We start from the raw sequence: 56,492 nt of genomic DNA on the forward strand, positions 1-56,492 counted from the left end.
AGTTGCGCGGCTTCAGTGCGCACGCCCAGTTTTTGTACCTTCTCGGTACTGATCTTGATCTGATTGGCGGACGCCGGCTCGTCGTCCGCTTCGCCTTCATAAACAGCGATGTAGTCCATGCCCATCGGGTCTTTCTTGGGCGTCGGAGAGGTATCGGGCAAGCCCATCGGGTTGCGGTAGAAGAGCAGCTTTCTTTCTTTTTTGGCCGGCTCGGTGGCCGTCGCTGCCGCCGGTGTTGCCGATTCACCGTGGGAGGCGCCGCCTTTGCCGCCCAGCCAATAGCCGCCACCGGCCGCCACGGCGAACGCGATCACGCCGATGGTCAGTCCTGCACCCTTGTTCATAACTCTTCCCCTAAAAGTCGTTCGATTTCGGCCAAACGCATTTGCGCCTCGGCCTGTGCCTTGATCTGATTTTGTCTGGCCTGGCGGATTTGCCGCTGGGCATCGAGCAGCGTGGCGAAATCGACCTTGCCGGTTTCGTAGCCGGCCAAGGCCGCCTGGAAGGTCAGTTCGGCCTGGGGCAGCAGGCTATTGGTCAGCAAATTTTCGGTCTGGCGGGCGGCTTCGATGCCGGCCAGACTTTCCGCGAGGTCACTGACCACCTGGTTTGCGGTCGCTTCCTTGCGCGCCCTGGCGGCATTCAGCATGGATTCGGATTCCCGTTCCTGAGCGCGGCGCGAGGATTGCTGCAGCGGGATGTTCATTTCGAGCATCAACTCCCATTCCTTGACCTCGTTCTGGTACTGGATGGGCGAGACGCCGAGCGTTACATCGGGATAGCGATTCTTGTAGGTCAGATCGCGGGTTTTTTCCGCAGCCCTGATCCGCGACTCGTCGGCGAACAGCAGGGGATTCCTGGCGCGGACGCGCTCTTCGAGGGCGACATAGTCGAGTCTGGCTGGCGCCGGCAGTGGCCGCAGTTGGCTTGGCTCGGCCAGTGGCGCCCGAGTCGGCCGGGCCAGCAAGGCGTTCAGGCGGGCATGCAGGTGATGACGCTCGGTTTCCAGCGCGATCAGTTCATTGCGCATCGTGGTCTGTTCAACCTGGGCGCGAATGACGTCCTGCTGGGCGGCCAGGCCGCCGGCGTAGCGGACCTGGGCGATTTTTTCCAGACGGATCATCAGGTCGAGGATTTCGCGCGTCAGTCGTTCGCTGCCGTGGATGTAGTACAACTGGGCGTGGTTGACCTTGATCCGGCCGGCGATGTCGGCCCATGTCCCCATAACCCGCCCCTTGGCACCTTCGGCCTCGAACTCGGCAATTTCCCGCTTCAGGTCGCGCTTGCCGAACCAGGGAATATCCTGCATCAACAGGTATTTGGTACTGCCGACGCGACTTGGGGAAAGCGTGGCGTTTTGCTCGCCCATGCGGGTAATGTCACGCAACTCGGCCCGGAACTTGGGGTCGGGCAGCGCCCCGGCCGATGTAATGCGTTGGCCGGAGGCCTCCGCTTCCGCCTGCATTGCCGCGTACTCGGGGTTCCGCGTCCTGGCGAAATCGAGCAAGCTGTCGACCGAAGCGCCGATAGCCGGTTCCTGAGCCAATGCTGGCATACCCAAGCCGATGGCCAGCAGCACGGCGAAAATGGGGGCAAGCCTGAATCGTCGCATACGACCTCCCTGTGAAACGCGACTTCACAAAGCGATGAGCACTTCGGGTGGCTTACCCGGAATGCCATCGCCCTCATTGTTATTTGGCCGGTTCGAAATGAACAATGGTTACCGCGCCATTGACATTGTCAGCCATGAAGCGAATCTTGTCGCCCGACTTCATCTGCTCAAGCCATTTCGCATCCTTGACCCGGAAAACCATGGTCATCGCCGGCATGCTCAGATTGGTCAATGGCCCATGGGAGAGCGTTACCTTGCCGGCCGATTTGTCGACTTTCTTGACTACGCCATCAACCATCTGCATTTCTGTGGAAGCAGTTGCCTGCATCGCCATGCCGTGGCCGGCATGGTCGCTGGCCGCCTGGACTGAAACGGTACCCAGCGAGGCGAAGGCGATCAGGGTAGAGGTAATCAATGCTTTCATGAGTTTCTCCTTTGGGTGGATAGGGGATTAGTGTTTGGCAAATACGGTGGTTGCGCCGCCGGCCTGGACCAACAGCGTGTTGTAGGGAACCGGCTTGGGGCTTTCCATGCCGGGTGAGCCGGGGGGCATCGAAGGCACCGCCAGGCCGACGGCCTTCGGTTTTTCCTTGAGCAGGCGCTGGATGTCGGCGGCGGGGACATGCCCCTCGACGACGTAGCCGGCGACCTTGGCGGTATGGCAGGAGCCGAGGCGCTCGGGCATGCCCAGCCGCTGGCGAGCCGCCGGCACGTCATTGACGTCGTGGGTTCGCACGTCGAATCCCGCCTGGCGCAGATGCTCGACCCATTTTTCGCAGCATCCGCAATAGGGACTCTTATAGACGTCGACCGCATCGGCCGCGCTGGCCGGCAGGTTAGCTACCGCGCCAAGGGCAAACAGCGTCAGGAGAACAGTTATCGGCTTTGCCATGGATACAACTCCTCGTTCAATTGATTGAGGGCAGTATGGCCAAGCGATACCAACAAAAGACTGACTCCCTGATTACATTTCTGTAATTTTTATGGGCGGTGATTGCCACGCCAGTGGGTCGATCAATGGTGCATATGGTCGTCGCCATGGCCTGCTGCCAACGGGGAAAATCGAGCTTGCTCGGTCTTTTTGTCGGGGAACACGACGGAGACAACCACCTTCATATGGGCATCGGAGACATACTTGCCGACGCCTGTCAGCTTGTTGTCGCCAGCCGGAGTCAGCGGTACCGTCACTTTCGACTTGCCGGCCAGAATCGTTGCCGTGCCGCTAGCACCGGCTGCCGGGATTTTTTTCTCACCATGGTCGGTGAGATAGACCGTGACCGGGCTGTCCTTGGCCTCCTTGTTGTTTTTGTCGACCAGCAGTTCGAAGTGATAAGGCCCGGCCATGCGGAGTTGGCCGCCATTGGGTGCCTTCATTTTGTCGAGGGTGCCATCGTCGTGGGCGAAAGCGGCGTTGCCGGCGAAGATCAATGCAGCAGATAGAAGCAGGTTGGGAATCAGGGGGAGTTTCACGGATATTTCCTCATCGTGTGGGGTTAGAAAGATTCCTGCGCCTTTTCAGCGAGCAGGCGTTGTAGCGGTTTCTCACCGAACAGCCAGAACATGACCGGAGTCAGCAAGGTGTCGAGCAGGGTGGAACTGATCAGGCCGCCGAAAATTACGACGGCGACCGGGTGCAGGATTTCCTTGCCCGGTGCGTCGGCGGAAAGCATTAGCGGGGTCAGCGCGAAGGCGGCGACCAGCGCCGTCATCAGCACCGGGGTCAGGCGCTCCAGCGAACCGCGGACGATCATTTTTCGCCCGAACACTTCGCCCTCGAAAGCGCACAGGTTGATGTAATGGCTGATCTTCAGAATGCCGTTGCGCGTGGCGATGCCGGTGAGCGTGATGAAGCCGACCAAGGCGGCGACCGACAGCGGCTGGCCGGAAATCCACAGCGCGACGACCGAGCCGACCAGGGCGAGCGGCACGTTGCCCATGATGATGGTCGTCAGTACCGCTGACCGGTAGCGGCTATACAGCACCAGGTAAATCATGGTCAGCGAGACGACGGCGAGCAACGCAATCAGCTTGGCCGCCTGTTCCTGCGCCTGGAACTGCCCTTCGAGCAGCGGGAAGTAGCCTTCCGGCATGGGTTTCTTGTCAATTTCGGCGCGGATGTCGGCGATGATTCGGCTCATGTCGGAACCATCGGTATTGGCCGAGACGACGATGCGGCGCCGGGTGTTTTCCCGACCGATCTGGTTCGGGCCCTCGCCATCCTCGATGCGGGCAAGTAACGACAGCGGCACGCGGCCGGTCGACGTCTCGATCAGCAGATTTTCCAGGCCGCGTTCGCCGCGCGCCTCTTCCGGCAGGCGCAGGGTCAGGTCGAACCGGCGATTGCCCTCGATGACCTGGCCGATTCTTTCGCCGGCCAGCAATTGCTCCAGGCGTTGCAGCAATTCGCCGGAAGCCACGCCGTAGCGGGCGGCGGCGTCGTAATCGAGATGGATCTTGTATTGCGGAATCAACACTTGCTTTTCGATCTGCAGGTCGGTGATACCAGGAATCTTCGCCAGACGTTCCTTGATGTCGCCCGCCAGGCCGCGCAGGGTATCTAGATCATCGCCAAAAATCTTCAGCGCGATCTGCGCCCGGACACCGGACAGCAAATGGTCGAGGCGATGGGAAATCGGCTGCCCGACATTGACCACGGCCGGCAGGATGGCCAAGCGCTGGCGGATATCGGCGATGATTGCCTCCCGATCACGCTCGGAGGCCTTCAAATCAACCTCGATCTCGGAGTAATGGACGCCTTCGGCATGCTCGTCCAACTCGGCGCGACCGGTACGGCGGCCGACCTCGGTCACTTCGGGCACAGCGAGCAGGATGTTTTCCGCTTGCGTGCCGATCTGGTTCGATTCGACCAGCGATGACCCGGGGTTGAGCACGACATTGACGGTCAGCGTGCCTTCGTTGAACGGCGGCAGGAAGGACTTGGCGAAAAAGGGAATGGAGGCCAGCGCGATGACCACGACGGCGACGGCGCCGATCAGCAGCGCCCGGGCACGGTCGAACGACCAGTTGAGCAGGCGTTCGTCCCAGGCCTTGAGTTTCTTCACCAAAGCGCTATCGCCGTGGTCGATATGCTTCATCTTCGGCAACAGGTAGTAGCACAGCACTGGGGTGATGGTCATGGCCACCACCATGCTGGCCAGGATGGAGACGATGTAGGCGACGCCGAGCGGTGTGAACAGCCGGCCTTCGATACCCGGCAGGGCGAACAGCGGAATGAACACTAGCACGACGATCAAGGTCGCATAGACGACCCCGGAGCGGACTTCCTTCGAGGCGGCGGCAATTACCTCCAGCGCCGACCTGGGGTTGGGCAAGGTTCGGTTTTCGCGCAGGCGGCGCAAGACGTTTTCGACATCGACCACGGCATCGTCGACCAGTTCGCCGATGGCGATGGCCAGGCCGCCCAGCGTCATGGTGTTGATCGACAGGCCGAAGTAGCTGAAGACCAGGGCCGTGACCAGCAGCGAGACCGGGATGGCGGTCAGCGAAATGAAGGTGGTGCGGAAATTGGCCAGGAACAGGAAGAGGATGACGGCGACCATGATCGCCCCGTCGCGCAGCGCTTCCTCGACGTTACGCACTGAGGCTTCGATGAAGTTGGCCTGCTTGAACAGGAACTGCGGCGTGTCGACGCCCTGCGGCAGGCTCTTGCCCATTTCGGCCATGGCCTGTTCGACGGCACGGGTCAATTCGACCGAATCGGCCGTCGGCTGCTTCTGCACGGACAGAATGACGGCGGGCTTGCCCTTGAAGCTGGCATCGCCGCGCTTGACCCCGGCGGCAAAGGTGACGGCCGCCACCTGGCGCAGCAGGATGGGTTGGCCGTTGCGCGTCGCCACCGGCTGGTTCTGCAGATCGACCAGCCGGGTCGTCCGGCCGATGTTGCGGATCAGGTACTCACGACCGCCGGCATCGACGAAGCCGCCGGCCGTGTTGCCGCCGAAGTTCTTGAGTGCCGCTTCGAGTTCGGCGAGCGTGACGCCGATCGCCTGCAAGCGGGCCAGATCGGGTTCGACGCGGTATTGCTTGACCTGGCCGCCGATCGGGATGACCTGGGCGACGCCCGGGATGGTCAATAGCCGCGGTCGCATAACCCAGTCGGCGTATTCGCGCACCTGCATCGGGCTGGCTTTTTCCGGATCGGCCGGCAAGGCGATCAGCAAAATCTCGCCCATGATCGACGAGATCGGCCCCATCTGAGGCACGATTCCCTGCGGCAACTGTTCGCGCACCAGGTTGAGCCGCTCGGCGATCTGCTGGCGGTTGCGATAGATTTCGCTGCCCCACTCGAACTCGACATAGACCACCGACAGGCCGATCCCCGACACCGAGCGCACCCGCGTCACGCCAGGCATGCCGTTCATGGCCGATTCGACGGGGAAGGTGATCAGTTGCTCGACCTCTTCCGGGGCCATACCGCCGGCTTCGGTCATCAGCGTGACCATCGGTTTGTTGAGGTCGGGGAAAACGTCCACCGGCATCTGGCGCACGGTCAGCGCCCCGTAGATGATCAGCAAGAGCGAAACGCCCAGTACGATCAGGCGCTGCTTGAGACTCGCATTGATAATGAAGTCGAACACGGCGTCCCCTTAGCGAATCTGCGCCAGGGAAGCAGCGCCCTGAACGACGACGCGTTCACCGCCGTTCAGGCCGTCGGTCACGACCACCGAATGACCGTCCAGGGCCGCCGCCTTGACTTTGCGGGAAACGAAGCGCTCGGCGCTTTCATGCACCCAGACCACCGATTCATTGGCCGCATTGCGCACCACGGCGGCGGCGGGAATCGCCACACCGGCTTGGCGGGCCTTGGTTTGCGCCAGAACCTTCAGGGTTTGGCCGACCGCGACGGCGGGCAGGGCGCCATTTTTCGGCGTTTCGACCCGGAACAGCACCGGCATCGCCTGTTCCTTCAAGGTGCGTCCCAAGCCGACGAAGGCGAGGTCGAGAAGGCCGCCGGCAATCGGGGCACTGGCCTTGGTCAGTCCGTCGAGTAACAGCGGGTCGTAGGCCAGGGCCTCGACCGCCAGCCGCTGTGGATCGATGACCTCGAAGACCACCGCCCGCGCATCGACCACTTGGCCAACCGCGACATTGGCCGCACTGACCACGCCGCTGACCGGTGCGACCAGGGCCTCCCGGCCGAGGCTACCGCCGACAGCGCTCTTGCGCTTCTTGAACGCGGCAAGTTCGATCTCCGCCTGTTCGATGTCTTTCTGCGGGACGCTGCCTTCCAGTTGCTGGAGCCGCACCAGGCGGCGTTCGAGGACGCTTTCCTGCGCAGCCAGTTCGGCCAGGGCCGACAGTTGAGTACCGCGTTCGAGGGCGGTTGCAGCTGGTTGCAGCCAGGCCAGAATTTGCCCTTTGTTGACCCGTTGACCAAGCACGGCCAGCCCGTTCGGGCCAGCCTCGATCCGCCCACTCTGGAAAGTCTGCACCCGGCCGCCGGCATTCGGATCGGCGACAATGCGGCCATTGAGTTCGACCGTGCGGGGGAATTCCCCCTTGAGGGCGGTCCGGGTGCGCAGGCTCAACTGCCGTTGGGCCGATTTCGGGACAAAGACGCTGCCGTCCGGCAAGCGCAAGGCCGGCTCGTTGAAAGTCACCTGGCCTTGGGCGTCGACTGCAGCAACCGGTGCCGGTGCAACTGGGGCTTTTTGTTCATCGCCATGGTCCTCGCCGCCATGGGCGGAGACCTGAACAGCCAGGGTGCTGCCCACGAGCAGAGCCAGGGCGTAGCGGGTAAGATTCTTGATATCGGTCATGCTGAGTGAATTCCATGTTGCGGTTGGCGACGCAGGCGACGCACGATCAGGCCCCCGGCCAGCAGCAACAGCGGAGTTCCGGCGTAGAGCCACCAGTTGCGATCAGGGTGTCCGGCTTCAGTCAAGGCGGCTGCTACTTCGCCAACTTCCAGGCTGGCGGAAAGCAGATCGACAATTTCGCCCGCCTGGACGGTGATGGTCAGCGGGTATTTGCCAGCTTGCGTCAGGGAGGAGGCCGATAATTGGTAGACCCCACCCGCTATCTCGGTGGCGATCCCTTTGATCCCCTGTCCCTCGATTTCGATTTGTGCCCCGGGAATGGGTGCGTTGTCGGCGGCGCGGTCGAGATAGATGATCAGGTCCTTGCCAGCGAGCACACCGACCAGTTCAAGGTCTTCGCTGCGCAGCTCGAAACGTGGTGCCAAGTTGACATCGGCCGGCTTGGCGGGGGCTCCGTGGTCATGGCCTTCATGGGCGAGGAGCGGCATGGACAGCGCCAGCAGGATGGCTGCAATAAAGGCTTTTAGGGCTGCCCAACTCAGGATGAATGGCTTGTCGATCACGGTGTAATTCCTCGGGCTTGATTCAGATTGGCCTGAGCGGCCGACAGGCGGGCGCGGCTGCGGCCAAATTCAATGCGGGCTTCGGTCGCCTGGGTCTGGGCGCGCAGCAACTCGACGAGCGCGGTTTCACCCAGTTCGAAAGAACGGCGCATCAGGGTCAGCCGCTCGGCGGCGGCTTGCTCGCGTTCGACCGCCAGTTCGGCACCGATACGGGCCGAATCGAGTTGCGCCTCAGCCTCCCTGACTTCGGCTTCGACGTCGGCCAGTAACCGCTGATACTGGGCATCGGCCTGGATCAGCGCCGTGTTGGCGCTGGCAACCAAGGGCGCATTACGCACCTCGCCAGCGAAGGGAATGGTGATGGCGAAACCGATGCTGTCGCGTGGAGTGGCGCCGGAGGCATCGCGCTCCCGTCGATATTGCACGCCGATGCTGGGCGAATCGCGGCGCGACTCTTGGGCCAGTTTCATGCCGGCACGGGCACGCTCGGCAATTGCCTGCCCGGCCGCCAGGCGGGGATGAATATTTTCAGCGGCTGCCGCCATGACCGACTCTTGCGGATTGTCCGGCAAGCGGTCGCTGCCGGTCAGGACCCGGTAGCGCTGCGTGCTGCGTACCACACGTGCGTTCGCTTCGGCCGCGGCGGCCCGGGCGCTGCTCGTTTCCTGTTTGACGAGAAGCAGATCGGAGCGGGCCATTTCACCGACCTTGACCCGCCTGGCCACATCAGCTTCCAGTTTGGCCGCCGCATCCAGACGTTCACCGGCAACCGCCGCTTCACTTTGCGCCAGATAGAGCGTCCATAGGGCCGTCCGCAATTCGCCAGCGACGGCCAACCGGGTGGCGGCAATGCTCCGCTGACTCTCGTCGCTATCGGCCTCGGCGACGGCTATCCGGGCTGATTTTTGACCGGGTAGCCAGAGAGGAACGGAAATTCCGATTTCGCTTTCTTCTTTGCCGAGATTGTCGTTCCAGCGGTCCGTGCGCTGCGCTAGGCCTATCCTAGGGGTGCCGGGAAACAAGGATTCAGCAACGGTTCGGCTGGCGTTCGCTTCTTCGCGTTTCGCCACGACCGTTTTTCCCTGCGGGGAATTGGCCCATGTTTTTTCAAACACATCGCGCAGGGTCTCCGCCTGAGCGAAACCAATTGGGGCGGCCAGCAAGGCCACCAGCAGGAAGCCGGTCCCGGCGCGCAATTTGGGCGTTGGCGGAGAGCAATTCATTGGGGCAAGTTCACCGAGTTCAGATCAATAGACACGGATGGTACGGAGCGTTGCCCAACGGGATGCTGACCGATAAATTACATTTGTGTAACCTTGCGACCCCTATCGGTGCACAGTGATCTTGCCTTTGATCCTCGCTTCGAAATGTCCCGAACCGGACATAGCCGACACTTTGACCCGTTAAACTCCTTTCCCGAGCGAATTCGGTCAGCTAAAAATCTATGCCCTGTCGTGGCAGGTGCCAATAAATTGAATATTTGACTTATCTGGACTTCTTTGAGCGGCCTACCCTGACATCCGTTTGGGGTATGGCTCAAAATGACACCAAGACGGCACACAACGAACATCCGCTATTTGGGAAGCAAGCAAAACCATGAGCTTGTCGCCTTTTTGGCTTTATATGCTTCCCGAAGCAGGCTTACCCAGAATCAGTCGAAACGAACATCAATCTCCTTTCCATCAGGCTTCGTGCAAACCCCGGCTGGACTTTGGCCTGAACTCCAAGCCAGCAGGCACCGAAGCGCTTCCCCATTTTTGGCATGTAGTACCGGCGAGGCCGAACTCCTTATGTGATCGCTGTCCATGCCGCTGGTAATTCGGTCGTAATGTTTGCCGGGGCCAAACAATTTACGTAATTCTGCGAGGTCTTGATGATGCTGAATCACAAATCCCCGCCCCTCATATCGCGCGCCTTCGAGTTCCAGAACCATTGCCGGCGCTTGCGAGCCCTCGTGGCTGAAGAAGCCTGTGACAGGTGGCGAGTCCTTTTCCGATACCAGTTGATGGGTATGCCCGGCACAACCGGAAAGCGCCACGCCCAGAAAACAAGTTGCGAGGATTTTTGTGATCGCAGACATGCGACCTCCCTTCTACTTCAACACGAAGCGAACGGTTGCCGGGGCTTTGCCAGGGAGGGACACCAAGGCAACCACTTTGCCGTTGTTAACCTTGAAACTGCCTTTGGCCTCCAGTTGCTGGCCCGCCGGTTTCAATTCGACTTCCTGTTTATCTGTACCGACGAGGATGGTCAGTTTGGCGTTGGATTTTGAGACATCCACCGACTTGCCATGATCACGCAAATGCAACTGGATCAAATCCGGCTTGGCAACCAGTTCGTAATCCACATCCTTGGCCTCGCTGACGACGCCACCGTGGAGCGGTTTATGTTCGTGGCTGTGCTCGTGGCCATCGGCAGCGAAGGCATTGCCGGACAGGGAGAAGACAACAGCGGCGAGCAAATGAATCGGTTTCATGGTTTTTCCTTTCGTTGAGAAATAGTTAAAGCGCACCGGCATCGCGGTCGGCCATCAGGCGTTCCACATCCTTGCGGCCAAACAGCCAGAACATGGCGGGTGTCAGGAAGGTATCGAGCAGGGTTGAGCTGATCAGGCCCGAGAAAATAACCACGGCCACCGGATGCAGGATTTCCGTGCCCGGCCGCTCGGCCTCGAACAACAGAGGCGCCAGCGCGAAGGCGGTGACCAGCGCCGTCATCAAGACGGGCGCGAGACGTTCCAGCGAGCCGCGCAGGATCATCTGGTGGTCGAAGTTCTCGCCTTCCATGCGCATCAGGTTGATGTAGTGGCTGACCTTGAGGATGCCGTTGCGCACCGAAATGCCGGCCAGCGTGATGAAACCAACCAGTGCGGCGACCGACAGCGGCTGCCCGGAAATCCACAAGCCGAGCACTGCGCCTACCAGCGCCAACGGAATGTTGGCCATAATCAGTGCCGACAGCACGACCGACTTGTAGCGACTGAACAGCACCACGAACATCAGCACCAGCGAGACGATGGAGAGCAGGCCAACCAGCCGGGAAGCCTCTTCCTGCGCCTGGAACTGGCCGCCCAGCGTGACGAAGTAGCCTTCCGGCAGTTTGCTGTCGCCGACCACCTGGCGGATGTCCTCGACAATCTCGGACAGCGCCCGCCCTTGCGCGTTGGCCGAAATCACGATGCGCCGCTTGCCGTCGTCGCGGCTGACCTGGTTCGGCCCATCGCCGTCCTCGATGGTGGCGATTTTTGACAGGGGAATCGGGCCGCCGGGTGTCTCCAGCAATATTTGCCCCAGGCCTTGCAACGAGCGGGACGAGTCGGGCAAGCGCACGACCAGCGCAAAGCGCCGGCCGCCTTCGACGACCTGAGTTACCTTTTCACCTTCGACCAGACTTTGCAGTGTCGCCAGAATCTGCGGCGTCGGCACGCCGTATTGCGCGGCCGTCGCATAGTTAACGCTGACCTTGATCTGCGGCGCCAGCACCTGCTTCTCGATTTCCAGATCGGCAATCCCGGGGATACCGGCTAGCCTGCCGCGCAGCGCATCGGCCTGACCGCGTAGCGTGTCCAGGTCGTCACCAAAAATCTTGATGGCGATCTGCGAACGCACACCGGACAGCATGTGGTCGATACGGTGCGAGATGGGTTGGCCGATGGCAATCGCCGCCGGCAGGTTGATCAGGCGAGCGCGAATATCGGCAGAAATTTCGCCCATTGAGCGCGTCATTTCGGATGCTGGCTTCAGGCCGACATCCAGTTCGCTGACGTGAACACCTTCCGCATGCTCGTCGAGTTCCGCCCGGCCGCTGCGCCGCCCGACGTGCACCACTTCCGGCACCGCTTTGACCAACACCTCAGCCTGTTGCGCCAGGGCCGACGACTCGGCCAGCGTGACGCCGGGATTGAGGCGCATGCCGATCAGCAGCGTTCCCTCATTGAACGGCGGCAGGAAGGTCTTGGGGAAGAACGGCACCGCGACTGCTGCCAGCAAAATGGCGACGGCACCGGCCGCCAACGCCGCTTTGGGACGGTTGAGCACCGCCTGCAAACTGCGGCCATAGCCGGCCTTCAGCCAGGCCAGCAGTTTCGTGTCGCCATGATCGAGCGACTTCATGCGTGGCAACAGGTAGAAGGACAGCACCGGCGTCACCGTCACTGAGACCACCAGAGAGGCCAGCGTCGAAACGATGAAAGCGATGCCGAGCGGCACGAACAACCGGCCTTCCATACCGGGCAGCGCGAAGAGCGGCAGGAAAACCAGCACGATGATGATCGTTGCGTAGAGGATGGCCGAACGCACCTCCATCGTCGCATGGCCCACCAACTCGATCGGATGCATCCGGTGATCGTGGTGCTTGGCCCGGTCTTCCTTCAGCCGTCGCAGCACGTTCTCGACGCCGACCACGGCGTCATCGACCAGGCCGCCGATGGCGATGGCCAGGCCACCCAGCGTCATGGTGTTGATCGACAGGCCGTAGTAGTCGAAAACCAGCGCCGTCATGAAAATCGACACCGGGATAGCGGTTAGGGCGATCACCGTCGGGCGCAAGGTGCCCAGAAAGAAGAACAGGATGACTGCGACGAAGACCGATGCCCCGATCAGCTTGCCTTGCAGCGTGCTGATCGACGACTCGATGAAACTCGCCTGGCGGAAAGTCACCTTGGGCGCCTCCATGCCGGCCGGCAGCGATTTCTTCAGATCCTCCACTGCGGCCTCGATACTTCGGGTCAGATGGATGGTATCGGCCGTCGGCTGCTTCTGGATGCCCAGAATCACCGCCGGTTTGCCCTCGAAACCGGCATCGCCCCGCTTGATGGCCGGTGCGAAGGTCACGTCGGCGATTTGCCGCAATAAAACGGGTTGACCGTGGCGGGCCGTCAGCGCCAGGTTCTTCAGGTCGTCCAGACGCGACGTGCGGCCGAGATGGCGAATCAGGTATTCGCGCCCGTTGAGTTCAAGGAAGCCGCCGGAGGTGTTGGCCGAGTAGCCCTTGAGCGCCCCGGTCAACTGCTCATGTGTGATACCCAGTTCCGCCATGCGGGTCGTGTTCGGCTGCACCTGGAACTGGCGCACCTCGCCGCCGATGGGGATGACCTGCGCCACACCGGCGATGGCCATCAAACGCGGCCGCAGCACCCAGTCGGCGTATTCGCGGACCTGCATCGGTGAAATCTTCGCCGTGTCGATGGGAATGGCGATCTGCATGATTTCGCCCATGATCGAACTGATCGGCCCCATGCGCGGCGTGACGCCCGTTGGCAGCCCTTCCTCCATCGAGGAAAGACGTTCCGACACCATCTGCCGTGCCCGGAAAATCTCCGTTTTCCAGTTAAAGGTCACATAAATGAAAGACAGGCCGGCACTGGACACCGAACGTACGCTTTCCACACCGGGCAGACCGTTCATGGTCGTTTCCAGCGGGAAGGTGATCAGTTGTTCAACTTCCTCGGCGGCCATGCCGCCGGATTCGGTCATGATGGTGACCGTCGGTTTGTTGAGGTCCGGAAACACATCCACCGGTGTGCGCGAGAGCGTGAATGCCCCATAAGCCATCAGCACCAGGCTGGCGATGATCACCAGCAGGCGGTTGGCAAGGCTGTTGTCGAGAAGCCACTTGAACATGATTGGCTCCGCTCAGCGTATCTGGTTAATCAGGGTCGCAGCCCGGACGGCAACCCGATCTCCGGTATTTAACCCGCTGGTCACCGCCACGTGGGTGCCGTCCAGCGGCTCGGTGGTTACCGTGCGCGGCTCAAAGCGTTCCGGCGCGGTCTTGACCCAGACGATGGCCTGGTTCGCAGGGTTCTTCATCAGCGCCGCCATCGGCACGCGGATGCCCGGCACCGTGCTGCGCGTCTGCACGAAGACCCGAACCGGCTGGCCGACGGCCAGCGCCGCCAAAGCGCCGCCTTCACCCCGGAAGGTCAGCGGCAAGGCTTGCTCACGCAGGCTGCGGGCGACGCCGACCAGGCGTAGCGGCAGCTTCTGCTCACCGACGGCAACAAAGGCCCCGGCGACATCGCTGGCGACGGCCATATCGAAAGCCAGCGCCTCGATCAGCAGGCGTTCCGGATTGACAATCTCGAACAGGGTTTCGCGGGCTTCGAGAACCTGACCGGAGACGACGTTGGCCGAGGCGATGACGCCGCTGACCGGCGCCACCAATTGTTCGTTGGCGACGGCGGCTTCGGCTTCCTCGATGACCTTGCGCGGCACGGTATCGGACAGTTCGCGTAGGCGGCGCAGGCGACTTTCCGCCAGCGAGCGGCTATTACCGCCGACTTCCGGCGTGACGTAGGCGAGCACCTCGCCCTTTTTGACCTGCTGGCCGGGCAGCGGCAGACCGCGCGGCCCCGGCGTGACTCGGCCGGCGACGATGGCCTGCACTTTGCCGCCGGCATTCGGGTCCATGACCACCTTGCCGGCCAGTTCATGGGTACGGGGCAGTTCACCGGGCTCAACCAGCAGGGTGCGAACGCCGATCTGGCGTTGCGCCGGTTTGGGCAGGAAGACGCTGCCATCCGGCTGACGCTTGGGGCCATTGCCGCTGGCAGCGGGTGGGGCGTCGCCGTGATCATGGCCATCGCCGGCCAGCACCAAGGTTGAGGAAAACAAGAAGGAAAGACAAAGGGCGCTCAATAACAGACGGGGCTTCATGCGGCACCTCCGAAACGCGGGTTGCGGGAAGCGCGCCGGCGGCGCAATAGAGCGGCGAGGAGCAGCAGCGCCCCGCCGGCGGCACCGCCCCACAGGGCGTATTCCTTCCAGCCATGGGTGTGGGCGGTCGTTTCGGCATGCGCCTCCTCGTGGATGTCGAGTTCACCAGCCAGCAAGTCGGTTTCCTCGCCGGCGATGACGGTCGCCGCGACCGACACGATCCCCGGCTTGAGTTCCTGCGCCAGCGTCGCCTCGAACTCCCCGTCGGCATGCGGTTCGACGGGGACTTTGACGCCGCCGAGTTCCAGTTCGAGCTTGGCATCCTTGACCGGGCTGCCGTCGGCATAGCGGTCGAGATAGAGCGTCAGTTGCTTGCCATTGACGACGCCGACCAGTTCAAAGGTTTCGGACGTTGCCGCAAAACGTGGCGCGGCGGGACCGGCGGATGAAGCAGGCGCCTCGCCGTGGTCGTGCCCGTCACCGGCCCAGGCCAGTGGGGCGGCCAAGGCGATCCAGGCGGCCCATCCCAAAGCGGCCAGCGTGTTTGTTGCTCTCATGTTCGGGTTCCTCATTTTTGTTCGGGGAGCAGGCCCAAGGCCTGGCGCAGGGCGGAGATCGCGGCGGCCAGATCAATCCGGGTGCGAGTGCTTTGCCGTTCGGCTTCGACGGCTTCGAGTTCGATACGCAGGCGGGTTGGCAGATCGCTTTCGCCCAGACGGAAGGACTTGTCGAAGAAACCCCGCGACTCACGCGCCAGTTGGGCGCGTTTCTCAGCGGCCGCCAGTTGCGCGCGACTCGATTCGACGCGCACCCGCGCCGCTTCCAGATCGGATGCCAGGCGTTCGCGTTCGAGACGAAGGTGTCCCTCGGTTTCGAGGGCTTCGGCGCGGGCCAGGCCGAGCTTGGCCCGATTGCGGCTCTCCGAACCAAACGGGATACGCACGCCGAGGGTGACGGTCTGCTGATAGTCGTCGCCGAAAGCGCCCCGCTCGCGGGTAGTGGCGAGTAACAGTTCTGGATTGTTCCTCGTCTGCACGCTGGCCAGATCGGCGCTGCGGCGAACGACTTCGGCCCGGTCGAACAGTTCGACGACCGCCGGGTGGGTTGCATCCAGGGCGGTGAAGTCGGCAGGCACCGCCGGCGGGGTTTCCGGTCCGTCGGCTGCTGTCTCATCCGGCAGCTTGCCGATCAAGGCGCGCAGTTGCTGAGTGGCTGCGGCCAGCAGGCTGGCGCTTTCGGCCAGCGTTACCTCGGCGCTGGCAGCCGCACCATCGGCCTGATGCTGGTCCGAGCGGGCCAGGTCGCCGGCCTTGGTTCGGCGGCGGACATCTTCTGCCAGTTTTTGTGCGCTGACCAGGCGCTCGCGGGCCAGCGACTGTTCGCCGCGTGCCCGCTGCCAGTTCCACCAGGCATCACGCACGACGGCGGCAGTGCGCAGTTGCGCGGCCGTCACCCGGCTATCCACGGCCTTTGATTCGGCGTCGGCCATGGCCCCCTGACGGGAGCGTTCGCCGGGCAGCCACAGGGGCAAGGCGACGCCGGCCGCGTATTCGCGGCTGCCTTGATTCTTGCCCAGTTGGTCGGTCTTGCCGGACAAATCCAGCGAAGGCGCTTGGGCCGTCCAACTGCCGGCAACCTGCCGACGCGCTTCGGCAGCATCACGCCGCAGATCGAGCGATTGTGCTTCGGGTTGTCGTGCCCAAGCGGCCGCAAAGGCTTGCGGCAAGGTAATCGCAGCGCCAGCGGGGGCTGGCGTCGATTGTGCCCAGAGATTGCCGGTCGCTAGCGTAGCGAGCGAGCACAGTCCGGCCACGAGTAGGCGGGCCGGTAATAAGGGTGTGCGTGAAACTGATTTGCTTCGAGACATCCGATTCTCCAGTGATGAAAAGACACACGGGGAATCGGCGAGGTGCGACCGGAAAGCGTCGCAATGCGTCAGGGCGGATCAGGCCACCACAGCCGCAAGGGAAAAGCGCAGAAAAGTGCTAGCCACCCCGCCGATCAGGCGAGGACGGACCAGTTGGGGCGTTCAGGGTGCGCGAGAGGTGGCGCGGTCAGATTTCCCGATAGCCAGGGAATCGCAAAGGACGCGCTGCTTGATGCCGGCAAGGAGGCCATGCTGAAAATCGCCGCGGTACAACTCGCATGGCAGGCGACGCAATCGCCGTCGATGCCACCACCCAGGGCTTTGGCATCCGGCGTGCCCTCCTGATCGGCAGCGGCCTGATGCTGGTGATCGTGATGGCCGAAGTGCTGTGCAGCCGCCCCGGTCTCGTGCTGGCAATAGCCGGCCACCGCTGCCCAGGAGAACTGGAACGGCAGAAAAACGAGAAGAAGGATAGAGAGCCAGCGGCGCATGGGCCGGATTGTATCAGCGAAAATCATTTCCGGCAGTCCACCGCAAGATGCGCACGCCGTTGCCCACCACCAGCAGACTTGCACCCATGTCGGCAAAGACGGCCATTCACATGGGTGCATTGCCAAAATCCCCCCATCCGCACTTTCGGGAATCGGCGCTATTCGACCGAGTAGAGGCGCGACGACTCACCCGCTTTGGGCAAGGTATATACCTTGAGCGTTCCCACGATGTGCGGCCCCATGCCTGGGGCATTGGCCGGCATGCCCGGAATGGTCAGGCCCCGTACCGACGGCTTTTCGGCCAGCATTTTCTTGACGGCGGAGGCGGGCACATGACCTTCCACGGTGTAGCCGCCAACTTTCGCGGTATGGCAACTAGCCAAATGTGGGGGTACCCCAAACCGTTGCCGTTCCACGTCCATGGCTCGGGTATTGACCTGCTTCACCTGAAAACCGGACTCTTGCATGTGCTTGACCCACTCGGTGCAGCAGCCGCAATCAGGATCCTTATAGACGGTTACTTCGGGCAGTTGTGCCGCAAGGGCACCCTGTAGTGCGGTGGTCGCTAACAGGCAGGCAATGAGCTTTTTCAACATGACAACAAAACCTTTCAATAAATGGCAGACTGGCTAAAGGCTGGTAATGGAAAAATGTGATACCCGGCGTCAATCGAACTTCATGTCAACGGTTTTCTCAATCGGCGGATAACAGATGCCGAGTTTCTCATTGCACCCCTGATAAGACGCATAAAGGGTGAAGACTTTAGACTTGGGAGCGCGTTCCAGAACGATTTCCGCGACGACGGGCGATTTATAGACTTCAATCAGCCCAAAATAGGGGTCGTTCTTCATCTCGCCGGAAGGTAGCTTCACCTCCCTAATCATGACGCCGCTGGCGTTCTTCAAGGCGAAGCGGACCTTGTTCTTGTAGAGGTAGTGCTTCTTGGCAGGAATGATTTCAGCCACCACCGTATCGCTACCCTTCAGGGATGCCTTGAGCCGAAACGCCTGATCAGGAGGCAAGGGTTCCTCGGCTGCCGAAGTGCAATGGACCAGGCCCATGAGCATCAAGGCAGACAACGTGCGACGGTCAAATAGGGAGAAGGATCGTTGAGCCAATTTGTGTTCCTCGTTTTGGTTTATAGCCAGGATTTGCATCGAGATTTCCTGTGCACGTGCTAAGTGGGCGCCTTGCTTTGAGCTGACGACAGCAAGGTTCCCCAAAGAAGAATCAAGGCGCTCAGACAAAGCGCCGTATCGGCGAGATTGAAGGCTGGCCAGTGCCAGCCGCCGGCATGGAAGTCCAGATAATCCACGACCGCTCCCCGGCCCAAGCGATCTACCAGGTTGCCGACGGCACCGCCGAGGAACAGGCTATACCCCCACCCTTCCCACCGGTTCGCCACGCCTTTGAGCAACATGACGGTCAGCCCCACCGAGACGGCCAAGGCTAATGGCATCCCCATGGGTCTATATCAGAGGATGGGTACCCGCCTATCCAGCGTGGAAACATGCACCCATCCCGAACAATTCTGTCCGGCATGGCCATTGCGAACGATCAAATCGACCAGGGCGTCAGCAATCTCGTCCTCACAAACCAACTCAAGTTTGGTTTGCAGAACGACCGGCTCTCCCAGTTCGACAGAATAGTGCTGTTGCGTGCTGTCGCTGGTCGCATGCACGCATTGCACCTGCGAGATAGCGATATGGATGCATGCGGCCCCCGCCTGCGCATCGCACGCCCCGGACTCCCTCAGCGCCTGGATGACCGCCGCCGTGCGGTGGGGATGAATGAATGCCTTGATTTCCTTCATTGGCTTGCTCCTTCCAGAGTCGGTGATTGCCTGCGCTGCTCCATCCACTCATAGACCAGCGGCAGGATGAACAGGGTGAGTGCGGTGGATGAGACGAGACCGCCCACCACGACGGTCGCCAGCGGGCGTAGCACCTCCGAGCCAACACCAGTAGCCAGCAGGAACGGCAGCAGCCCGAGAATCTCTACCAAAGCCGTCATCAGCACCGGCCGCAAGCGCAGCACTGCACCCTGCACCACGGTTTCCCGGATGCTCAGCCCCTGTTCGCGCAGACCATTGAGAAACGAGATCAGCACGATGCCGTTCAGCATGGCGACGCCGAAGACCGCGATGAAGCCGACCGCCGCCGGCACCGATAGATACTGGCCGCTGACGAACAGCGAAATGATCCCGCCGATGGCGGCGAAGGGCACGTTGGCGATGATCAGCGTGGCGTAGCGCACCGAGTTGAAGGCGGTATAGAGCAGGATGAAGATGAGGCCGATGGTCAGCGGTACGATGACCGCCAGCTTGGCCATGGCCCGTTGCTGGTTCTCGAAGGCGCCGCCCCATTCCTGCCAGTAGCCGGCGGGGAGCTTCAACTGCGTCTTGAGCCGCGCTTCTGCCTCTTTGACGAAGCCATCCACGTCGCGCCCCTTGACGTCCAGTTGCAGCACCGCATAACGCTGCAATTGCTCGCGGCGAACGAAGGAATAGCCTTCGGTCAGTTCCACGGTCGCCACCCGCGACAGGGGCACCAGGGCGCCGCCGACCGTACGGATCGGGATGGCACTCACTGCCTCGCTGCTGTTGCGGAACTCGGGCGGCAGCCAGACTTGAATCTCGTAACGGCGCACGCCGTCGATCAAGGTGCTGACCGCCTTGCCGCCAATGCCCGCCTGCACCACGTCGAGCACGTCGTCGGCATTGATCCCGTAGCGGGCCGCTTCCGGACGATTCACCTTGATGACCATCTGCGGTTTGCCCTGATTGGCTTCCAGCGCCACGTCGGTGGCCCCCGGCACTTTTTCGACAATCTCCTTGGCCTCAGCCGCCAGCCTGTCGAGGGTGGCCAAGTCTTCGCCGTACAGCTTCAGCGCCAGCGTTGCCCGCACCCCGGAGATCAGTTCCTCGACTCGCATCTGGATGGGCTGGGTCGCCGCCAGAACGGCCGTGGGGATTTCCTTTTCCAGGCGTTCCTGCAACTGGGCGGACAGTTCGCGGTAGCTTATCCGTTCAGGCCAGGATTCGTGCGGCTGGAGGTCGACCAGGATTTCCATGTAGTTGACATCCGCCGTTTCGCCTTTCTCGGCGCGGCCGATCATGGCCAGCGAATGCTTGACCTGGGGAAAGGACTTGAGGGCTTCGTCGATGCGCTGCGAAACGGCAATGGACTCCTCCAGCGAGGTGGACGGAATGCTGGTCACCCGGAACATGATCTCCTGTTCTCCCAGGGTGGGCATGAACTCCTTGCCGAGGAAGGGGAAGAGCGCCAGCGAAGCGATGAACAGGGCGCCGGTGGCCAGCATGACCCGTCGTTTGTTCGCCAGCGTCCACAGCAGCAGCGGCTGGAAACGCGGCTTGAGCCAGCGCACCAGGCGCGGGTCTTCTTCCTGCTTGGGGCGCAAGGCCAGGGCGCATAGCACCGGCATCAGGGTGACGGTCAGGATCAGGGAACCAACCATGGCGAAGGTCATGTTGATCGCCAGAGGCTTGAACAGCTTGCCCTCGATCCCGGTGAGGGCGAAGAGCGGCAGGAAGACCACGATGATGATGATGACCCCGAAGGCGACCGGATTCATCACTTCGCGGGCCGCCGCCAGCACCACAGCCGTCCGGTTGACCGGCTTGCCGGCATGATGGGAGAGCAGCCGGAAGGCATTTTCCACCAGCACCACCGGCCCGTCGATGGTCATGCCCAGGGCGATGATCAGTCCGCCCAGGGACATCAGGTTGGCGCTGGCGCCGGTCTGGTCCATTAACAGGAAGGCGACCAGCCAGGCTGCCGGGATGGCAATGACCACGATCAGCGCCGAGCGGACTTCACCGAGGAACAGGAAGAGGACCAGGACCACCAGCGCAGCGCCTTCCAGCATGGCGCTGCTGGCCATGGAGATGGCCTTGCCGATCAGCTCGGTGCGGTCGTAGGCGACATCGAGCTTGATGTTCTCCGGCAGGGTCTTGAGGGCAGTGGCCACCTTTTCGCGGACGGCTTCGACCACCTGTTGGGCGTTCTCACCGGTGCGGGCGAGCGCCATGCCAAGCACCACTTCCTTGCCGTCCTTGGTCACCGCGCCAGTCCGCAATGCCGGCGCCGGGCGGATGTCCGCCACGTCCCGTACATAGATCGGCGTGCCTTGGCGCTCGGCCACCAGGATGCCGCCAATGTCGTCCGCATTGGCGACCAGTCCCAGGCCACGTACCAGGTACTGCTCACGCTGGAGATTGATGTACTGGCCGCCGACCTGCCGGTTGTTGGCGGCGATGGCAGTCATCACCTCCTTGTAACCCAGGCCGTACTTGATCAGCCTGCGCGGGTCGATCAGCACCTGGAACTGCTTTTCATCGCCGCCCCAGGAGGTCACGTCGTCCACACCCGGTGCCGTGCGCAGGATCATGCGTACACCCCAGTCCTGGGCGGTGCGCAGGTCCATGCCGGAGAGCTTGTCGTCCATCGTCTCCAGCGTGTACCAGAAGACCTGGCCCAGCCCGGCGGCGTTCGGGCCGAGGACGGGTTCGCCATAGCCTTCGGGGATGCGCGACTTGGCCTCGATCAGCTTCTCGCCTACCAGGCGGCGGGCGAAATAGATGTCCATGTCGTCCTTGAAATAGACGCTGACGAAAGACAGGCCGAAGATGGACGTGGAGCGGATTTCCTCGACCTTGGGCAGGCCGGCGAGGACCGATTCGACCGGGAAGGTCACCAGCTTTTCGATGTCCTCGGCCGCCAGGCCCGGCGATTCGGTATAGATGTTGACCTGGACCGGCGTCACATCGGGGAAGGCATCCAGGGGCAGCCGCTGCCAGGCCCGCGCCCCGAGGAGCACGATCAGCGCCAGCGCCACCAGAACCAGGAGCTTGTAGCGTAGGGAAATATCGACGATCTTGTTGAGCATGGCTGTCCCTTAGTCGTGATCGCCGATTTTGGATTTCAGCAGCCGCGCCTTGAGCGCATAGGCGCCTTCGACCACGACCGCCTCACCGGCCTCGATGCCGTCCTTGACCACGAAACGGCCACCGAGGTTGTCGCCCAACTCGACTTCCCGTTTCTCGAACCCTTCCTTCTCACGAACGAAGACGGTCTTCTTTCCCTCCAGCAGGAGCACGGCGCTCGTCGGCACGGTCAGCGCCTTGCCCGCCGTGGCGGTGTCGATGGCGGCGTTGGCGAACATGTCGGGCTTCAGGCGGCCGTCGGCATTGGCAACTTCGACGCGAGCCTTGATCGTCCGGCTTTCCTTATCCATGACGCTGCTGATGTAGGTCAGGCGCCCCTTGAACAACTCGTCGGGATAGGCGGCAACCGATACGCCGACCGTGGCGCCGACCTTGATCTTGCCGAGGTCTTTCTCGAACAGATTGGCCTCGATCCAGACGACAGACAGATCGGCCACGGTGAACAGGGACTTGTCCGGCTGGGCAAGCTCACCCAGCACCGCCGTCTTCTCGATCACCGTGCCGGCAAAGGGCGCGCTAACCGGGAAGACCGAGACGGCCGATTCCGAGCGGGCCGGCGGCACACCCATCAGACGCAGCTTGTCGGTGGTCGCCCGCAGGTTGGCGCGGGCTTTTTCCAGTTCGGAGCGACTGCGCAGGTAATCCTTTTCCGGCACGATCTGCTCGGCATGGAGCTTTTCGGCGCGCTCGAAATCGGCCTGGGCCAGCCGGAACTGGCTGTCGGCCTGAAGATAAGCGGAATGGGCTTCGCCGACCTCGATACTGTCCAGGCTGGCCAGCGATTGCCCGGCCTTGACCCGGTCGCCCAGTTTGGCCGTGATGCCGACGAGGCGGCCCGGCACCCGTGGGACGACATGCGCCAGCCGGTCCTGGTTGGCCTGAATGGTGGCCGTGACGGCGATGCGCTCATGGACTTCGGCTTCGTTGGCTTCCTCGGTGCGGATGCCGGCCGCCTTGATGTCCGCCTCGGTCAGATGGATTTGACCGGCTTCCGGCGCTTCGCTGGCTGCTTCCTTGTCGTTGGCAGCGGTCTTTTCCGGGGCGACGGTTTGGCTTTCGGTTGCCGGCTTGGCCTCGGGGGCATTGCGGTCGCAAGCGGCCAGCGTCAACAAAAGCACCAGGGTGGCGGCAGTCAGGGTACGGGTCATCATTTATTTTTCTCGGGGGCAAGGTTGGGCCAGCCGGCGGTCTGCTCCAGGGCAATGCGGGTCTGGATAAAGTCGCCGAGGGCATCGAGGTAGTCGCGGCGGGCATCCAGCAATTGGCGATTGACCAGCAGGAGTTGCAGCAGGCCAATTTCGCCGGCCCGATAGGCGGTAGACGACAGGCGCCGGTTCTCGTCGAGGGCGGGCAAAACCGACTCGGCCAGCCGTTTGACGCGGCCTTGCAGGCTGCCCAGCCGTTGCCAGAGGGCATTCACCTGGGCCGCTACTTCGCGCTCGGTGCTTTGTCGTTCGATCTCGGCCTGGGTCAGTTCTGTCGTCGCCTTGCCAATCCCGGTGCCATTGCGGCGAAACAGGGGCAATGGCATGGAGAGCGTCAGACGGGTGAACTGCTCGCGGGCGTCGTAAGGGGCTTCCCGGCCCGTGCTCAGACCCACCGTGATATCGGGATAGGCGGCCGAGCGTTCCAGGCCGAGTCGATTGCGGGCGGCCTGCTCCCGGTGTTCCAACGAACGCAGCAGGGGCCGTTCGCGGGCTGCTGCCTGCAATGTTTCCAAGGGGGCCGCTATTGGCGTAGCCCGCAATTCGCCAGCCGCTTCCGGCAAGGTGGTGGCAGGTAGTTGCAGCACCGTCGCCAGTTCAGCGCGGGCCTGTAAGAGTTGTTCGTCGAGTACGGCGAGCTGGTTGTAGCCGCGCTCGGCTTCCACCGTCGCCAGGTTGCCGTCCAAGCGGCTATCCTCGCCGGCCGCCACCCGTTTTTTGACCGCCGAAGCAGCGTCGTTGACGGCGGCCAGGGCCTCGCGTTCGGTCTCAATACGCCGTTGCAGGATCAGCACCCGGTAGAACCGCTGCTCGACTTCGGCGTGTACCTGGCGGCGGACTTCATCAATGTTTTCCGTGACGGCGGAAAGATCGCGGGCGGCGGCTTCGCGCCGATAGCCGGCCTGACCGGCAATCTCGAAGGTCTGCGAGATACCCACCGTCTGTTCATGGAAACGGTTATCCGATTGTCCGGCTTGCGGAACGCGACGGCGGGTTTGGTCGGTCGACAACTGCGGATTGTTGTAGAGCAGGCCGGAGGCGTCTCGCAGTTGGCCTTCGGCCGCATCGAGATTGGCCCGGGTGGCGCGTAGCGTCGGATTGGCGCTCTCTGCCAGGCGCCAAGCCTCGTCCAGCGTCAATGCAGCGGCGGCGAAGGCGCTGCCAGTGGCAAGGGCAAGTCCCGCCATAAAGCCGAGATGGCGCAGCCAAGCGCGCTCCCCGGCAGGGGTGTTGAACAACATGGGAGAAACCTTTCAAGCGATGAAGAAGCGGAATGCGCGGCGGCATCCGCTGAGGAACTAGGTCGGTCTAGGCTTGAAAGGCGCTTCGGGGCGGACGGAACAGACTGTCGCCGGATTGAGTGGGAAGGTCGATTCCCCCCTCGCTATTAAAAACAACATCAGCGGACGGTAGGACAAAAGTCTGCGCGCTGGATTCGAGGCCCGTCAGATGGGTCTGGGCATGACATCCATGATTGCACAGCTTCTCAGTCGAGGTGTGATCGCCGGAGCCGCCACCCGAAACGGCGATACTGGTCTCGTCGGACAAGGCATCCGCCATCGCTTCCGCGCTATAGCCCCATAGCGACGCGCTGACCAGACACAAGGCCAGCAGCATCGCGACAAGCGAGCGGGAGCGGAAGCAGAAACGACGGAACATGGCTATCGATTATCGAGAATTGGTCTCAACTGGTCAAGTAATGCAAGGAACAAGTGCAGGAATGATTTCAGCCACCACCGTATCGCTACCCTTCAGGGACGCCTTGAGCCGAAACGCCGGATCAGGAGGCAAGGGTTCCTCGGCTGCCGAAGTGCAATGGACCAGGCCCAGGAACATCAAGGCAGACAACATGCGACGGTCAAACAGGGAGAAGGATCGTTGAGCCAATTTTTGTTCCTCGTTTTGGTTTATTGCCAGGAATTGTATCGAGATTTCCTGCGCACTTGCTAAGGGGGCGCCTTGCTTTGAGCTGACGACAGCAAGGTTCCCCAGAGAAGAATCAAGGCGCTCAGACAAAGCGCCGTATCGGCGAGATTGAAGGCTGGCCAGTGCCAGCCGCCGGCATGGAAGTCCAGATAATCCACGACCGCTCCGTGGACCAAGCGATCTACCAGGTTGCCGACGGCACCGCTGAGGAGCAGGCTATACCCCCACCCTTGCCACCGGTTCGCCACGCCTTTCAGCAACATGGCGGTCAGCCCCACCGAGACAGCCAAGGCGAGGGCAATGAAGACATAGCGTTGCCAACCGCCGGCATTCGCTAGAAAACTGAAGGCTGCGCCGCTATTCAGGATGTGGACGAGATTGAAAAACGGTAACACCGTTTCGCCTGCGCCCAAAGGGAAGGCCCCCACGATCCAATGCTTGGCCCCTTGGTCCGCCAAGGCCACACTGATAGCCAACCCCAGCCAGCGGTACCGCTCGGCCGTTTTGATTGCCGGAGGGCCATTACTGCCTCTGGTCACGACGTGACAACAGTACCGGCAGCAACAAGACTGGGGCCGGCGTTAGTTTCGACCAGAAGTTGATCCCCGCGGTGAGGGGCTGGCAAATAGATCATAAAGGGAAGTGCGTTAACGCAGGTACGGTTTCGAAGAGATCGGCGACCAGACCGTAATCCGCCACCTGGAAAATCGGCGCATCCGGATCTTTGTTGATGGCAACGATGACCTTGGACTCCTTCATCCCGGCCAGGTGTTGAATGGCACCGGAGATGCCGACGGCAATGTAAAGCTGTGGGGCAACGATCTTGCCAGTCTGGCCAACCTGGTAATCGTTCGGGACAAAGCCGGCATCGACCGCCGCTCTGGATGCACCAAGCGCCGCACCAAGTTTGTCAGCCAGCGGTTCCAGCAACTTGTGGTAATTCTCCCCACTCCCCAGACCACGGCCACCGGAAACGATGATCTTGGCCGCACCGAGTTCCGGGCGTTCGGACTTGGTCAGTTCGCGGTTGGTCAGTGTGCTTTGACCGGTATCAGCGGCAGCGGCAATACTTTCGATTTTTGCTGCATTTCCAACGTTGACCGCATCAAACGCCGTGGTACGGACGGTAATGACCTTGACCGGATCGGCGCTCTTAACAGTAGCCAGTGCATTGCCGGCGTAGATCGGGCGAACGAAGGTGTCCGCCGATTCGACGGTGGTGATTTCGGAAATCTGTGCCACGTCGAGCAAGGCGGCGACGCGCGGCATAAGGTTCTTACCGAAGGTGGTGGCTGGAGCGAGGATGTGGCTGTAGCCCGCCACGTGGGCGATGACGAGGGCCGTAAGGTTTTCGGCAGTATGGGATTCATAGTGGGCCGCATCCGCCACTTTGACGAGGCTGATGCCTTGCAGGCTGGCGGCTTGTTGTGCTGCGGCGTTACAGTTGGCACCGGCCACCAGAATGTGAATATCGCCACCGATCTCCAGGGCGGCAGTAATGGTGTTCAGCGTGGCGGCCTTAAGGCTTTTCTGGTCGTGTTCGGCAATGACGAGAATGGTCATGGTCTCCCCTTAGATCACTTTCGCTTCATTGCGAAGCTTGTTAACGAGTTCGGCCACATCGGTCACCTTGATGCCGGCAGAACGCCTGGGGGGCTCAGAGACCTTGAGGGTCGTCAGACGCGGCGCGACATCGACACCGAGATCAGCCGGCTTGACTGTGTCGAGCGGTTTCTTCTTGGCCTTCATGATATTGGGCAGGGTGGCGTAGCGCGGTTCATTAAGGCGCAGGTCGGTAGAAACGATAGCCGGCAAGCTGATTTCCAAAGTTTCCAGGCCGCCGTCGATTTCGCGGGTTACCGTCGCCTTGTCGCCAGCGATGACGACCCTGGAGGCGAAGGTGGCCTGCGGCCATCCGGCAAGTGCAGCCAGCATCTGGCCAGTCTGGTTGGCATCATCATCAATCGCCTGCTTGCCGCAGATGACGAGTTGCGGCTGTTCCTTGTCGCAGAGTGCCTTGAGTAGCTTGGCGACAGCCAGCGGCTGTAGTTCGACATCAGTTTCCACGAGAATGCCACGGTCAGCGCCAATGGCCATCGCGGTGCGCAAGGTTTCCTGGCAGGCGCCGACACCGCAAGAGACGGCAATCACTTCCTTGGCCAAGCCTGCTTCTTTCAGACGAACCGCCTCTTCCACCGCAATCTCATCAAACGGGTTCATGCTCATCTTTACGTTCGCCAGATCGACACCCGACCCGTCTGCCTTCACCCGAACCTTCACGTTGTAGTCTATGACCCGCTTTACGGGCACCAGGATTTTCACAAATCTTCTCCGGAGACAATGTCTTTGGGTTTGAGCTTGAAACGCCCAACGGTTGCTTACTGCTCGACGAATGCACGCTCAATCACGTAATCCCCGGCTTCGCCGATATGTGGGGAAATCTTCAAACCGAAACCATCAAGCATGGCCGAAATTTCCTTAAGCATGGCCGGACTACCGCAAATCATGCCCCGATCCGTCGCGGGGTCGATGGGGGGTTCGCACAAATCAGAAAACAACTTGCCTGAGAGGATCAGATCGGTCTGACGTCCCTCGTTGCGGAACGGCTCGCGAGTTACCGTTGGGTAATAGATCAGCTTTTCACGGATCAGATCACCGAGGTATTCGTGGTCCTTCAGATCCTCCTCGATGTAGTCGTGGTAAGCCAGTTCATTGGTCCAGCGGACGCCGTGGATGAGAATGACTTTCTCGAAGCGCTCATAGGTTTCCGGGTCGTGGATCAGGCTCATGAAGGGGGCCAGACCGGTCCCGGTGGCAAACATGAACAGGCGACGACCCGGCTTGAGGTCACGCAGCACCAGCGTACCGGTGGGTTTTTTGCTGACCAGGAGCGGATCACCCGGTTTCAGGTGCTGCAAACGTGAAGTCAACGGACCATCCTGAACCTTGATGCTGAAGAATTCCAGATGTTCTTCGTAATTGGCACTGGCAATGCTATAGGCACGCATCAGAGGGCGACCATTGACTTCCATGCCGATCATGACGAACTGGCCATTGAGAAAGCGCAGGGCAGGATTGCGCGTGGTCCTGAAAGAGAAGAGGTTGTCATTCCAGTGGTGGACTGAGAGGACGGTTTCGGTGACAAAAGAACTCATGATTGTTGTGCTTGGAAAAGTGAAGGCGGCATTTTACGTCGCTGGCTAATCGATAAAATCGTGAATTTTCTCTAACGGATATTTATTAAATAGATATGTAGCCTGAGCCACTTTTCAGGAATTCGCATAAAAAATGGTTACGTGTGGCCCACCAGCGTGTCAGCCGGGCATCATCCGCTGGAAGACACCGTCCTTGTCCCACACCAGGTGCTTCAGGGCCGCGGCGATGTGAAGCGCGATCAGCGCCGCGAAGACGAGAGCGGTTACCCGATGCACTGCCGCGAAGTCGCCGCGCAGCGCCACGTCCTCCCATCCCCAATGCGGCAGCGGGATGCCGAAGAGCTTGGGGCCGTATTTGCTGAAGGAGGAGGTGAGATAGCCGGCGAGCGTCATCAGCACCATGAGGACGTAGAACAAACGGTGGTTGAGGACGGCCATCATCCTTTCCCACTTCGGCATGGCCGTGGGCAGCGGTGGTGCGTCATGTCTCAGACGCCAGACGATCAGCGCCATGATGAGGATCGCTGTGATGATGCCGAGCGACTTGTGCAGGTTGAAGAAGAAGGCGCGTTCCGGAGTGTTCTTCGGGATGCCGACCATGTACCAGCCGGTCGCCAGCAAGGCGATGATCAGCAGCGCCACGGTCCAGTGCAGGACCATCGCGGTGCGTGGGTAGCGGGTGGGCAGATTCATATCGACCGTGTCCTTGGTCATCGCTGTCCAGGCGCTCATCGGATCACCACCCCCCAGGGGAACTCGCCGACCGGGATGTCATGAACCTTCTGGTTGGTCTCAGTGTCGATCACCGATACCGAATTGGAGCGGCCATTGGCCACGTAGAGCTTCCGGCCATCCGGCGTCAGCGCCATGTTCCACGGGCGCTGCCCGACCGGGACCGTGGCGACAACCGTGTTGCTCCCGGTATCGATCACCGAAACGGTGCCATCCTTGCCATTGGAGATATACGCCCGTTTGCCGTCGGGGCGGATCGCCACGCCGTTGGAGAACGTGCCGGGCTTGATCGTGGCGACGGCCTTCTGCTCGCGCACGTCGATCGCATATACCGTGCTCGCCAGTTCGGAGGCGACGTAGGCATGGCTGCCGTCGGGCAGGAAACCGATACCGCGCGGCCTTTTGCCGACGGGAATCGATCCGGTCTGCTCGCGTTTTGCGACGTCCACCACATCGACCTGCTCTGCTTCTTCGGCGCTGACGTACAGCCACTTGCCGTCCGGGCTGAAGACCGCGTGCTCCGGATTCTTGCCGCGGGTGCGAACGCTGAACTCCTTTTGCAGCGTTGCTGAATTGATGAACGCCACACTGTTGCTGACCTCGACCGCCGCGACGACCCACTTACCATCAGGGGACAGGCTCACGCCCTCCGGCGACTCGCCGAGGTCCACCTTGCCGACCACGGCGCGCTTCTCCAGGTCGACGACGAGGAGCGCGCTATCGGGCTGGTCGCTGACGAACAGCCGCTTGCCATCCGCGCTGACAGCTAGGCCGCGCGGCTTGCTCCCCGCCTTGATCTCCGCCACGACTTCGTCCTTCGCCGTATCGATGACCGAAATCGTGCCGCTCTTCTCGTTGGGCACATAGGCGAGCGGCGCAGCCAAGGCGACCGAAGCCGACAGTGTTACGCCACTCAGCAGTGAAATTAACCGTGTGATAGTTTCCATTGAAACCTCCTCTTAAAATGGGCGAGTGCGGAAGCTCATGATCCATATTGCGAATGACGAATACAGATTGCTTCATGAGAAACGCTGCAACCCGTAGTTCGTGTAGTGCGGCACGGCAGCGACCGCACCACACTGGTGCTTTACCTCGGCGACTGCCACATGTATTGCTGGTGTTGCATCATGTGGTCCATCATCATCTGCTGCATGCCCATGTAGCGGTCCATCATGTACTGCCTTTGTTTCATTTGCTCCGGAGTGAGCTTGGAGTAATAGCTGCCTATGTGGCCCCAGCCCATCGTTGGGTCGCCCATCATCATGCCGTGCCCCATCATGCCACGGCCGCCCATACAGCAGCCCCAGCCCCCCATGCCGCCGCTACCCCACATGCCGTGCATCATCTGCATATTGCCTTGCATGGCGGTCCAATGGTCTTGCAGCAGTTTCTGACGCTCTTGCGGATCTTGGGTCTGGCGAATCTTGTCCATCTGCTCCTGCATTTTTTTCATGTTTTCCTGGGCCAGCGCCATCTGCTTGTCGTACTCGGCCACGTTCGGCACAGATGGTTTCGCTTGGGCATTTTTTTCGGGGCTGTTTGGTTGTTGTGCCAGAACGGGCGTTGCGAACAGCACGCTTGCAGCCAATGCGACGGTAAAAATCGTTGGTTTCATTGCACTACTCCTTTGAGTTACGAACACATGAAAGGCCCGTAACGGGCCGGCCAAAGCAAGCTTACAGTGCCTGCATCACCCGCATTAGCCGCTCCCGAACCTCACCAGCCAACTTATTAATTTCAGGTTTGTCAACCAACGCGAGCACGGCGTAGGGGTCCATGAATTCCGCATGAATCTTGCCATCATCGTCCTGGCGCACCACGACGTTGCATGGCAAGAGCAATCCAATTGAGGGTTCTGCCCGCAATGCTTGATTCGCGAGCGGCGGATTGCAAGCCCCGAGGATACGGTAGGGCGGCATATCTTGATTTAGTTTTTTCTTGAGCGTCGCCGCCACGTCAATGTCCGTGAGTACGCCGAAGCCTTCTCTTTGTAGCTCCTGGGTTACTTTTTCAATTGCCTCGTCGAAAGATGACGCAATCGTCTTGCCAAAGCCGTACTGGAGATTCATATCATTTTCCTTTCAGTGCACATGGAATTTCATGTCCTTAGCATTGTCCGACCGCTTGCTATCACCACGAATTCGCTGAACTCATGCGCGAGAATGGCAATCGGGAAGCAGAAAAGGCAGCCTCACCAAATTGCCGCTCAATAGCCGGCTCTGGCGAACGCGCCGCTCGCCAAGGCTTTGCGTAGCGGCAGGGACCAGGGACCTCTGAAGCCTTCTTCGCTGTGGCAGCCGCAACTTGTCTTGTCCTTGCGTTCCTCAGGCATATCATTTCCGTTCTCTTGAGTGCTCGTTTTCATAATGTGGTGTTTTACTTTAAGTTCGTGAGAGACACCATTTCCCGCAAACGTTCCTCTTCGGCAATAAATATATCGACCGCAACAGGATCGAACTGGCTTCCGGACATTTTCACGATCTCATTCTTTGCTGAATCAAAATCGAGTCCCTGTCGATATGGCCGATCCGAAGTCATGGCATCCAGCGTATCGATAATTGCAAACAGACGCGCCGCCAGCGGAATGGCGTCCCCGCACAAGCCTCGTGGATAGCCGGAGCCATCGAACCGCTCTTCGTGGCAGAGAACAATGTCGGCGGCAACCTCGAAAAACGGGACAGGAGCCAACATGTCATACCCGGCTCCAGGATGCCGGCGCATGATTTCCCACTCCGTCTCAGTGAGCTGGCCGGGCTTCAGCAGAATCGCGTCGGGCACGCCGATCTTTCCGACATCGTGCAGCAGGCTGCCCCAATACACCTGCTTGAGCAAGGCCGGGTCGCTATAGCAATGTCTTGCCAGCACCAAGGTGTGGCAAGCAACCCGCTTAGAATGCATGCCGGTTTCATGTTCCCGCATATCCAGGGCCGCAGTCAGCGACTCCGCCAGCAGCTCCTGCAACTCCTCCCCCATGCCCAAGAGCTGCTTGCGGCACTCCAGAAGGCAATGTTCGCAAGTGCACGTACCTGCCAATCGGGTATACAACCTGTCGGTCGAGTGTGATCCGCACAGCACACAGGGCTCGGCGCTGTGCGGTGTAGCTGTGCTTTCCTGGGTGTGGTCGCTCATGTGTGACTCCTCATGCGAACTGCCTGCGGAAGCGGCGCATGCCGAAAGAAAAGATTAACACCCCCCAGTATGCCGATCGCCAGCACCGAGTCCCGTAGCAGATCGAGTCCGGCCCCCTTCAGCAGGACGCCGTAGCTTACGTCGATGTAGTGGCGCATCGGCGACGCTAGCGTCGCCCAGCGCATCCAGTCCGGCATCGTCTCCGGCGGCGTCCATAGTCCGGACAGCAGCAGGATCTGCGCCAGAATGAGCAGGCTCAAGAGGCCGACTTGCGCCTGGTTGCGCGCGATTCAGGTCATCCATTGTTCATTCCTGATACGAAAATGGCGTGAGCACACTGTGACTAACCGTGCCATGACGAAAGACTGGCGCTCGAATTTCGTCGCCATCAACTTACCGTTAGCTATCAGATTCTGGGTTGAAATGCGAACTCCAACGCACGCCCACCGCATCCAGCGCCACCGGAGGTGCCAGCGTATTCAATCGAACAAGTCCTTGAAAAATCCACCTCGCTTAGGTGAATTGCCGCTATGGCCCCAAGAGTGCTCGTCATCGCATCCGGATCGCCTTAGAGGCTGCTGCGGTGTGGGTGCAGGTTGTGATGGAGCATAAGCGGGGTCGCGCTGACTACGCTCAATGATTTTGTCGAGTTCTCCGCGGTCAAGCCAGACCCCTCGGCATTGCGGGCAATAGTCGATCTCGATCCCTTGACGCTCCGTCATAACAAGGGTGGTTTCTATGCAGACTGGGCATTTCACGGCAGTTCTCCTTGAGGAAAATCGAACGGTTTCAGCCTTTGACACCGCTCGGCACATTGAACTTTAACCAGCAAATTGTTGGAAGACTTGCTGGCGACGGAAAACAGGAAGTCATCACCCCGAATTGGTGACGGTGTTTTGACTCATTGCAATATAAATTAGGCAGAACGCCCCCAGAGAAATTGTCACGTCCGCCCAGTTGAACGCGGGCCAGTGCGAGAACCGCCAATGGAAGTCGAGGTAATCCACAACTTGCCCGCGCAGCACGCGATCTGCGACATTGCCGAGTGCGCCACCCAGAATCAGGCTATAGCCCAACGCTTCGAGGCGTGGCCGTTGCTGGCACAGCATGCGTCCCAGCCAAGCGGAAACGGCCAGACCCAGCGTGATAAAAAAGTAACGTTGCCAGCCGCCAGCGTTCGCCAGAAAACTGAATGCCGCGCCGGGGTTCAGGACATGGACGAGATTGAAAAACGGGGTGATTTCGACCTGTTCACCGTAGGCAAACGTGCGGGTAATGGCGAACTTAGCGAGATGATCGATCATGATTGCACCGGCGGCCACCGCGTACCAGACCCAAACCGATGTGTGGCGAGCTGATTGCCACATAGGGGCGGCCAGGGTCATCACCCTCCCGGCAAGCGCCGTGCAGATACATCCAAGTCCCCATCCCGCCAGCACATCAGCAGGAAAGTGCATTCCGGCCGCGATGCGTGACCAACCGACCAATGCCGCATAGAGCACCAAACCGATGCGGCCACGGCGGCCCATCAAAGGCCAGAGCGCGCCGACCACCAGCGCGGCATAGGTGGCATGCCCGCTGGGCAGGCTGTAGTGTCGCTCAATCTCTCCGATAACGTGCACCATGTCGCCAAGTACAGCCGACGGGCGCGGAAAGTCGAGCCATAATTTCAAGACGGCGGAGGCCAGTAAAGCCAGCAAGAAGGCCACGCTAAAACCAATGAGGCGCTGCAAAACGACCGCACTACGCGCCGGGTCGGTGGCCGATTTCGAACACCACCACAGACCCAACAGCATCAGCGGCGCTGTCCAGTAACTGCCCACGAGGCTGAAGAACCACGCCACCGGCTCCAGCGCGGCAGGCGTACCCGTGTTTATGGCTTGGAACAACGCGATGTTCAGGTCACCCCAGTCATAGAGAAAAAATTTCCAGCTCATCGGCGCAGCAGCCTCAAGCCGTTACCGACGACAAGGAGGCTGGCTCCCATATCAGCAAACACGGCCATCCACATGGTGGCGTGACCCGTGAAGGTGAGCACCAGAAATACTGTTTTGATACCAAGGGCCAGCACGATGTTTTGCATCAGCACCTGCGCAGTTGCATGCGACAGGCGCACGAAGGTCGGTATCTTACGCAGGTCGTCGTCCATCAGCGCCACGTCAGCCGTTTCGATGGCGGTGTCCGAGCCAGCCGCCCCCATGGCAAAGCCGATGTCGGCTCGTGCCAAGGCCGGTGAATCATTGATGCCATCGCCAACCATGCCGACCTTGCCGCTTTGGGCCAATTTCTCCACTTCGTGCAGTTTGTCTTCTGGGAGGAGATTACCTTGTGCACGGTCGATCCCGGCTTGTGCGGCAATGGCCTTTGCCGTATGTGGGTTGTCGCCGGTCAGCATCGTGGTGTTGATGCCCATCGCATGCAACTCGGCGATGGCTCTCCTGCTACTGTCCTTGATAGTGTCCGCTACGGCGAATAAGGCATGAACCCCCTTTGCGCTGACCAACATCACGACAGTTTTACCTACGGTTTCCAGCTCCGCGATGCGCTGTTCCAACTCGGGAGTGCACTGCCCCAGTTCTTCGAGCATCCGGTGGTTGCCCAGATGATAGGTCTCGCCGTTGATTTGACCTTGCACGCCCCGACCGGGCAACGCGCTGAACTCAGCCACGTCGAGCAGGGCAATCGCATCTGCCTGCGCAGCCTGTGCCACCGCTTTGGATACCGGATGGTCTGAGCGGGCCGCCAGACTGGCAGCGATGCTGCGGCTGTCAGCGGTGAGTGCAGTGCCACATGCGACAAAATCGGTCTGAGCCGGCTTGCCGTGCGTGATCGTGCCGGTCTTGTCCAGCGCCAGCCAGCGTAGCTTGCGGCCTTCTTCCAGATAGACGCCGCCCTTAATGAGAATGCCGTGACGGGCGGCGGCGGCCAAGCCGCTGACGATGCTGACCGGCGTAGAGATCACCAATGCGCACGGGCAGGCGACCACCAGCAGAACCAGTGCGCGGTAAATCCATTCGAGCCAGGCAGCCCCCATGAACAGCGGTGGCAGCAACGCGACAGCGATGGCCACGCCGAACACAACAGGGGTGTACCAGCGGGCGAACTGATCGACAAAACGTTGCGTCGGCGCACGGCTCCCCTGTGCAGCTTCGACCGCGTGAATGATGCGGGCCAGTGTGGAGTGGCTGGCCACGGCGGTGACGTGGTACTCGAATGAACCTGATTCGTTGATCGTGCCCGCAAACACCGGATCACCGGGGGATTTCTCGACCGGGAGGCTTTCGCCCGTGATCGGGGCTTGGTTGATGGTAGAGCGGCCTTCCAGCACCTCACCGTCAAGGGCGATGCGCTCACCTGGTTTGACCCGGACGCGATCGCCGATGGCGACTTGCTTAGCACTCACTTCACGCCATGTGCCGTCCGGCTGCAGTACGGTTGCTTGTTCTGGTGAAAGATCAAGCAGGCCGCGGATGGCGTTACGAGCGCGATCCAGCGATTTGGCTTCGATTACCTCAGCCAGCGTGAACAGTACCATCACCATTGCAGCTTCGGGCCAGTGGCCGATCAACATGGCGCCCGTGACCGCAATCGACATCAGGGCGTTCATGTTCAGATTACGGTTCTTGAGCGCAATCCACCCCTTCTTGTAGGTGGAAAGGCCACCCGTGAAGACCGCGACGAGCGCCAGAACAACGACCGACCAGTGATTGCCGTTGTGGAGCCAGTAGACCACCTCGGCCGCCGATGCAGTGACCAAAGAAATGCCCAGCGGCCACCAGTTGGTTGGCGTGGTCAAAGGGGAAATGGATGGCGCGGCCTCGGCTGCGTCCATCACTTGCGCCTCGAATCCAAGCGCTTGCAGGGCCATGAGCACCTCTGGCAGAGCCTGGTCAGTATGGCGCACCGACAACGTGCGCTGCATCAAGTTGAAGTCGAGTCCTGAGACCCCTGCCATTGGGCCGAGTTTGTTGCGGATCAACGCCTCTTCGGTCGGGCAATCCATTTTGGCAATGGACAGCCTGGTCGTTTGCCCGGCCGACGCCTGATCCATGCGCACGGCTTGCATGCCGATGGCTGTTAGCGCCTGCTCAACCGGTGACAGCGAGGGCAGTTCGTGGCGAACGACCAAAGTACGCTGCATCAGGTTGAATTCAAGACCAACTACGCCCGCCAGACCGGTCAATTTACTTCGGATTAGCGCTTCTTCCGTAGGGCAATCCATGTTCTCGATGTGATACACCACTTGAGCCGATCCCGCTGTTTGCGGGGTCGGAGTCGTTGGATGGATGATCGGCTCGGCCGTGCAGCTGCAGCCTTTTGAAGCGCATTCACTCATGGATAGCTCCTTCAAATGGTCTATTAAAGCTCCATTTAAAACTCTGTAGTCGCTATAGAGTCAAGAAATAAATGGAGATTGATGTCCGATTCACGGAATACGTTTCCACAGCATGGATGTCTGCGCTTAACGAAGTCACGCGAGCCGGCAGGAATCATCATTATGGGTTTCTTGTTGGCGGATATACTGCTTTGACTTTCAGCCAAAGCCTGTTCCAGTTTCTTTTGGAGGTTTCTGATCTCCACCCCGTGCGCGCCAACATGCTGAACAGCAAAGCAGCTACGGCAAGGATCAACACAAGCCCATTTCCGAATCGCGCGTATGGGGTGGTTCCGGCATAGCCCTGCACGTCGGCCACGAGAGCGCCTCGGACGAATGGAGGTAGCTTCTTGTCGACCAAACCGGTGGGGAGAACGACTGCAGTCATGCCAGTGTTGGTCGCGCGCAGCATCGGTCTCCCCGTTTCCAGCGCCCGCATCTGTGAAATCTGCAGGTGCTGTGGCTGAGCCAGTGAGCGACGCCCAAACCAGGCGGTATTCGAGACGTTGGCCAAAATCGATGCGTGCGGCATGGAGCGAATGATTTCCTCACCAAAGAGATCCTCGTAGCAAATGTTGACTGCCACCTGCTGACCAGAAACGGCGAGCGGTATCTGATCAACTGTTCCGGGCGAGAAATTAGACTTTGGCATTCTTAGGGCAGCAACGAACCAGCCGAAACCGGAGGGGACGAACTCGCCGAACGGAACCAAATGGTGTTTGCTGTAAACCTGAGGTGGCGAGGCGCCAAGCGTCACCACGATATTCGCGTAGTTCTGATCATCCCCAAGGACGGTCCCAAGCAAGAGATCGCCACCCCGCGTCTGTACGAGTCGTGCCAAATCTCCAAGAAATGCCTTCGGGATTTGATGAAAGTACGATGGTATCGCGGTCTCAGGCAGAATGCTCAGTTGTGCAGGATGGTCTTTCGTTAGCTCAAAGTATACTGCCAATGAATCAGCAAAATGCCCAGGCTGCCACTTCACATCTTGCGAGATGTTGCCCTGCAAAAGTGCCACACGTAGTGGCTGGCCAACTGCCCACGTCCAGCGGTGTTGCTGCGCGAAATAGCCAACAGCTAATGCGCAAACAACACACAAGAGCGTTGGGGTTGAGAGCGCCAGCCTGAATTTCGGGGGAGACGACAATGAGATGGTTTCGCGATGGCATCCCACCATGCCGCCCACTAGACCCGCGCCAACCACGACCGTGAAAAATGATACGCCGTACACGCCGACGACAGGCGCAAATCCGCTCAGTGGCGATGGAGGAGACTGAGAGTATCCAAGTGTCAGCCAAGGGAAACCGGTGAAAAGCCAGCCGCGCGTCCATTCCGACAACGACCAGCAAGCGGCAAAAGCCAGTACATCGGCAAATGGTTTCCCACTCCTGATGCGGACAAATGCCGCGCTCCACAGTGCTGGAAATAATGCCAAGAAGGCGCAGAAGAGTAGCGTCGCTAAAGCAGCAGGCACGGTGGGCAACCCGCCAAACTCGTTCAGGCTAACGAAGACCCACGAAACACCAGCAAGAAAGATTCCGAGACCATGGGCGAATCCCCTCGCAAACGCGCTACGGACATCTGGTGCTTGAACAAGAAGAAAGAAAAGCCCGCCAGTCGTGAGCCATGCTATCGGAAAAACTTCGAGCGGCGCGAACGCAGTGACGCTGACTGCGCCTAGGATCAGCGATAAGAGCATAGAAGTCATGGGAGACAAAAAATCCAGTATTTGGAAGCAATCCATCATTCATGGGATGCCATGAAATGTTGGGGCAGGCGCGAATGATTGCGGAACTTCTTGAGGTGCTATGGCCGTTGAGGCTCAAGTGCCTAGTCTGGTGTCATTAGATATTTGCTTGTCAGTATGAGTAGCCAGGACGAACTACTATTCGTAGCCATCATTTAAAACCCTTGAGTCGCTAAAAGGTCAAGCAGCTACAATTAAAACCCGCAAGGAGAAAAGCATGCTGGAGTTTCTGAAAATTCTTGCCCTATTCGTGGTTACGGCTCTGGCTGAAATCATCGGGTGCTATTTGCCATGGCTGGTGCTAACCCAGGGTCGCCCGCGCTGGCTATTGATCCCGGCCGCCGTATCGCTGGCTCTTTTCGCCTGGCTGCTGACGTTGCATCCGGGGGCAGCAGGACGTATCTATGCGGCCTATGGCGGTGTTTATGTCGCCATTGCCTTGTTGTGGCTGTGGCAGATTGATGGAATTCCGATCACCCGATGGGATCTTGTCGGCAGTGCGGTCGCGCTGGCCGGTATGGCGATCATCATGCTCCAACCAGTTCGGTCCGTTTGAACGTCAGGAGATGAAGATGAAAATCGGCGAACTGGCCCGCCTTGCCGGGACGAATGTGGAAACCATCCGCTATTACGAGCGTGATGGGCTGCTGCCGGTACCGGCCCGCAGCGAAGGCAACTACCGCATCTATGGGGAAACCCATGTCCAGCGACTGTCTTTTATTCGGCGTTGTCGCAGTTTGGACATGACGTTGGATGAGATCCGGGTCTTGCTGCACTTCAAGGAGTCACCCCAGGAGAACTGCGCGGATGTGAATCGCCTGCTTGACCGGCACATTGGGCACGTCGCCCAACGGATGCAGGAACTCCAGGAACTGGAGAGGCAATTAAAAGACCTGCGTGAGCGGTGTGGCGAGGCGCGGGATGCGGCCCACTGCGGCATCCTTGACGGCTTGTCTCAAGCGATTGTGCCTAGCGGCAAGACGGCAAGCCATGTACAGGGAACGCATCAACATATCTTGGCACAGGATGATCGAGGCAAACATGGCTGACGATATCGACTTGGTGTGCGATTTTCCGACCGGGAAGCCAAAGCGGAATGGAATCCGATTTATGTAATCTTGCGAACTACCGGCGCACATTAATCTTGCCTTTCATCCCCGCTTCAAAATGACCCGGAACGAGGCAGGCAAAATCAAAACTCCCCGATTTCGCGAATGTCCAGGCAAATTCCGCAGTTTTTCCTGGTTCTACCGACACCGCATTCGGGTCGTCGTGCTCCATCTGCGGGAACTTTGCCATCAGTGCCGCATGTTTCTTCAAATCCGCCGACGTGCCCAGCACAAACTCGTGTTTGACTTGCCCCTGGTTGCGCACAACAAAGCGAATCGTTTCTCCTCGTCTGGTTTCGATGCGCTCGGGTTTGAAACGCATGCTGTCGCCCATGGCCACTTCGACCGTCCGGGTGGCCGCGCTGATCGAAGCCGGTCTGCCGAGGTCGGTGGCATGTTGACCGGATTGCTTGCCCGCCGGCTGTTTGGTCGGAGCAGTGTGGTTTTCATCGCCGTAGGCGGCAAATCCGGGCATTGCCAGCATGACGAGCAGGGTCAGATCATAACGATTGCGCATAGAGAGCACCTCTTCAAATAAATCAGCTTAGTGGCCGGCATGCTTGCCGGGTTTGCGCACGGTCAGTTCCTGGTTCACCGGTTTCCCGTTCGCTGGCATCGACATTCCGCCGTGAGTTGTCGCTCGCGGGGCCTCGGCGACCTGCCCCATCCATTCGGAGGCCTGACTACCGGCGGGCTGCTTGTACCAGCCGGGGTCGCGATAATCCCCCGGCTTCTGATCGCGGCGCACTTTCAGCATCGAGAACATACCGCCCATTTCGACAGCACCATAGGGCCCTTGGCCGGTCATCATGGGGAGCGTGTTGTCGGGAATCGGCATTTCCATTGCGCCCATGTCCGCCATGCCGCGTTCGCCCATCACCATGTAGTCGGGAATCAGGTCGGTGATCTGCTTGACCACACCCCGATGGTCGACGCCAATCATCGTCGGCACGTCGTGTCCCATGGCATTCATCGTGTGGTGGCTCTTGTGGCAATGGAAGGCCCAATCGCCTTCTTCATCGGCCAGGAGTTCGATCTGGCGCATCTGGCCGACCGCGACATCGGTCGTCACCTCCGGCCAACGGGAACCGATTGGCGTCGGACCGCCATCGGTACCACTGACGACAAACTCATGTCCATGCAAATGCATCGGGTGATTGGTCATGGTCAGGTTGCCGATCCGGATGCGGACTTTGTCACCCTTCCGGACATTCAGCGAATCGATGCTTGGGAACGCCCGGCTGTTCCAAGTCCAGAGATTGAAATCGAGCATCGTATTGACCTGCGGCGTATAGCTGCCCGGGTCGATGTCGTAGGCGTTCAGCAGAAAGCAGAAATCGCGGTCAACCACTTCGATCAACGGATGCGTGTGCTTTGGGTGGGTCACCCAGAAACCCATCATGCCCATCGCCATCTGAGTCATCTCGTCGGCATGCGGGTGATACATGAAGGTGCCGGGGCGGCGCGCAACGAACTCATAGACGAAGGTCTTGCCGACTGGGATCTGTTTCTGATTGAGGCCGCCCACCCCATCCATACCGTTTGGCAGGCGCTGGCCGTGCCAGTGAATGGTGGTGTGCTCCGGCAGCCGATTGGTCACGAAGATGCGCACGCGGTCGCCCTCGACCACTTCAATAGTCGGGCCAGGGCTTTGTCCGTTGTAGCCCCACAAATGGGCGTTCATACCCGGGGCGATTTCGCGGACGACTGGTTCGGCGACGAGATGGAATTCCTTGACGCCCTTGTTCATCCGCCACGGCAAGGTCCAGCCATTGAGGGTTACCACCGGGTTGTAAGGACGCCCGTTGGGCGGCTGGAGCGGCGGCATGGTATCCGGTTTGTCCATCGTTACCAGTTCAGGCAGCGCCGCCATAGCGACGGGACTGACCGAAGCGGCGGCCACGGCACCGCTGGCAATACCGAGGTGTTTGAAAAATTCGCGACGGGTCGTCATGGTCGTCTCCTTGCCGCTCAGTGGTCGGCCCGACCGGTAGCCGTGACGCTAGCGCGGGTTGCGGTGTTCAGCGCGGGTTTGCCGATCATCGACATTTGCAGATCGCCCTCGGCAATCCAGAAATCCCGCAACGTCTCGATATAACTGTTAACCGTGGATATCTGCGTTCGGGCATCGGCAAGCAACTCGAATACGCCAATCAGCATGCCGTTGTAGCGCAGCACGTTCTCCTCAGCGATCCGCTGGTGGAGCGGCACGATCTCGTCGCGATAATGGCGGGCGATATCGTAGTGGGTCCGATAGGCGTGATAGCTCTGACGAACCTCCGAGCGCGCATTCGTCGCTGCCTCGGCTGCCCGTTCGACCGCCTGCATGTAAACGGCCTCGGCCTTGGCGACCTTGGCGCCACCCCAATCGAAGATCGGTAGTTCGAAACTGATTTCGTAACCTTTCTTGTAGCCGCTGTCCCGCGCCCCCTCCAGGACGCGGGCCGGCCCCACCTCCAGAACGTTGATCAAGCGGGTCGCCTTGCTCAATCCCAGGTTACTGGCCAGCGCTTCGGTTTCGAGGCGGACAGCTTGCAGGTCGAGACGCTGGTCAAGGGCAGCCTGTTCCAGGACCGGAAGTTCTTCGACTGCCTTGGGCAAGTCCGGCAAACGCTCGGGAAGTTGGAAGGCCGATCGATCCGCCAGTCCAAGAACTCTGGCAAGGCGCTCTCGGGACGAGGTAGCCGCCTGCTCAGCCCGTGCCAGATTGAGGACAGCATCGGCGTAAAACGCTTGTTCCCGAGCCTGGCGCAACTTGTTGAAGTTGCCCACCAGCGCCATCCGGCGGGCCAGTTCAGCACTGGCCTCCGCAGCCTGTTTGACTTTGCGCAGGTAGCGGACCGACTCTTCCGCCGCGACGGCGGTGAAATACGCTTGCCGGGTGTCGGCGGCCAGACGGGCCACCTCGATGATCGCCAGGCGCTGAGTTTGTGCGAAATTGCGCCGCTCGACCTCGACGGCCAGCGGCATGGTGATCAAGGCAAAAATATTGAAGGTCAGCGCTTGCTCGATCTTGTATTCGCGAATCCCGTTTTCCGGTTTGCTGGCCCGCAGCATCGAGAAGTGCGGATTGGGTAGCCTGCCGACCTGCACCAGATCGGCCTCGCTGATCCCTAGATCAAAAAAGCTGGCCTGCAGCCCTCGATTGTTGAATAGTGCCAACTGGATGGCGTCGTCCACCGTCAGGGGCTTCGCCAACAGTTCATTGACGCGACTTTGCAGGGTTGCGCGCTCCTTGTCGCTGCGCGCCCACTTCACTTCCTTGCCGAGCCTCTCCTGGACAGTCTGTTCAACGCTGCCGAATCCGCCGTCATTGGAGAAAGTGGCGCATCCCGCCAAACTCGTTAGGACGATCACGAACCAGGCGCGCTTGCCGCTGCTGTACAGCCCTTCGGGGAGATGGGAAGACATGACTTATTTCTTCTCACGCGGGGCGACTTCGGTTGCTGTTCCCGAATGTTGCTCTGCTTTCGAAGGTGCGAGATTTTCTGCATCGAGATGCCCCATATGGCCTCGCAAGCGCCCCATCCGGTCATTGGCTTGCCGCCAATCCTGAACCGTTTCGTCCGGCATGGGTTTGTAGTCGACAAATACCGACCGGTAGCCGGCAGTTGGCGTCGACGCTGGCGATGCGTGGTCATCGGCCCATACCGGACTCATGGCGATGACAAGGATCAATGTCCTATATTTCATGCTGCCTCCGTGGGGAAAGGAGAGTCTTGGGAATCTATCGCTCCCATGGTGGACATCATGCTTTCGCGAAACCAACAATCGGCTGACTTACGGATTACATTTGCGTAATCTAGGGCGATCGATGCTGAATCCGACGCAAAATGCATCAACGATAGCCAACGGTTGGTGGAGAGCGTCATGAAAATATTGGTCGTGGAAGATGAACCAAAGACCGGGATATACCTGAAACAAGGCCTCGTTGAGGCTGGCTTCGTGGTCGATCTGGTGGCGAACGGCCTGGATGGCTTGCATCTGGCGCTGACCGAGGCGCATGATCTGGCCATCCTCGATGTCATGCTGCCGGGTATCGATGGCTGGCAGGTATTGCAAGGAATTCGGCGGGCAGGGAAGGAGATGCCCGTACTGTTCCTGACCGCCCGGGATCAGGTGGAAGACCGGGTCAAAGGCCTGGAGTTGGGGGCTGACGACTATCTGGTCAAACCGTTTGCTTTTTCGGAATTGCTGGCTCGCGTCCGGACCTTGTTGCGGCGAGGTGGGAAAGCAAAAGAGTCGGAGTTTCTGCGGGCCGCCGACCTTGAACTCGATCTGCTGCGCCGTCGGGTAACCCGTGCGGGGAAACGCATCGATCTGACCGCCAAGGAGTTTGCCTTGCTCGAATTATTGCTGCGCCGCCAGGGTGAAGTGCTGCCCCGTTCGTTGATCGCTTCTCAGGTTTGGGACATGAATTTCGATAGTGACACGAATGTCATTGAAGTCGCCATCAAACGCCTGCGGGTCAAGATTGACGAAGGCTTCGAACCGAAGCTGGTACGCACGGTCAGGGGGATGGGCTACGTTCTGGAGATTACCGATTGAGTCAAACACGGAGTCGATCGCTGACACTTCACTTGACCTTGTGGTTTGCATTGGCGTCGGTATTCGTGCTGTTCCTGCTCGGCTTGTTGATCGGGCGCTCGGTGGAACAACACTTCGAAGAGCAGGACATCGAGGTGCTGGCCGGCAAAATGGAGTTGGCCAAGCATGTTCTTGAGAAAGCGCTGGCCACGCCAAGTGGCGAGACGCTGGCAAAACAGTTGGATGAGGCTTTGACAGGGCATCACGGTTTGGTCATTGCCGTAGTCGGACCTAATCGGCAACGCTTGGATGCCCATGTAGGGCTTGTTCTGCCCACTGAATTGCTCAGCGATCGACTGGCGACCGGTGGTGGACGCCCGATCAAATGGGTCGCCGACGATGGTCTCCCATGGCGAGGCATTTCGGCCACACTGACCACCCGAGGCCAGGCGGGGTACTCGTACACCGTCGTGGTGGCTACCGAAATATCGCATCACGAGCATTTCATGGGCGCGTTCCGGCAAACCTTGTGGGTTTTCATGCTACTCGCCACGCTGGCCATGGGCCTGCTCGGCTGGTTTGTCGTCCGGCGCGGACTGGCGCCGCTGCAGACGATCAAGCGTCAAGCTGCCGCGATCACCGCCAACCGACTGCACACCCGTCTGCCAGTCGAGGCTATTCCCCTTGAACTGGGCGACTTGGCGAGCACCTTGAACGAGATGCTGTCTCGGCTGGAAGAGTCCTTCCAGCGCCTGTCGGATTTTTCGTCTGACCTTGCCCATGAACTGAGAACACCGGTCAGCAACTTGCTGACCCAAACTCAGGTCACGCTGTCGCGGGCCAGATCGGCCGACGAATATCGGGACATTCTGGCGTCCAATGCGGAAGAGTTCGAGCGCTTGTCCCGAACAATCGCCGACATGCTTTTCCTGGCCAAGGCTGAGAACAACCAACTCATCCCGCACCCGGAGCCACTCGAACTGGCCGACGAAGTTGCCGAATTGCTGGAGTTCTACGGGGTGCTGGCCGAGGAAAAGGAAATCCGTCTGTCGATCGTTGGGCACGGCACCGTATCCGGTGACCGTCTGATGCTACGTCGGGCAATCAGCAATCTGCTCTCCAATGCGCTGCGCTATACCCCGGTTAGTGGAACGGTAACGGTTCGGATCGCAACGCAGGGCGATGAGGCGGTTAAATTGACAGTGGAAAACACAGGGCCATGTATCGCGGCCGAGCATCTGCCTCGCCTGTTTGATCGTTTCTACCGGACCGACAGTGCCCGCCAAAGAACAACCGAAGGCTCAGGCCTGGGGTTAGCCATCACGCGCTCCATCTTGATCGCTCATGGTGGTGATGTCAGCGTAAGGTCGGCAGAAGGCATCACACGATTCACGCTGTCCTTGCCAGTTGGTGGGCAACTGTAAAAAGGCGATGAGTCGGGTCGGTTTTTATAAATGCAGCCAAGTGGGCCGACACCTGACGCAGCTAATGCCTCATCCACGTCGGTGAAAACACCCCAGCGCCCGCCCGGTCAACACGCCGACCACTAATGGGACGCACGGCAGCAGCAGCGGATGCAGCGACACCGGCAGCACGAAACCGATGACCGTCGCGCAGAGGATCACGATCCCCAGGCTGGCGTACAGCGCGAACATCTCTGGATCGTGCTGCAGAAATTCCTTGGCCTTAATGAGCCGCGCCAATCCGCCGTCGATGACGGCGGCCAAAGCGAATCCAGCCAGCCAGGGCAGCCATTCCAGCAAGGTGGAGAGCCGATAACTGGCGAGCAGCAGCAACGCATCGACCGAGCGGAAGTAGGCGTTGTTGAAGAGGCGCTGGTTGACCGAGGACATCTCCCGGGACACCGCGCCGTTCACGCCCGCTGGCGAAGGCGCATCCTTCGCGGCAGGAATTGGCGTGACTTCGGCTGTCGAATCTTGCATGCGCATCGCCCGATTGAGCATGCGGGTGGCGGGCTCGGCGCCCCAGTAGGCGGTGGCCGCCTCATGCTCGGCGCGTAACTGCGCGAGGAAGCGCTCCGGGGGATGGGCCGACGGAACGTACAACACCAGGACCAGCAGGACGAGTAACGACAACACGGCGACGGCGCGGATCATGCGGTCGCCTTTCCCGGGGCGTGGCACGACTCCGCATCGGGATCGAGGATCGGAAACCGTCCCTTGATTATCCGGCCGCCCGACACCGAGGCGAAGTACTGGAGGTTGGGCAACTTGCCCAGCACATCGGCCGGCACCATCTCCTCAAAGCTCTCGGTGAGTTGGGTGGAATAGCTCGACGAGAAGTCGCCCAGATGGGCATCCGATCCGTGGCTCAGACCCACCCGCACCGTATGGATCGCCGTCTTGCCGAAGGTCTCGACCACGAAGTCCTGGGTCGGCCGGTCCTTGGTGCGCAGCGCGATCAGGTTGTTGAGGTTGCCCAGCGCCATGCGCGCCGCGTCTTCGCTGCCCAGCCGCCTGGCCAGGTCCGCCAGGGTCTGCATCGCGCAGGTGGTGAAGATGCCGCCCTCGGCGCCCTTGTTGAGGATCTCGATCAGCGGCTGGTTGATGACGTTCGATACCTCGTCGACGAACAGCGCGATGCGCCGGTAGCCGCCCAGGTTGTAGCGCATGCCGGCGCGCGCTGCCTGATCGGCCAGTGCCAGGGCGCCGATGGCTGAGGCGACGGACGGGTCGGGCAGCGAGTCCAGGCACATGTAGAGCACGTGGCCGGCGCGCTCGATCTTCTCGAAGTTCATGATCGGCCGCCTATCGTCGGCGTCGAAGGGATCGGGCGAGAGGCTGCGCCCCAGGTCGCCCGAAGTCAGCATCGACAGGATGGGCAGCAGGTTGGCGGTGATCTTCTGGTAGTGCTCGCGATTGTGGCGGAACGTGCGCACCTGGGCATCGATCACCTTGTTGCGCTGGTTCTGAGCGATGTGGTGCTCGTAGTAGGCGACGAAGGCCATGAGGTCGGCGCTGGCCGCCTCCGACGGCCGCTTCAGGTTGCCGCGTTGGGCATCGTGCAGCAGTTTCTTCATGTCGGGCAGTTCGCGCCAGCCGGCGCCCAGCGTCTGGTCGTAGTAGCGGCGCAGCGATCCTTCGAGGACCGGTTCGATGCCGCCCTCGATGTACTTGGTCAGTTTCATCAGGTTCGGCCGTTCTTCGATCTCGACCAGGCCCTGCACCACGACATTGACGGCATCCCAGCCGAAGGCCGAGAAGGCGCCGGCCGTGTCCGGCGGCATGATGGACTGGATACGCGAGGCGATCTCGGTGGGTTTCTGCCAGTTGAAGGTGAAATCGAGCCTTACCCCCCGCTCCGGAAAGGCCGGGTGGAACTCCAGGAAGGTGTCCGGCTCGCGGTAGTCCGCGCAGGCGCGCTCCACGACCCGCTTCAGGCGCCGGCTGTTCTTCGGATCGATGACAATCACCACGTCGCCGCGCCGGATCGCCTGGGTGATCAGATTGGCGAGTGCCACCCCCTTGCCGGACTGGGTGGTGCCTACCAGCAGTGTGCCGCCCTCGAAGTTCTGCAGCGGCCGGTGCAACGGGCCTTCCTTCGGTTCGATGCCGTGGATATAGGGCAGACCGATCTCGGCGTCCGGCTGGGGCTTGCTGTCGTAGCCCAAAAGTTGCAGCAGGCGCGGCGATACGGCGAACTCCCGGTAGTCGACCTTGGACAGTTCGTAGAGCCGCTGTGAATGCACCGGCTGCCATTCGAAGCCGAAACCCAGGAACACCAAGGCCGGATCCTGGCACCATCGAGCCAGGTCGCCGGTACCGACGACCTCAATGCCCCTTCCACCGAGAGAAGCGCGCAAGACCAGCATGCGCAGCGCCTGGGCGACCCGCAACACACCCATTGCGAAGCAGACGAATGCAAGCGGCAGGGCCAATTGGCGGTGGAGGGCACCAGTGACGCCGACTCCGACGAAATAGAGCAGCGCCAGCCACCAGGCGATGCCGGCATAGACTTCGTAGGCCCGGCGCCAGGGCATCTCGTAGCGGCGTACCAGCATCTCAGCTTCCCTCGGCCGGTGGCGCGGCAAAGCCCGCCAGATCGAGTCCGCTCACGCAGCGCGGGTCGAGCACGATGCCGACGGTGGGGGTGCCGTTGAATTCACGCGACAGCGTCGGCGGACCGTTGCGGTTGGGCTTCATCAGCAGGTTCGCCTCCGTGAGGGCACGCATGGCGACGGATGGCTGGACGCCGCGCCGCCCGAATTCCTCCAGCGGTACGAATATTCCCTGGGCGACGGTGCACACGGTGGGCGGACCCATGCCATCGTTGAGCGTGCGAACGGCCTCGGCCAGGGCGTCGCGCACGACCGGGTTCAGACGCATCGGAGCTTGCAAGGCGAATGTCGCCGACGGCGGTGTCGTCGCCGGTTCCAGCGAGGCTGATCCGGGTGTTTCCTCGATCGGCGCCACGCGGACGTCACTCTCGGCGGGCGGCTCGGGCGGCGGAATGAGCGACAACTGGGTGCCGCTCTTCACCGGTGACATGGATGGAGGCGTCTGGGTTGCAACTGGCGCAGATGCCGACGCCGGCTTGAATTCCAGTGCCTGGGGCAAGGCGACGGGTGGCGGTTCGATCCCCGCGAGGAGAATGGCCGGGGCCGAGAGCTTGACGGCTTCCAGCGGGGCCTTTGCGCCGGGCGGCTGGATGGACCAAGTCGCGCGGCCCGCTGCCGCCGCTTCGAACACGCCAGCGGCCAGTAGCAGTTCCAGCATCGTCTCGGGCGCCTTGGGGATGCCGGCCAGTTGGTCGGCTTCGAGTAGTTGGTGGACATCCTCGGCGGCGCCGGGCCAGACCAGGAACAGACCGTCCTGTCCGACCCACAGGCGCGACTTCTCGCGGTTAGCTATCCAGGCCGAGTTGCCGCTGGTGAGCCGCCGCAGGGCGTCGACCAGGTAGCGCTCCAGGTGCGAGCCGTATTGCGGCGAACCGTAGCGGTCGGCGCTGGCGACCAGGTTGCGGTCGATGACTAGCGCCAGTGAGCGGCGGACCAGTTCGTCGAGGATGTTGTGGTCGCGATAGACCGGAATGCCGCCGATGCTGGCCAGCAGATGCGGCACGATGACTGCGTTGCCCTCGGAGAGGTCGGCCATCACCGCTGGCGGCACTACATGGGGCAGGGCGAACAGGCCCAGGCCGCGCGCCTCGACCGCTTGGGGCCGCCAGCGCAGGAAATAGCGCTCGCTGCCCCGGGTTGCCAGCCAGTTGGCCAGCGGCTGCAGGAAGGCCGGCCACGCCTCGCCGGCAGCATCGGTGACGATGATATGGCTCATCAGCCGGTGCAATTCGCAGCACAGACCGGCGATGAAGGTTGCATGGCGCCAGCGCGGTTCCAGTTGGCGGCGTGCCGAGATGCTCATCCGCCCCGAAAAAATGTGTGCATCGGTGCCTTGCAGGCTGAAGAAAGCGGTCTCCAGGCCGAGCCGCAAGAGCCCGCCTGGCTTGCTGAAGTAGTTGTCGGCGGTCGCCGGCAGCAGATGCACGCAGGCGGCGTAGCGGCGCACCAGCAATAGGACATCGCGCTCGAAGCTGTCCCGGTCAATGCCGTAACACAGCTTGATGCGTGCGATCAGGTCAGCTTCGCCCGCCAGTAGATCCTCGACCGGCACGGCGGCGAACCCTGGGTCGGAGGCGGGGTAGGAAGTGACAGGCGTTGGCGTGGCGGGCATGGCGGTACGGCGATGCCGGAAAGAATGCGAAGTAGGCATTCTTCGGCCGGCTATCTCGCTTGTCGCGCTGAAACGGGACCTATTCCGAGGGGCTATCGCCTTCGGCCTCGGGGCTGAGCTTGTGAAACAACGCGAGCATGCCCAGTTGGCGCTCGGTCATGTCGAGGGCAGGGCGAGCCGGGTAACACGCTTGGATGCGATGGTCCAGGTGAAAGCGTTCCAGCAGCTTGCAGAAGGGGCAAGGTTCACCGTGGTGCGCTACGGTGCCGACCGCAGCAATGAACTCGCAGCCGCACCCAGGACAAGTCAGGACGGTCAGCGTTGGTGCGCTGGCCAGCCAGATGCCATCGACGTAGGAGATAAGGTTGAAGGCCCGGTCCAGGCTGATCCGGTAAGGCGGCTGGGTGACCGACTGATAGGCGCGATACGCCAGGATCAAGGCTTCCGCGGCGGTCAGGCCATGGCTGCGCAATTGGTGGTACTTGGCACCAATGAGGCAGGCATCGATGCGCAGAATGAGGTTGGCACCGTGGTACCACTCGGCCGAGTCCGGGGCTCGGCCACGGGGAATCGTGTGTGCGTCGGGGAAGAAAAGGCTCTGTACCTGGCGCGGTGGCATGCCGGTCATGAGGTGAATCGTTTTCAAGCGGGCGCCGAGTGCAGCCAACTGTTTCGCCTGTTGCATCGCGTGCAAATGCCGGTCGCCTCTGGTCGGCATGTGAGTCTTCCTAGCGCCGAATTTCCATTGGTGCGGACGGATGAATGATGGCCATGGGGCCAGCCAGGGCTCGCGGCGTACTTAGCAGCGTCACCAGGTCGGCACGCGGCGGGAATAAGGTCGTGTCGCCGACATGAAGCACCAGAGACCACAGTTCATCGAGGCTCAAGCCCTTGAGGTAGTCGGCTAGTTTTGTATCGAGTGAGAATTTGCAACAGGTTGAAGCCCGATCATGTTGTAGACCGGCGCGAATGACGGCAAGCACATTCAGGTTAATCCATTCGACATCGGTAAGCGTCACATGACTCATGGTCCTGTTCTCCGGTTGGCCCTGTTGGGATGGGGGCATCAGGCATTGGAGACGGAAACCTTCGTGAGCGATCCGGCGCGCCAGCCTGGTCAAGGCAAGTGGGCAGTCTATTTATAATCGAAGTGAAATGGCAATAGCATTTGCGGAAATGCTTGAAGGGTGACGTTCTTGCCATACTCAAGGGCTGATTGATACTGTCGCTTGGTGAGTGGCGCGGTGCAGGATGGACTATCTCGTGACGCCGGAGAGGTAATAAAGATAGGGGGCACAGTGCTCTTGAGTGATTGAATGCCGAACCAGGACAAATGTCCCGGCCGGCTTTCAACATGCTTCTGGATCAGGCCGCTTCGGCCAGTCCTTTCCACTCATGGGCCGACAAGTCGATCAGCCGACCGCCCAAGGCTTCGAACTCCGTCGCGCGGTCATAGTCCTCGACCTCCTGACTGAAATGCGTGACCGCATTGACCAGTCCGTAACCTGACAACTCTCCCTCGGCGATCAGATGGCGAAGTACGCCGGCCCGTTCGCCGTCGTTCAGGGTGTAGCGCTGAGCCAGCACCTCGACCGTCTTGACGGGGTCGCCAACCAGCGGGATGTTGAGCGTCTTCTGCAACTTCTGCGCTGTCTGGCGAAAGGTCGCATCCGACACTGCAGCCTGCACCACATCGCGGACCTTCAGGAAGAAGGCCTTGTCATCGGCTTGCAGGGTGTCGTCCTGGTAGACCTGGATGCGTTCATCCTCGCCGCCGAGCGCGCGACCGACGTGGGTTTTGCGCAATGAGCGATCCGGGACGATCAGGCCGTTGCTGCATACCAGCCGGAACAGCAGCGGCTGCACCGACAGTGTGCCCTGGCCGACCTCCGAATTCGAGATGACGACGCCGGCTTGCACTACGTCGCCGGGTGCCATCTCGTACTTTAGGCGCGGCGTGATGCACTTCAGGTACATTTTCGTTTCGGTCAGTTCCACCGACTCGAAGCGCACTTCTGGCAACTGCTGCAGGATGGGGAGCACGCTCTCAGCCAGGTCGAAGTTGTCCAGGCGGCGATAGCGATCCGACAGCACGGCACGCACCTGACCATCCAGGGTGCGCAGCATGCGCCGGTCTTCATCGTTCTGCAGCCAGGTGTTCACATTGCGATCGAGCAGTGTGGGCTGATCTTCGCGCATGCGCTCGAAATAGGCATACGGAATCTTCAGCTTGTCCGCCAACTGGCGGCGCGCCAGGGGCGTCACGCCATACTGGACCGGGTTGCCGCCTTCCTCGATGACGAGACGAGTCTCGCCCTGCTCGTCGGTGGCATGGCGTATCAGCGCCGAGGGCACGATCAGGTCCTTCTTCGAATGCAGTTGGCGTTCCAGTTCCTGGGCCAGGCTGACGAGAGAACGTCCGTTTTTCATAGCAATCTCCTTGTCGGAAAAGAAAAGCGGAGACGGCATCGCCCACAGTGGGGATGCGCATCCCCGCCAGGGTCGATGACGGACCGGCGAATGCTGGTCCAAATAAGGCACGAGGTGAATCGCGCCGGAACTCCAGGGCTGTCTTCGCGATTCCGTGGGGTATCGCCTGGTGTGACAACTACCAGTCGGGCAAATGACCTTTTCAGTGGCACCGCAGGGCGCTGCAGTGCCACTGAAAAGGCGGGTGCGCGCGCCTTGCGGCGGCGCACCCCCTGGTTGCTCAAGCTGCCCGTGCCGACAAGGCCTGCACGCGGCGTAGCCACAGATCGCTCCAGTCCACGCCAGCGTCCTTGGGCACAAACACCTGCACGTCACGGTTGCCTGTGCGATGCGTTTCGTGCTTCAGGCGCCGGGCCAGTACGAAGGCGCCGGCCTGACCAGCGAAGTCGCCGTCGGCATCGTTGTCGGCGTAGATCCAGACCCGGCGAACCGAGTCGGGAATCCACAGCTTTTCCAGATTGCCTGCGTTCAAGCCGGCCCAAAACGGCCGCCCCGTCGCCAGATACAGCGCGATGCTCTTCTCGATACCTTCGCTGATCCCCAGGTCCTCGGTCGCCTCGAAGAGACGAACCGCGGCTCCGTTGATGCCGGAAGACAGCACCTTCTTCGCATCCGGCACGGCCAGTTTGGCGCCAGCTTGGAGGTAGGTTCGGTGCAGGGTGACTGCATGACCATCCTCGCCCTGGATGCAGGCCAGCATGGCCGGATACTCGGCGACCTTGTGCGATTTGCCGTCGGCATCCTTCTGGTAGTAGCCCAGCGCCGGATGGAAGCGCAGCACCTTCGGATAGACCGGCAGCGCCACGCCACGACTGGTCAGGTAGCGATCGACTTCATCGCCAACCGTCACTGGTTTCGCTTCGTTCCAGATGCGCTGGGCCAGTTTCTGCATGCGCTCGGCCGAAGGCTCGTTGGCCTTTACTGGAGCCGTCGCCGGCATCATCCCCAGGCAACGCTCGACATCGCGCAATGCCGTGTTGAAATCGATGCCCAGTACTGCCTGCATCAACTTGAAGCCGCCGCCTGGGCCGCAACTGCGGCAGTGATAGTTCCCTTCGCCGAACTTGTCGGTGTACTGGAAGCGATCCGTGCCGCCGCACAAGGGACAGGGGAGATTGCGCCGCTTGAGGATGCGTTCATCGACTCCCAGGCTCGCCAGTATCTCAGTCCACCGGCCATGGGCTCGCTGCTTGACCGCTTCGATACGGGCCTCGTACTCACGATTCTGCATGGCATGCACCTTCTTCGATGATCAGGGCTACCGAATAGCTGGGGGCGATGCCCACGCCGACGGTGACCTGGAAAGCCTTGCCATGGAGTAAGGGATAGCGGCCCAGCCGCAACTCCTGCAACAGCGAGTCCAATGTCTGCACCGGATCGACCGAGCGCAGGTGACGGATCAAATCCGCCAGTGCATCGCGGTCCGCATCGAGGTCAGCGGCGAGGAACTGGTCGTTCTCGTCGATGAAGGACGAGGCCTGTCGTACTGGCTGGCCGGAGGTCTCGCCGGCCGGGATGTACAACACATCATCGTGGCAGACGCCCGCGTCGGTGATTTCGGCGACGTCCTTGATACTGCGCAGGATTACCGAGTCGCAGAGGATCACGGTGGGCCATACCCAGCGTCCTTCCAACTGGACGCGGATTTGCTCGGAGACCGCTTCGACCTGCACTGTTTCCTGGTCGAGGAAACGCACGTAGCGCCATGCCCAGTGATTGGAGCTCAGGCCGATCCAGTCGAAGATCAGATAGCCTTTGGCCCGGGCCATCATCCAGCGTGCCGCGTTGTCGTCGCCCAACCAGTCGAGCGAAACCAGGGTCACCGCGCCGCTCTCGACCGCTTGCCGGGTGGGCGCCACGGCAACTTGCCGGACATAGCTGCGGTCATCATCCTGGATTGGATAGTCGACGATTTCGTCGAACAACTCGACCGGCAGCACATCGAGGTCGTTGAGCAGGTCCAACTGTCCCCAAGCGCGCATCGCCTCATAGTAGATTGCGACAAAACGTTCAGGACAAAGCTGGCTTTTGGCAACTTCCAGCGTCTGCCGCCAGCAGGCGGCCAACTCGGCATTGATGCGCTTACTCTGGACGTCTTCGTCGATCAACTTGTCGCGATCCGGCAGGCGCGCCATGAATTGGCGCGAATCCAGGTGTACGACATTGGCCTCGTCGAACGAGCCGTAGTTTGGTTTCATGACGCAGAAGCCTTGCAGAAAGACCAGGGCGTTGTAACTGAACTTGCCGTCCCGCGTCCCGGTCAGATGAACCGTACCCATCGGGCTCGCCATCGTCGCCAGGTTCGCGACGGCAAAGCGGCGCGTCAGCGGCTTGCCGTTGAACAGCACCTCAACCGGAAAGCCCAGGCACAAGGTCTCGATGCGACTACCAAGTTCGGGTAGTTCGACCCCGTGCAGTTCTATCCGGGTGCCAGTCACTGCTTCGGTCATGGACTCGACGTCGATGGATGCCTTGGCCAGTGCCGCCGCGGTGTCGATATCGACTCGCTGATGGCGGGAAGCGACGATGCAGCGCGTCGCGGCATAGAGGCACTTCGAGAAGCCAACCCCGAAAGGGCGTTCCTCGGCGCTGGTGGCATCATCCCAGCCCGACTCGTGGAAACTCAGGAGTTTCTGGAAGTCGTCGAGACCGTTGCCATCGTCTTGTGCCACCAGGATCTGTGTGCCGGCGTCGTAGTCGACTTCGATGTGCATTGCCCCGGCACGGCGGGCGTTCTGCAACAACTCGGAGACGAGCGTGAAGCGGTCGGTGAAGGCAAAGCGCTGGTTGCGCAAGGCGCCTTCCTCGTTGACTCGAACCTGTATCTGCATGATGTGCTCCTTGAATGCAGGCGGTACTGATCCCGGCGGGACCGGCCCGCCAAGGGGGAAGAAGACCCGTCAGCCGAGACGGCGAACAGGCGGGGTAAACAGTTGGCCGGCGGCCAGGGCTTCCATCAGGCTGTGCTGGCGGAATTCTTTGGCCAGCAGGTGGCGGGTGCTCAGGATCTGGCCGGCAGCGTCGAGACGCTCGACCTTTAGAGCGATTGGGTGCCAGTGCACCCGGTAAGCCAGCCAGTCGGCACTGGCGATGACAAATGTACGACCGGCCCGGCCGGTGAGGACTTCGCTTTCCTTGACGAGGAACTCGATGTCTTCGGGGGCCTGGACGGTCAGTAGGGGCACCGCGCGTCCGGCGAGATGCGTTACGGTATACATAGCGCTCTCCTTAGAGCACGGGCAGGGGGCAGGGCAGGCCATCGGCGGGCAGTCCGGCATCCATGTCCTTGCCTGGTGGATCAAGGCGTTGGTCGTTGATCCGCGCCAGCTGATCTGTCAGGCAAGCGGCATGCAGCCGTTCCTGGCGAATCTGTTCCAGCCCAACCGCGTCTTCATAGTCCAGACGTCCGGCGATGCCGTAGAGGACGAAGATCGCCAGCAGGCAAAGGACATCCTTGAAAGTGCTCATGACGACTCCTTGAAAGTGGGGGCTTGCGCGTTGGCAGCAAGCCCGAAAAGTTGGACGGATTAGGCGAACAGGTCGCCTTGCACGGACATCCGCTTGATCTGTTCGTTGATCCACTGGGGGTTCTTGGCGAGTCGTGCTTCGATCCAGGCGGGGTTGTGGACGACGGCGTCGCGCACCCAGTCGGGGTAGCGCTCGAGCGAGGCGTTTAACCAGGCTTTGAGGTTGTGGCGGATGTGGCCGCGGATTTCTTCGGCGTCGACCAAGCCGCAATAGGCGATGGGTGACAGTGGGCTGCAACCGACCACGCGCAGGCAACTGGCGAAGGAGAACGGCATGCCGTCCTTTTCGCGCTCGCTGAACACCCAGCGCAGCGTGTCGAACTTCTCTTCAAGGGGCGTCGCGGGATCAGCCAGGTGGCTGACTTCTTCAAGCAGGCGCCAATGCAGGAAGACGATGTCTTCCTCGCTCCATTCGATCGGTGCGTCCGCATCGTCGAGCATCTGCTCCTGCGCGGCACGATCAGGAATCGCCGCCGGCCGGTGACATGAGATAGCCGGCCAAGAGGAAAAGATGGGCGGGAATACGGGGCCCACGGGCGTGGGATGGGAAGCTTTGGGGGATACGCTCTGATTCAGCATCGTTGGCTCCAGGAAAAAAGGAGGCAACGCGCACCACGGCAGGGGGCAGATGCCCCCGTGGGGTGACGAACGGCCGAGCCGCTAGAGGCGGTACGGGAAGAAGAAACTCCAGGGCTGGCTTGAGCAGGCGGCGTGAACCGCCGTGATCGGTATGCCAGCGACCGATCGAGGAAGGCTTTCGGGGGAGGGGCGTCCGGGATACGGGAACAGAGACGCCGCGCCCCTGCCTCGAAAACTTCCCGCGATGGCATGGGTACGATCGGCAGCGGAATTGCTACCGGGAAGACTGTTGTGCACAGCACCGGCGAAGCTCAACGGTGCGCGACAAACGGAAACTCCAGGGCTTGCCTCATTTGAATGCAGGGC

56 protein-coding genes and 1 pseudogene are annotated in these 56,492 nt (G+C 60.8%); 4 read left to right on the forward strand and 53 right to left on the reverse strand.

Annotated features, from left to right (window positions below; genetic code table 11):
- The 38 genes and pseudogenes from WBK19_RS09580 to lnt all read right to left on the reverse strand — a co-directional run.
- Positions 1 to 344 (reverse strand): annotated as a pseudogene (locus WBK19_RS09580) (efflux RND transporter periplasmic adaptor subunit); the annotation flags it as partial.
- A complete protein-coding gene (locus WBK19_RS09585) occupies positions 341 to 1,612 on the reverse strand; it encodes a TolC family protein (RefSeq protein WP_511289162.1) in 1,272 nt (423 codons plus the stop codon). The pseudogene WBK19_RS09580 and the gene WBK19_RS09585, both read right to left, overlap by 4 nt.
- Before the next feature lie 79 nt (positions 1,613 to 1,691).
- Positions 1,692 to 2,036 (reverse strand): copper-binding protein, encoded by a 345-nt coding sequence (locus WBK19_RS09590; RefSeq protein ID WP_511289164.1) that lies wholly within the window; start codon positions 2,034 to 2,036, stop codon positions 1,692 to 1,694.
- A 27-nt stretch (positions 2,037 to 2,063) separates the two neighbouring features.
- On the reverse strand, positions 2,064 to 2,504 hold the full coding sequence (locus WBK19_RS09595) for a DUF411 domain-containing protein (protein WP_310494052.1): 441 nt from the start codon (positions 2,502 to 2,504) through the stop codon (positions 2,064 to 2,066).
- Positions 2,505 to 2,626: 122 nt separating this feature from the next.
- A complete protein-coding gene (locus WBK19_RS09600; protein ID WP_511289166.1) occupies positions 2,627 to 3,082 on the reverse strand; it encodes a hypothetical protein in 456 nt (151 codons plus the stop codon).
- 23 nt (positions 3,083 to 3,105) lie between these two features.
- Positions 3,106 to 6,210: an efflux RND transporter permease subunit gene (locus tag WBK19_RS09605; protein WP_511289168.1), complete on the reverse strand. Its 3,105-nt coding sequence runs from the start codon at positions 6,208 to 6,210 to the stop codon at positions 3,106 to 3,108.
- 9 nt (positions 6,211 to 6,219) lie between these two features.
- Positions 6,220 to 7,392 carry an efflux RND transporter periplasmic adaptor subunit gene (locus WBK19_RS09610; protein WP_511289170.1) on the reverse strand — a complete coding sequence of 391 codons (1,173 nt, stop codon included), beginning with the start codon at positions 7,390 to 7,392 and terminating at the stop codon, positions 6,220 to 6,222.
- Entirely contained in the window at positions 7,389 to 7,955 is a 567-nt protein-coding gene (locus WBK19_RS09615) for a hypothetical protein (RefSeq protein WP_511289172.1), read from the reverse strand. Before WBK19_RS09615 ends, WBK19_RS09610 begins: the two co-directional genes overlap by 4 nt.
- Entirely contained in the window at positions 7,952 to 9,178 is a 1,227-nt protein-coding gene (locus WBK19_RS09620) for a TolC family protein (RefSeq protein ID WP_511289174.1), read from the reverse strand. Before WBK19_RS09620 ends, WBK19_RS09615 begins: the two co-directional genes overlap by 4 nt.
- A 428-nt stretch (positions 9,179 to 9,606) precedes the next feature.
- Complete coding sequence (locus WBK19_RS09625) at positions 9,607 to 10,035, reverse strand: hypothetical protein (protein WP_511289176.1); 429 nt, start codon at positions 10,033 to 10,035, stop codon at positions 9,607 to 9,609.
- 12 nt (positions 10,036 to 10,047) lie between these two features.
- On the reverse strand, positions 10,048 to 10,431 hold the full coding sequence (locus WBK19_RS09630) for a hypothetical protein (RefSeq protein WP_511289178.1): 384 nt from the start codon (positions 10,429 to 10,431) through the stop codon (positions 10,048 to 10,050).
- A 25-nt stretch (positions 10,432 to 10,456) separates the two neighbouring features.
- A complete protein-coding gene (locus WBK19_RS09635) occupies positions 10,457 to 13,576 on the reverse strand; it encodes an efflux RND transporter permease subunit (protein ID WP_511289180.1) in 3,120 nt (1,039 codons plus the stop codon).
- Between the two features lie 12 nt (positions 13,577 to 13,588).
- Entirely contained in the window at positions 13,589 to 14,611 is a 1,023-nt protein-coding gene (locus tag WBK19_RS09640) for an efflux RND transporter periplasmic adaptor subunit (RefSeq protein ID WP_511289182.1), read from the reverse strand.
- Positions 14,608 to 15,168, reverse strand: a complete 561-nt coding sequence (locus WBK19_RS09645) for a hypothetical protein (protein WP_511289184.1) — start codon at positions 15,166 to 15,168, stop codon at positions 14,608 to 14,610. The genes WBK19_RS09640 and WBK19_RS09645 overlap by 4 nt, the downstream gene beginning before the upstream one ends.
- Before the next feature lie 11 nt (positions 15,169 to 15,179).
- Positions 15,180 to 16,478, reverse strand: a complete 1,299-nt coding sequence (locus tag WBK19_RS09650; RefSeq protein WP_511289186.1) for a TolC family protein — start codon at positions 16,476 to 16,478, stop codon at positions 15,180 to 15,182.
- Between the two features lie 134 nt (positions 16,479 to 16,612).
- A complete protein-coding gene (czcI, locus tag WBK19_RS09655) occupies positions 16,613 to 16,996 on the reverse strand; it encodes a cation efflux protein, CzcI family (protein ID WP_511289188.1) in 384 nt (127 codons plus the stop codon).
- A 131-nt stretch (positions 16,997 to 17,127) separates the two neighbouring features.
- Positions 17,128 to 17,565 carry a DUF411 domain-containing protein gene (locus WBK19_RS09660; protein WP_511289190.1) on the reverse strand — a complete coding sequence of 146 codons (438 nt, stop codon included), beginning with the start codon at positions 17,563 to 17,565 and terminating at the stop codon, positions 17,128 to 17,130.
- Between the two features lie 69 nt (positions 17,566 to 17,634).
- Complete coding sequence (locus tag WBK19_RS09665) at positions 17,635 to 18,126, reverse strand: protein-disulfide reductase DsbD N-terminal domain-containing protein (RefSeq protein WP_511289192.1); 492 nt, start codon at positions 18,124 to 18,126, stop codon at positions 17,635 to 17,637.
- A 20-nt stretch (positions 18,127 to 18,146) separates the two neighbouring features.
- On the reverse strand, positions 18,147 to 18,389 hold the full coding sequence (lspA, locus tag WBK19_RS09670; RefSeq protein WP_511289194.1) for a signal peptidase II: 243 nt from the start codon (positions 18,387 to 18,389) through the stop codon (positions 18,147 to 18,149).
- Between the two features lie 54 nt (positions 18,390 to 18,443).
- Positions 18,444 to 18,782, reverse strand: coding sequence for a P-II family nitrogen regulator (locus tag WBK19_RS09675; protein ID WP_511289196.1), 339 nt, complete (start codon positions 18,780 to 18,782; stop codon positions 18,444 to 18,446).
- Complete coding sequence (locus WBK19_RS09680) at positions 18,779 to 21,877, reverse strand: efflux RND transporter permease subunit (protein WP_511289198.1); 3,099 nt, start codon at positions 21,875 to 21,877, stop codon at positions 18,779 to 18,781. The genes WBK19_RS09675 and WBK19_RS09680 overlap by 4 nt, the downstream gene beginning before the upstream one ends.
- Before the next feature lie 9 nt (positions 21,878 to 21,886).
- Positions 21,887 to 23,086 carry an efflux RND transporter periplasmic adaptor subunit gene (locus tag WBK19_RS09685; protein WP_511289200.1) on the reverse strand — a complete coding sequence of 400 codons (1,200 nt, stop codon included), beginning with the start codon at positions 23,084 to 23,086 and terminating at the stop codon, positions 21,887 to 21,889.
- A complete protein-coding gene (locus WBK19_RS09690) occupies positions 23,083 to 24,381 on the reverse strand; it encodes a TolC family protein (RefSeq protein WP_511289202.1) in 1,299 nt (432 codons plus the stop codon). The genes WBK19_RS09685 and WBK19_RS09690 overlap by 4 nt, the downstream gene beginning before the upstream one ends.
- A gap of 67 nt (positions 24,382 to 24,448) precedes the next feature.
- Positions 24,449 to 24,799, reverse strand: coding sequence for a hypothetical protein (locus WBK19_RS09695; RefSeq protein ID WP_011288358.1), 351 nt, complete (start codon positions 24,797 to 24,799; stop codon positions 24,449 to 24,451).
- Positions 24,800 to 25,086: 287 nt separating this feature from the next.
- Positions 25,087 to 25,605, reverse strand: a complete 519-nt coding sequence (lspA, locus tag WBK19_RS09700; protein WP_511289204.1) for a signal peptidase II — start codon at positions 25,603 to 25,605, stop codon at positions 25,087 to 25,089.
- A 91-nt stretch (positions 25,606 to 25,696) separates the two neighbouring features.
- Positions 25,697 to 26,629, reverse strand: a complete 933-nt coding sequence (locus WBK19_RS09705) for an electron transfer flavoprotein subunit alpha/FixB family protein (RefSeq protein ID WP_511289206.1) — start codon at positions 26,627 to 26,629, stop codon at positions 25,697 to 25,699.
- A 9-nt stretch (positions 26,630 to 26,638) separates the two neighbouring features.
- Positions 26,639 to 27,388: an electron transfer flavoprotein subunit beta/FixA family protein gene (locus WBK19_RS09710; protein ID WP_511289208.1), complete on the reverse strand. Its 750-nt coding sequence runs from the start codon at positions 27,386 to 27,388 to the stop codon at positions 26,639 to 26,641.
- Positions 27,389 to 27,444: 56 nt separating this feature from the next.
- Positions 27,445 to 28,221 (reverse strand): ferredoxin--NADP reductase, encoded by a 777-nt coding sequence (locus WBK19_RS09715; RefSeq protein WP_511289210.1) that lies wholly within the window; start codon positions 28,219 to 28,221, stop codon positions 27,445 to 27,447.
- A 159-nt stretch (positions 28,222 to 28,380) separates the two neighbouring features.
- The gene (locus tag WBK19_RS09720; RefSeq protein WP_511289212.1) at positions 28,381 to 28,953 is read right to left on the reverse strand and encodes a cytochrome b; all 573 of its coding nucleotides are present in this window, start codon (positions 28,951 to 28,953) and stop codon (positions 28,381 to 28,383) included.
- Positions 28,950 to 29,900, reverse strand: a complete 951-nt coding sequence (locus tag WBK19_RS09725; protein ID WP_511289214.1) for a beta-propeller fold lactonase family protein — start codon at positions 29,898 to 29,900, stop codon at positions 28,950 to 28,952. Before WBK19_RS09725 ends, WBK19_RS09720 begins: the two co-directional genes overlap by 4 nt.
- A 140-nt stretch (positions 29,901 to 30,040) precedes the next feature.
- On the reverse strand, positions 30,041 to 30,568 hold the full coding sequence (locus tag WBK19_RS09730) for a hypothetical protein (protein ID WP_511289216.1): 528 nt from the start codon (positions 30,566 to 30,568) through the stop codon (positions 30,041 to 30,043).
- A gap of 61 nt (positions 30,569 to 30,629) precedes the next feature.
- Complete coding sequence (locus tag WBK19_RS09735) at positions 30,630 to 31,022, reverse strand: DUF302 domain-containing protein (protein ID WP_511289218.1); 393 nt, start codon at positions 31,020 to 31,022, stop codon at positions 30,630 to 30,632.
- 307 nt (positions 31,023 to 31,329) lie between these two features.
- Entirely contained in the window at positions 31,330 to 32,082 is a 753-nt protein-coding gene (locus WBK19_RS09740; protein WP_511289220.1) for an HD-GYP domain-containing protein, read from the reverse strand.
- A complete protein-coding gene (locus tag WBK19_RS09745; protein ID WP_511289686.1) occupies positions 32,079 to 32,372 on the reverse strand; it encodes an ABC transporter permease in 294 nt (97 codons plus the stop codon). The genes WBK19_RS09740 and WBK19_RS09745 overlap by 4 nt, the downstream gene beginning before the upstream one ends.
- Before the next feature lie 189 nt (positions 32,373 to 32,561).
- Positions 32,562 to 32,897, reverse strand: coding sequence for a TFIIB-type zinc ribbon-containing protein (locus WBK19_RS09750; RefSeq protein WP_511289222.1), 336 nt, complete (start codon positions 32,895 to 32,897; stop codon positions 32,562 to 32,564).
- A 57-nt stretch (positions 32,898 to 32,954) separates the two neighbouring features.
- The gene (gene lspA, locus WBK19_RS09755) at positions 32,955 to 34,019 is read right to left on the reverse strand and encodes a signal peptidase II (RefSeq protein WP_511289224.1); all 1,065 of its coding nucleotides are present in this window, start codon (positions 34,017 to 34,019) and stop codon (positions 32,955 to 32,957) included.
- Positions 34,016 to 36,418: a heavy metal translocating P-type ATPase gene (locus WBK19_RS09760; protein WP_511289226.1), complete on the reverse strand. Its 2,403-nt coding sequence runs from the start codon at positions 36,416 to 36,418 to the stop codon at positions 34,016 to 34,018. The genes lspA (WBK19_RS09755) and WBK19_RS09760 overlap by 4 nt, the downstream gene beginning before the upstream one ends.
- A gap of 160 nt (positions 36,419 to 36,578) precedes the next feature.
- Positions 36,579 to 38,165 (reverse strand): apolipoprotein N-acyltransferase, encoded by a 1,587-nt coding sequence (gene lnt, locus WBK19_RS09765; protein WP_511289228.1) that lies wholly within the window; start codon positions 38,163 to 38,165, stop codon positions 36,579 to 36,581.
- A 256-nt stretch (positions 38,166 to 38,421) separates the two neighbouring features.
- Between lnt and WBK19_RS09770 the strand changes: the two genes are divergently transcribed.
- Positions 38,422 to 38,760 (forward strand): YnfA family protein, encoded by a 339-nt coding sequence (locus WBK19_RS09770; RefSeq protein ID WP_511289230.1) that lies wholly within the window; start codon positions 38,422 to 38,424, stop codon positions 38,758 to 38,760.
- Positions 38,761 to 38,776: 16 nt separating this feature from the next.
- Positions 38,777 to 39,253, forward strand: a complete 477-nt coding sequence (gene cadR, locus WBK19_RS09775) for a Cd(II)/Pb(II)-responsive transcriptional regulator (protein WP_511289232.1) — start codon at positions 38,777 to 38,779, stop codon at positions 39,251 to 39,253.
- A 76-nt stretch (positions 39,254 to 39,329) separates the two neighbouring features.
- Here the strand turns inward: cadR and WBK19_RS09780 are convergent, their stop codons facing one another.
- The 4 genes from WBK19_RS09780 to WBK19_RS09795 are packed head-to-tail and all read right to left on the reverse strand — an operon-like array spanning position 39,330 to position 42,991.
- Positions 39,330 to 39,830 carry a cupredoxin domain-containing protein gene (locus WBK19_RS09780; protein WP_511289234.1) on the reverse strand — a complete coding sequence of 167 codons (501 nt, stop codon included), beginning with the start codon at positions 39,828 to 39,830 and terminating at the stop codon, positions 39,330 to 39,332.
- Positions 39,831 to 39,857: 27 nt separating this feature from the next.
- The gene (locus WBK19_RS09785; RefSeq protein ID WP_511289236.1) at positions 39,858 to 41,267 is read right to left on the reverse strand and encodes a multicopper oxidase family protein; all 1,410 of its coding nucleotides are present in this window, start codon (positions 41,265 to 41,267) and stop codon (positions 39,858 to 39,860) included.
- Positions 41,268 to 41,284: 17 nt separating this feature from the next.
- Positions 41,285 to 42,724 carry a TolC family protein gene (locus WBK19_RS09790; RefSeq protein WP_511289238.1) on the reverse strand — a complete coding sequence of 480 codons (1,440 nt, stop codon included), beginning with the start codon at positions 42,722 to 42,724 and terminating at the stop codon, positions 41,285 to 41,287.
- A 3-nt stretch (positions 42,725 to 42,727) separates the two neighbouring features.
- Positions 42,728 to 42,991 carry a hypothetical protein gene (locus WBK19_RS09795; RefSeq protein ID WP_511289240.1) on the reverse strand — a complete coding sequence of 88 codons (264 nt, stop codon included), beginning with the start codon at positions 42,989 to 42,991 and terminating at the stop codon, positions 42,728 to 42,730.
- A 192-nt stretch (positions 42,992 to 43,183) separates the two neighbouring features.
- Here WBK19_RS09795 and WBK19_RS09800 point away from each other — a divergent pair, with 192 nt between their 5' ends.
- The gene (locus tag WBK19_RS09800) at positions 43,184 to 43,861 is read left to right on the forward strand and encodes a heavy metal response regulator transcription factor (protein WP_265941898.1); all 678 of its coding nucleotides are present in this window, start codon (positions 43,184 to 43,186) and stop codon (positions 43,859 to 43,861) included.
- A complete protein-coding gene (locus tag WBK19_RS09805; RefSeq protein WP_511289242.1) occupies positions 43,858 to 45,264 on the forward strand; it encodes a heavy metal sensor histidine kinase in 1,407 nt (468 codons plus the stop codon). The genes WBK19_RS09800 and WBK19_RS09805 overlap by 4 nt, the downstream gene beginning before the upstream one ends.
- 69 nt (positions 45,265 to 45,333) lie before the next feature.
- Here WBK19_RS09805 and WBK19_RS09810 read toward each other — a convergent pair whose 3' ends face one another.
- The 11 genes from WBK19_RS09810 to WBK19_RS09860 form a co-directional block, all read right to left on the reverse strand.
- The gene (locus tag WBK19_RS09810) at positions 45,334 to 45,957 is read right to left on the reverse strand and encodes an IncC plasmid conjugative DNA transfer DtrJ family protein (protein WP_511289244.1); all 624 of its coding nucleotides are present in this window, start codon (positions 45,955 to 45,957) and stop codon (positions 45,334 to 45,336) included.
- Positions 45,954 to 47,861 (reverse strand): conjugative transfer system coupling protein TraD, encoded by a 1,908-nt coding sequence (gene traD / locus WBK19_RS09815; RefSeq protein ID WP_511289246.1) that lies wholly within the window; start codon positions 47,859 to 47,861, stop codon positions 45,954 to 45,956. The genes WBK19_RS09810 and traD overlap by 4 nt, the downstream gene beginning before the upstream one ends.
- A 1-nt stretch (position 47,862) precedes the next feature.
- Positions 47,863 to 49,569 carry a MobH family relaxase gene (gene mobH / locus WBK19_RS09820; protein ID WP_511289248.1) on the reverse strand — a complete coding sequence of 569 codons (1,707 nt, stop codon included), beginning with the start codon at positions 49,567 to 49,569 and terminating at the stop codon, positions 47,863 to 47,865.
- Positions 49,570 to 49,609: 40 nt separating this feature from the next.
- Complete coding sequence (locus WBK19_RS09825) at positions 49,610 to 50,248, reverse strand: FlhC family transcriptional regulator (protein ID WP_511289250.1); 639 nt, start codon at positions 50,246 to 50,248, stop codon at positions 49,610 to 49,612.
- A gap of 10 nt (positions 50,249 to 50,258) precedes the next feature.
- Entirely contained in the window at positions 50,259 to 50,558 is a 300-nt protein-coding gene (locus WBK19_RS09830; RefSeq protein ID WP_511289252.1) for a hypothetical protein, read from the reverse strand.
- A gap of 337 nt (positions 50,559 to 50,895) precedes the next feature.
- Positions 50,896 to 51,960, reverse strand: a complete 1,065-nt coding sequence (locus WBK19_RS09835) for a DUF932 domain-containing protein (protein WP_511289254.1) — start codon at positions 51,958 to 51,960, stop codon at positions 50,896 to 50,898.
- 280 nt (positions 51,961 to 52,240) lie between these two features.
- Positions 52,241 to 53,251 carry a DUF7146 domain-containing protein gene (locus tag WBK19_RS09840; RefSeq protein WP_511289256.1) on the reverse strand — a complete coding sequence of 337 codons (1,011 nt, stop codon included), beginning with the start codon at positions 53,249 to 53,251 and terminating at the stop codon, positions 52,241 to 52,243.
- A complete protein-coding gene (locus tag WBK19_RS09845) occupies positions 53,238 to 54,851 on the reverse strand; it encodes an ATP-binding protein (RefSeq protein WP_511289258.1) in 1,614 nt (537 codons plus the stop codon). The genes WBK19_RS09840 and WBK19_RS09845 overlap by 14 nt, the downstream gene beginning before the upstream one ends.
- A gap of 69 nt (positions 54,852 to 54,920) precedes the next feature.
- Positions 54,921 to 55,238, reverse strand: coding sequence for a hypothetical protein (locus WBK19_RS09850; RefSeq protein WP_511289260.1), 318 nt, complete (start codon positions 55,236 to 55,238; stop codon positions 54,921 to 54,923).
- 10 nt (positions 55,239 to 55,248) lie between these two features.
- Positions 55,249 to 55,488: a hypothetical protein gene (locus WBK19_RS09855; protein WP_511289261.1), complete on the reverse strand. Its 240-nt coding sequence runs from the start codon at positions 55,486 to 55,488 to the stop codon at positions 55,249 to 55,251.
- Positions 55,489 to 55,547: 59 nt separating this feature from the next.
- Complete coding sequence (locus WBK19_RS09860) at positions 55,548 to 55,988, reverse strand: hypothetical protein (RefSeq protein WP_511289263.1); 441 nt, start codon at positions 55,986 to 55,988, stop codon at positions 55,548 to 55,550.
- Between the last annotated feature and the right edge of the window lie 504 nt (positions 55,989 to 56,492).

Origin of the sequence: Azonexus sp. (genome assembly GCF_049652925.1) — a bacterium.
Lineage (GTDB): Bacteria > Pseudomonadota > Gammaproteobacteria > Burkholderiales > Rhodocyclaceae > Azonexus.

What these genes read in the sequence shown, in the direction of transcription:
- WBK19_RS09585 (WP_511289162.1), bottom strand. Translation starts at nt 1,612, where the DNA reads ATGCGACGATTCAGGCTTGCCCCCATTTTCGCCGTGCTGCTGGCCATC.
- WBK19_RS09620 (WP_511289174.1), bottom strand. Translation starts at nt 9,178, where the DNA reads ATGAATTGCTCTCCGCCAACGCCCAAATTGCGCGCCGGGACCGGCTTC.
- WBK19_RS09695 (WP_011288358.1), bottom strand. Translation starts at nt 24,799, where the DNA reads ATGTTCCGTCGTTTCTGCTTCCGCTCCCGCTCGCTTGTCGCGATGCTG.
- WBK19_RS09855 (WP_511289261.1), bottom strand. Translation starts at nt 55,488, where the DNA reads ATGAGCACTTTCAAGGATGTCCTTTGCCTGCTGGCGATCTTCGTCCTC.
- WBK19_RS09685 (WP_511289200.1), bottom strand. Translation starts at nt 23,086, where the DNA reads ATGATGACCCGTACCCTGACTGCCGCCACCCTGGTGCTTTTGTTGACG.
- WBK19_RS09630 (WP_511289178.1), bottom strand. Translation starts at nt 10,431, where the DNA reads ATGAAACCGATTCATTTGCTCGCCGCTGTTGTCTTCTCCCTGTCCGGC.
- WBK19_RS09750 (WP_511289222.1), bottom strand. Translation starts at nt 32,897, where the DNA reads ATGTGCCGAGCGGTGTCAAAGGCTGAAACCGTTCGATTTTCCTCAAGG.
- WBK19_RS09660 (WP_511289190.1), bottom strand. Translation starts at nt 17,565, where the DNA reads ATGTTGAAAAAGCTCATTGCCTGCCTGTTAGCGACCACCGCACTACAG.
- WBK19_RS09830 (WP_511289252.1), bottom strand. Translation starts at nt 50,558, where the DNA reads ATGAGTCATGTGACGCTTACCGATGTCGAATGGATTAACCTGAATGTG.
- WBK19_RS09835 (WP_511289254.1), bottom strand. Translation starts at nt 51,960, where the DNA reads ATGAAAAACGGACGTTCTCTCGTCAGCCTGGCCCAGGAACTGGAACGC.
- WBK19_RS09770 (WP_511289230.1), top strand. Translation starts at nt 38,422, where the DNA reads ATGCTGGAGTTTCTGAAAATTCTTGCCCTATTCGTGGTTACGGCTCTG.
- cadR (WP_511289232.1), top strand. Translation starts at nt 38,777, where the DNA reads ATGAAAATCGGCGAACTGGCCCGCCTTGCCGGGACGAATGTGGAAACC.
- WBK19_RS09850 (WP_511289260.1), bottom strand. Translation starts at nt 55,238, where the DNA reads ATGTATACCGTAACGCATCTCGCCGGACGCGCGGTGCCCCTACTGACC.
- WBK19_RS09840 (WP_511289256.1), bottom strand. Translation starts at nt 53,251, where the DNA reads ATGCAGAATCGTGAGTACGAGGCCCGTATCGAAGCGGTCAAGCAGCGA.
- lnt (WP_511289228.1), bottom strand. Translation starts at nt 38,165, where the DNA reads ATGACTTCTATGCTCTTATCGCTGATCCTAGGCGCAGTCAGCGTCACT.
- WBK19_RS09735 (WP_511289218.1), bottom strand. Translation starts at nt 31,022, where the DNA reads ATGAATCTCCAGTACGGCTTTGGCAAGACGATTGCGTCATCTTTCGAC.
- WBK19_RS09595 (WP_310494052.1), bottom strand. Translation starts at nt 2,504, where the DNA reads ATGGCAAAGCCGATAACTGTTCTCCTGACGCTGTTTGCCCTTGGCGCG.
- mobH (WP_511289248.1), bottom strand. Translation starts at nt 49,569, where the DNA reads ATGCCTACTTCGCATTCTTTCCGGCATCGCCGTACCGCCATGCCCGCC.
- WBK19_RS09740 (WP_511289220.1), bottom strand. Translation starts at nt 32,082, where the DNA reads ATGAGCGACCACACCCAGGAAAGCACAGCTACACCGCACAGCGCCGAG.
- WBK19_RS09590 (WP_511289164.1), bottom strand. Translation starts at nt 2,036, where the DNA reads ATGAAAGCATTGATTACCTCTACCCTGATCGCCTTCGCCTCGCTGGGT.
- WBK19_RS09665 (WP_511289192.1), bottom strand. Translation starts at nt 18,126, where the DNA reads ATGCAAATCCTGGCTATAAACCAAAACGAGGAACACAAATTGGCTCAA.
- WBK19_RS09825 (WP_511289250.1), bottom strand. Translation starts at nt 50,248, where the DNA reads ATGCCGACCAGAGGCGACCGGCATTTGCACGCGATGCAACAGGCGAAA.
- WBK19_RS09845 (WP_511289258.1), bottom strand. Translation starts at nt 54,851, where the DNA reads ATGCAGATACAGGTTCGAGTCAACGAGGAAGGCGCCTTGCGCAACCAG.
- WBK19_RS09790 (WP_511289238.1), bottom strand. Translation starts at nt 42,724, where the DNA reads ATGTCTTCCCATCTCCCCGAAGGGCTGTACAGCAGCGGCAAGCGCGCC.
- WBK19_RS09705 (WP_511289206.1), bottom strand. Translation starts at nt 26,629, where the DNA reads ATGACCATTCTCGTCATTGCCGAACACGACCAGAAAAGCCTTAAGGCC.
- WBK19_RS09780 (WP_511289234.1), bottom strand. Translation starts at nt 39,830, where the DNA reads ATGCGCAATCGTTATGATCTGACCCTGCTCGTCATGCTGGCAATGCCC.
- lspA (WP_511289194.1), bottom strand. Translation starts at nt 18,389, where the DNA reads ATGTTGCTCAAAGGCGTGGCGAACCGGTGGGAAGGGTGGGGGTATAGC.
- WBK19_RS09610 (WP_511289170.1), bottom strand. Translation starts at nt 7,392, where the DNA reads ATGACCGATATCAAGAATCTTACCCGCTACGCCCTGGCTCTGCTCGTG.
- czcI (WP_511289188.1), bottom strand. Translation starts at nt 16,996, where the DNA reads ATGATTTTCGCTGATACAATCCGGCCCATGCGCCGCTGGCTCTCTATC.
- WBK19_RS09690 (WP_511289202.1), bottom strand. Translation starts at nt 24,381, where the DNA reads ATGTTGTTCAACACCCCTGCCGGGGAGCGCGCTTGGCTGCGCCATCTC.
- WBK19_RS09645 (WP_511289184.1), bottom strand. Translation starts at nt 15,168, where the DNA reads ATGAGAGCAACAAACACGCTGGCCGCTTTGGGATGGGCCGCCTGGATC.
- WBK19_RS09625 (WP_511289176.1), bottom strand. Translation starts at nt 10,035, where the DNA reads ATGTCTGCGATCACAAAAATCCTCGCAACTTGTTTTCTGGGCGTGGCG.
- WBK19_RS09635 (WP_511289180.1), bottom strand. Translation starts at nt 13,576, where the DNA reads ATGTTCAAGTGGCTTCTCGACAACAGCCTTGCCAACCGCCTGCTGGTG.
- WBK19_RS09810 (WP_511289244.1), bottom strand. Translation starts at nt 45,957, where the DNA reads ATGATCCGCGCCGTCGCCGTGTTGTCGTTACTCGTCCTGCTGGTCCTG.
- WBK19_RS09650 (WP_511289186.1), bottom strand. Translation starts at nt 16,478, where the DNA reads ATGTCTCGAAGCAAATCAGTTTCACGCACACCCTTATTACCGGCCCGC.
- WBK19_RS09860 (WP_511289263.1), bottom strand. Translation starts at nt 55,988, where the DNA reads ATGCTCGACGATGCGGACGCACCGATCGAATGGAGCGAGGAAGACATC.
- WBK19_RS09760 (WP_511289226.1), bottom strand. Translation starts at nt 36,418, where the DNA reads ATGAGTGAATGCGCTTCAAAAGGCTGCAGCTGCACGGCCGAGCCGATC.
- lspA (WP_511289224.1), bottom strand. Translation starts at nt 34,019, where the DNA reads ATGAGCTGGAAATTTTTTCTCTATGACTGGGGTGACCTGAACATCGCG.
- traD (WP_511289246.1), bottom strand. Translation starts at nt 47,861, where the DNA reads ATGCTGGTACGCCGCTACGAGATGCCCTGGCGCCGGGCCTACGAAGTC.
- WBK19_RS09730 (WP_511289216.1), bottom strand. Translation starts at nt 30,568, where the DNA reads ATGAAACCAACGATTTTTACCGTCGCATTGGCTGCAAGCGTGCTGTTC.
- WBK19_RS09715 (WP_511289210.1), bottom strand. Translation starts at nt 28,221, where the DNA reads ATGAGTTCTTTTGTCACCGAAACCGTCCTCTCAGTCCACCACTGGAAT.
- WBK19_RS09785 (WP_511289236.1), bottom strand. Translation starts at nt 41,267, where the DNA reads ATGACGACCCGTCGCGAATTTTTCAAACACCTCGGTATTGCCAGCGGT.
- WBK19_RS09720 (WP_511289212.1), bottom strand. Translation starts at nt 28,953, where the DNA reads ATGAGCGCCTGGACAGCGATGACCAAGGACACGGTCGATATGAATCTG.
- WBK19_RS09680 (WP_511289198.1), bottom strand. Translation starts at nt 21,877, where the DNA reads ATGCTCAACAAGATCGTCGATATTTCCCTACGCTACAAGCTCCTGGTT.
- WBK19_RS09675 (WP_511289196.1), bottom strand. Translation starts at nt 18,782, where the DNA reads ATGAAGGAAATCAAGGCATTCATTCATCCCCACCGCACGGCGGCGGTC.
- WBK19_RS09640 (WP_511289182.1), bottom strand. Translation starts at nt 14,611, where the DNA reads ATGAAGCCCCGTCTGTTATTGAGCGCCCTTTGTCTTTCCTTCTTGTTT.
- WBK19_RS09800 (WP_265941898.1), top strand. Translation starts at nt 43,184, where the DNA reads ATGAAAATATTGGTCGTGGAAGATGAACCAAAGACCGGGATATACCTG.
- WBK19_RS09725 (WP_511289214.1), bottom strand. Translation starts at nt 29,900, where the DNA reads ATGGAAACTATCACACGGTTAATTTCACTGCTGAGTGGCGTAACACTG.